General features: G+C 38.8%; 45 protein-coding genes and 1 pseudogene. 21 read left to right on the top strand and 25 right to left on the bottom strand.

Annotation, left to right across the window (positions count from 1 at the left end):
- Positions 1-69 precede the first annotated feature (69 nt).
- Positions 70-825: a hypothetical protein gene (locus CXF89_RS07005; RefSeq protein ID WP_121954196.1), complete on the bottom strand. Its 756-nt coding sequence runs from the start codon at positions 823-825 to the stop codon at positions 70-72.
- 290 nt (positions 826-1,115) lie between these two features.
- Between CXF89_RS07005 and CXF89_RS21560 the strand changes: the two are divergent.
- Positions 1,116-1,256 (top strand): annotated as a pseudogene (locus CXF89_RS21560) (IS110 family transposase); the annotation flags it as partial.
- Positions 1,257-1,315: 59 nt separating this feature from the next.
- Here CXF89_RS21560 and CXF89_RS06995 read toward each other — a convergent pair.
- The 3 genes from CXF89_RS06995 to CXF89_RS06980 all read right to left on the bottom strand — a co-directional run bounded on the left by CXF89_RS06995 (position 1,316) and on the right by CXF89_RS06980 (position 3,547).
- Positions 1,316-1,891 carry a DUF922 domain-containing Zn-dependent protease gene (locus CXF89_RS06995; RefSeq protein ID WP_121954195.1) on the bottom strand — a complete coding sequence of 192 codons (576 nt, stop codon included), beginning with the start codon at positions 1,889-1,891 and terminating at the stop codon, positions 1,316-1,318.
- Between the two features lie 547 nt (positions 1,892-2,438).
- Positions 2,439-2,690 carry a Rho-binding antiterminator gene (locus CXF89_RS06985; protein ID WP_024604525.1) on the bottom strand — a complete coding sequence of 84 codons (252 nt, stop codon included), beginning with the start codon at positions 2,688-2,690 and terminating at the stop codon, positions 2,439-2,441.
- Between the two features lie 17 nt (positions 2,691-2,707).
- Positions 2,708-3,547 carry a DUF417 family protein gene (locus tag CXF89_RS06980; RefSeq protein WP_121954194.1) on the bottom strand — a complete coding sequence of 280 codons (840 nt, stop codon included), beginning with the start codon at positions 3,545-3,547 and terminating at the stop codon, positions 2,708-2,710.
- A gap of 286 nt (positions 3,548-3,833) precedes the next feature.
- Here CXF89_RS06980 and CXF89_RS06975 point away from each other — a divergent pair, with 286 nt between their 5' ends.
- A complete protein-coding gene (locus CXF89_RS06975) occupies positions 3,834-5,300 on the top strand; it encodes a DASS family sodium-coupled anion symporter (protein WP_121954193.1) in 1,467 nt (488 codons plus the stop codon).
- 97 nt (positions 5,301-5,397) lie between these two features.
- Positions 5,398-5,832 (top strand): GNAT family N-acetyltransferase, encoded by a 435-nt coding sequence (locus tag CXF89_RS06970; RefSeq protein ID WP_121954192.1) that lies wholly within the window; start codon positions 5,398-5,400, stop codon positions 5,830-5,832.
- Between the two features lie 2 nt (positions 5,833-5,834).
- Here the strand turns inward: CXF89_RS06970 and CXF89_RS06965 are convergent, their stop codons facing one another.
- Positions 5,835-6,470 (bottom strand): trimeric intracellular cation channel family protein, encoded by a 636-nt coding sequence (locus tag CXF89_RS06965; RefSeq protein ID WP_004334621.1) that lies wholly within the window; start codon positions 6,468-6,470, stop codon positions 5,835-5,837.
- A gap of 709 nt (positions 6,471-7,179) precedes the next feature.
- Here CXF89_RS06965 and xdhA point away from each other — a divergent pair.
- Genes xdhA through puuE form a run of 8 tightly spaced genes read left to right on the top strand, consistent with a single transcriptional unit; the run spans position 7,180 to position 16,250 of the window.
- The gene (xdhA, locus tag CXF89_RS06955) at positions 7,180-8,679 is read left to right on the top strand and encodes a xanthine dehydrogenase small subunit (protein WP_121954190.1); all 1,500 of its coding nucleotides are present in this window, start codon (positions 7,180-7,182) and stop codon (positions 8,677-8,679) included.
- On the top strand, positions 8,666-11,005 hold the full coding sequence (xdhB, locus tag CXF89_RS06950) for a xanthine dehydrogenase molybdopterin binding subunit (RefSeq protein ID WP_121954189.1): 2,340 nt from the start codon (positions 8,666-8,668) through the stop codon (positions 11,003-11,005). Before xdhA ends, xdhB begins: the two co-directional genes overlap by 14 nt.
- Positions 10,998-11,888 (top strand): xanthine dehydrogenase accessory protein XdhC, encoded by an 891-nt coding sequence (gene xdhC / locus CXF89_RS06945; protein ID WP_121954188.1) that lies wholly within the window; start codon positions 10,998-11,000, stop codon positions 11,886-11,888. The genes xdhB and xdhC overlap by 8 nt, the downstream gene beginning before the upstream one ends.
- On the top strand, positions 11,885-12,385 hold the full coding sequence (uraD, locus tag CXF89_RS06940; protein ID WP_121954187.1) for a 2-oxo-4-hydroxy-4-carboxy-5-ureidoimidazoline decarboxylase: 501 nt from the start codon (positions 11,885-11,887) through the stop codon (positions 12,383-12,385). The genes xdhC and uraD overlap by 4 nt, the downstream gene beginning before the upstream one ends.
- Positions 12,382-12,732 (top strand): hydroxyisourate hydrolase, encoded by a 351-nt coding sequence (gene uraH, locus CXF89_RS06935; protein ID WP_121954186.1) that lies wholly within the window; start codon positions 12,382-12,384, stop codon positions 12,730-12,732. The genes uraD and uraH overlap by 4 nt, the downstream gene beginning before the upstream one ends.
- Positions 12,733-12,734: 2 nt before the next feature.
- Positions 12,735-14,099 carry a guanine deaminase gene (gene guaD, locus CXF89_RS06930; protein ID WP_121954185.1) on the top strand — a complete coding sequence of 455 codons (1,365 nt, stop codon included), beginning with the start codon at positions 12,735-12,737 and terminating at the stop codon, positions 14,097-14,099.
- 5 nt (positions 14,100-14,104) lie between these two features.
- Positions 14,105-15,316: a urate hydroxylase PuuD gene (locus CXF89_RS06925; RefSeq protein ID WP_121954184.1), complete on the top strand. Its 1,212-nt coding sequence runs from the start codon at positions 14,105-14,107 to the stop codon at positions 15,314-15,316.
- A 1-nt stretch (position 15,317) separates the two neighbouring features.
- Positions 15,318-16,250: an allantoinase PuuE gene (gene puuE / locus CXF89_RS06920; protein WP_121954183.1), complete on the top strand. Its 933-nt coding sequence runs from the start codon at positions 15,318-15,320 to the stop codon at positions 16,248-16,250.
- 84 nt (positions 16,251-16,334) lie between these two features.
- On the opposite strand, the gene CXF89_RS06915 is transcribed toward puuE, so the two are convergent.
- The 6 genes from CXF89_RS06915 to CXF89_RS06890 all read right to left on the bottom strand — a co-directional run bounded on the left by CXF89_RS06915 (position 16,335) and on the right by CXF89_RS06890 (position 21,155).
- A complete protein-coding gene (locus CXF89_RS06915) occupies positions 16,335-17,024 on the bottom strand; it encodes a response regulator transcription factor (RefSeq protein WP_121954182.1) in 690 nt (229 codons plus the stop codon).
- Between the two features lie 241 nt (positions 17,025-17,265).
- On the bottom strand, positions 17,266-17,787 hold the full coding sequence (locus CXF89_RS06910) for a hypothetical protein (protein WP_121954181.1): 522 nt from the start codon (positions 17,785-17,787) through the stop codon (positions 17,266-17,268).
- Positions 17,788-17,844: 57 nt separating this feature from the next.
- Positions 17,845-19,383 (bottom strand): EAL domain-containing protein, encoded by a 1,539-nt coding sequence (locus tag CXF89_RS06905; protein ID WP_024598522.1) that lies wholly within the window; start codon positions 19,381-19,383, stop codon positions 17,845-17,847.
- A gap of 76 nt (positions 19,384-19,459) precedes the next feature.
- Positions 19,460-20,095: an SGNH/GDSL hydrolase family protein gene (locus tag CXF89_RS06900; protein WP_121954199.1), complete on the bottom strand. Its 636-nt coding sequence runs from the start codon at positions 20,093-20,095 to the stop codon at positions 19,460-19,462.
- An 8-nt stretch (positions 20,096-20,103) separates the two neighbouring features.
- Positions 20,104-20,616 carry a DsrE family protein gene (locus tag CXF89_RS06895; protein ID WP_121954180.1) on the bottom strand — a complete coding sequence of 171 codons (513 nt, stop codon included), beginning with the start codon at positions 20,614-20,616 and terminating at the stop codon, positions 20,104-20,106.
- Between the two features lie 65 nt (positions 20,617-20,681).
- Complete coding sequence (locus tag CXF89_RS06890) at positions 20,682-21,155, bottom strand: flavodoxin family protein (protein ID WP_121954179.1); 474 nt, start codon at positions 21,153-21,155, stop codon at positions 20,682-20,684.
- A gap of 77 nt (positions 21,156-21,232) precedes the next feature.
- Here CXF89_RS06890 and soxR point away from each other — a divergent pair, with 77 nt between their 5' ends.
- The 3 genes from soxR to CXF89_RS06875 all read left to right on the top strand — a co-directional run bounded on the left by soxR (position 21,233) and on the right by CXF89_RS06875 (position 23,827).
- Positions 21,233-21,691 carry a redox-sensitive transcriptional activator SoxR gene (gene soxR, locus CXF89_RS06885; RefSeq protein ID WP_121954178.1) on the top strand — a complete coding sequence of 153 codons (459 nt, stop codon included), beginning with the start codon at positions 21,233-21,235 and terminating at the stop codon, positions 21,689-21,691.
- Between the two features lie 419 nt (positions 21,692-22,110).
- A complete protein-coding gene (locus tag CXF89_RS06880; RefSeq protein WP_121954177.1) occupies positions 22,111-22,752 on the top strand; it encodes a hypothetical protein in 642 nt (213 codons plus the stop codon).
- On the top strand, positions 22,742-23,827 hold the full coding sequence (locus CXF89_RS06875) for a rhomboid family intramembrane serine protease (RefSeq protein WP_121954176.1): 1,086 nt from the start codon (positions 22,742-22,744) through the stop codon (positions 23,825-23,827). Before CXF89_RS06880 ends, CXF89_RS06875 begins: the two co-directional genes overlap by 11 nt.
- Before the next feature lie 62 nt (positions 23,828-23,889).
- Here the strand turns inward: CXF89_RS06875 and CXF89_RS06870 are convergent, their stop codons facing one another.
- Together CXF89_RS06870 and CXF89_RS06865 are read right to left on the bottom strand one after the other, a co-directional pair.
- On the bottom strand, positions 23,890-24,396 hold the full coding sequence (locus CXF89_RS06870; protein ID WP_257983185.1) for a DUF6795 domain-containing protein: 507 nt from the start codon (positions 24,394-24,396) through the stop codon (positions 23,890-23,892).
- A gap of 25 nt (positions 24,397-24,421) precedes the next feature.
- Complete coding sequence (locus CXF89_RS06865) at positions 24,422-24,805, bottom strand: DUF1294 domain-containing protein (RefSeq protein ID WP_121954175.1); 384 nt, start codon at positions 24,803-24,805, stop codon at positions 24,422-24,424.
- A gap of 52 nt (positions 24,806-24,857) precedes the next feature.
- Between CXF89_RS06865 and CXF89_RS06860 the strand changes: the two genes are divergently transcribed.
- Positions 24,858-25,388, top strand: coding sequence for a hypothetical protein (locus CXF89_RS06860; protein ID WP_121954174.1), 531 nt, complete (start codon positions 24,858-24,860; stop codon positions 25,386-25,388).
- Between the two features lie 69 nt (positions 25,389-25,457).
- Here the strand turns inward: CXF89_RS06860 and CXF89_RS06855 are convergent, their stop codons facing one another.
- Positions 25,458-26,000, bottom strand: a complete 543-nt coding sequence (locus CXF89_RS06855; RefSeq protein ID WP_076924346.1) for a carboxymuconolactone decarboxylase family protein — start codon at positions 25,998-26,000, stop codon at positions 25,458-25,460.
- A gap of 113 nt (positions 26,001-26,113) precedes the next feature.
- On the opposite strand from CXF89_RS06855, the gene CXF89_RS06850 reads away from it, so the two are divergent.
- A complete protein-coding gene (locus tag CXF89_RS06850; protein ID WP_121954173.1) occupies positions 26,114-26,698 on the top strand; it encodes a TetR/AcrR family transcriptional regulator in 585 nt (194 codons plus the stop codon).
- A gap of 84 nt (positions 26,699-26,782) precedes the next feature.
- Here the strand turns inward: CXF89_RS06850 and CXF89_RS06845 are convergent, their stop codons facing one another.
- From CXF89_RS06845 to CXF89_RS06825, 5 genes are all read right to left on the bottom strand, one after another.
- Positions 26,783-28,903, bottom strand: coding sequence for a methyl-accepting chemotaxis protein (locus CXF89_RS06845; RefSeq protein WP_076924348.1), 2,121 nt, complete (start codon positions 28,901-28,903; stop codon positions 26,783-26,785).
- A gap of 106 nt (positions 28,904-29,009) precedes the next feature.
- Entirely contained in the window at positions 29,010-30,227 is a 1,218-nt protein-coding gene (arsJ, locus tag CXF89_RS06840; protein WP_101163124.1) for an organoarsenical effux MFS transporter ArsJ, read from the bottom strand.
- 24 nt (positions 30,228-30,251) lie between these two features.
- On the bottom strand, positions 30,252-31,262 hold the full coding sequence (locus tag CXF89_RS06835) for an ArsJ-associated glyceraldehyde-3-phosphate dehydrogenase (RefSeq protein WP_121954172.1): 1,011 nt from the start codon (positions 31,260-31,262) through the stop codon (positions 30,252-30,254).
- A gap of 32 nt (positions 31,263-31,294) precedes the next feature.
- Positions 31,295-31,651, bottom strand: coding sequence for a metalloregulator ArsR/SmtB family transcription factor (locus tag CXF89_RS06830; protein WP_121954171.1), 357 nt, complete (start codon positions 31,649-31,651; stop codon positions 31,295-31,297).
- Positions 31,652-31,815: 164 nt separating this feature from the next.
- Positions 31,816-32,244, bottom strand: coding sequence for an organic hydroperoxide resistance protein (locus CXF89_RS06825; protein ID WP_024594483.1), 429 nt, complete (start codon positions 32,242-32,244; stop codon positions 31,816-31,818).
- A gap of 126 nt (positions 32,245-32,370) precedes the next feature.
- Here CXF89_RS06825 and CXF89_RS06820 point away from each other — a divergent pair, with 126 nt between their 5' ends.
- The 3 genes from CXF89_RS06820 (at position 32,371) to astB (ending at position 35,949) form a co-directional block, all read left to right on the top strand.
- On the top strand, positions 32,371-32,805 hold the full coding sequence (locus CXF89_RS06820) for a MarR family winged helix-turn-helix transcriptional regulator (protein WP_121954170.1): 435 nt from the start codon (positions 32,371-32,373) through the stop codon (positions 32,803-32,805).
- Positions 32,806-32,850: 45 nt separating this feature from the next.
- Positions 32,851-33,966 (top strand): L-dopachrome tautomerase-related protein, encoded by a 1,116-nt coding sequence (locus CXF89_RS06815; protein ID WP_121954169.1) that lies wholly within the window; start codon positions 32,851-32,853, stop codon positions 33,964-33,966.
- A gap of 636 nt (positions 33,967-34,602) precedes the next feature.
- Positions 34,603-35,949: an N-succinylarginine dihydrolase gene (gene astB / locus CXF89_RS06810; RefSeq protein WP_121954168.1), complete on the top strand. Its 1,347-nt coding sequence runs from the start codon at positions 34,603-34,605 to the stop codon at positions 35,947-35,949.
- Between the two features lie 87 nt (positions 35,950-36,036).
- Here the strand turns inward: astB and CXF89_RS06805 are convergent, their stop codons facing one another.
- Positions 36,037-36,891 (bottom strand): mechanosensitive ion channel family protein, encoded by an 855-nt coding sequence (locus tag CXF89_RS06805; protein ID WP_121954167.1) that lies wholly within the window; start codon positions 36,889-36,891, stop codon positions 36,037-36,039.
- Positions 36,892-37,117: 226 nt separating this feature from the next.
- Here CXF89_RS06805 and CXF89_RS06800 point away from each other — a divergent pair, with 226 nt between their 5' ends.
- A complete protein-coding gene (locus CXF89_RS06800; RefSeq protein ID WP_121954166.1) occupies positions 37,118-38,113 on the top strand; it encodes a DUF4382 domain-containing protein in 996 nt (331 codons plus the stop codon).
- Between the two features lie 55 nt (positions 38,114-38,168).
- Complete coding sequence (locus tag CXF89_RS06795) at positions 38,169-38,849, top strand: SDR family oxidoreductase (protein ID WP_121954197.1); 681 nt, start codon at positions 38,169-38,171, stop codon at positions 38,847-38,849.
- 131 nt (positions 38,850-38,980) lie between these two features.
- Here CXF89_RS06795 and CXF89_RS06790 read toward each other — a convergent pair whose 3' ends face one another.
- From CXF89_RS06790 to CXF89_RS06765, 5 genes are all read right to left on the bottom strand, one after another.
- Positions 38,981-39,301 (bottom strand): carbon starvation protein CstA, encoded by a 321-nt coding sequence (locus CXF89_RS06790; RefSeq protein ID WP_121954165.1) that lies wholly within the window; start codon positions 39,299-39,301, stop codon positions 38,981-38,983.
- A gap of 184 nt (positions 39,302-39,485) precedes the next feature.
- Positions 39,486-40,136 (bottom strand): GIY-YIG nuclease family protein, encoded by a 651-nt coding sequence (locus CXF89_RS06785; protein WP_024591548.1) that lies wholly within the window; start codon positions 40,134-40,136, stop codon positions 39,486-39,488.
- Between the two features lie 136 nt (positions 40,137-40,272).
- The gene (locus CXF89_RS06780; RefSeq protein WP_145990803.1) at positions 40,273-40,593 is read right to left on the bottom strand and encodes a hypothetical protein; all 321 of its coding nucleotides are present in this window, start codon (positions 40,591-40,593) and stop codon (positions 40,273-40,275) included.
- Between the two features lie 102 nt (positions 40,594-40,695).
- Positions 40,696-41,121, bottom strand: coding sequence for a hypothetical protein (locus CXF89_RS06775; protein ID WP_121954164.1), 426 nt, complete (start codon positions 41,119-41,121; stop codon positions 40,696-40,698).
- 219 nt (positions 41,122-41,340) lie between these two features.
- On the bottom strand, positions 41,341-42,879 hold the full coding sequence (locus tag CXF89_RS06765) for a transposase (protein WP_121954162.1): 1,539 nt from the start codon (positions 42,877-42,879) through the stop codon (positions 41,341-41,343).
- Positions 42,880-42,998 lie beyond the last annotated feature (119 nt).

Below are 42,998 nucleotides of genomic sequence, written 5' to 3'. Positions count from 1 at the left end.
AGGCTCACCCCTTTTAAAACTTGCAATTAATGGCTGAATTTTACTAGTCGTCCACATCAGGATGTGTTGTTATACGGTTTTTACACTAGGCTCTGTGTGCTCTTTTATTAAATAAGCATACGCTAGTAGATAACTTACTAAATGCCGATATATATCATGATAACGAGGTAACAAATCCCCATCAACTATTGGTAGCTCAATGATATAAACTTTCCCATCAAATATAAATTGTTGAATAAATTTTTCGTGCTCAAGTCGATCATTATTGATACCAGATTGTTTAATAACTTTATTAATAAATGCTTTAGAATCTAATATACAACCTTGCTCATGTACAATTGCATGCCTTAGTTTTTCTACTAATAGAACTGCAATTTTTAGGTGAATATTACACTTATTACTTTTCTCGTTTTCATTTAACAAAGGGTAATTATTACTGAAATATGTTAACGTTGTTTTTAAGTCCCTTGGCGCTGTTTTAGTAGTTAACATTTCATATGAACGCTTAACATAACTTTCGAATTTTTCAAATGCATTCGACAACAGCCAACAGTACTGATTATTTTTTTGTTTAAGAGTTAAACTTTTTAAGTCAGAAAGACTCGTTTTACGAAACGCATATTTTTCTACTTCACCTGAAAAGGGATTATCAAATCCAAAAGCATAACTGCCTACGACAGAATTAGGTGATTTACTCTTTTCAAATTCATCGAGAATATCGAACTCTCGTTTAAATGCAGCATTCGCTACTTGCTGAATTAAATTGATATCTGCTAAGTCTTTTAAAAGATTATTGTAAGATCGTTCTATAGACGCATGATTCATAAGTTTCAGACCGTATAACGAGCCTGTAAATTAACTCGTTTTTTTATTTGTTTTTATTGATAAACAAACCATAGCTGAGTTCCTATTTTGGTTCAATCTTTTACTGTATTTTACGTGGAATATAAAAAGAGTTAGCTGTTGTTTTAATTGGCATTTTGGGAGGTATTACTGGAAATTTAGTATGGTTGTCTTTTTTACTCTTTCTAGAATGGGCTGGATTACCTGTGCGTTATTTATTTTAGGCTAAAGCACCGTTAATTGACCACGATAGTTGGCAGCAAGAAACCATAGGAAAGCCTCATAATACCATCATCAGTTTATTGGCATTTAAGTGGATACGAATACTATTTAGGTGCTGGAAAACACACACGCCTTACGACGAATCAACTTACTTAACAGCATTAAAAAGTAAGGGATCACCACTATTAAAATTTGCGGTGAAAAGTGAGCTTTGGTGCTTGCTGTCCACCTCTGGGCGTGCTGTTATGTTTTATGGGAATACAGCCCCATTTTTCATTCCATGATTAGTATTTTTATCATACTTTTTTTCAAGCACTACGTATTTATCAATAATCTTTTTACCAAGACTATTGGCTTTACTTTTTAAACTAGAGCAATTTTTTGCTGCTAAAACTGACAGACGATTTTCAATCTCTTTAGCTGCATTAATACCAAAGTCTTTATGGCCATTTTCGTGAGCAATTAGTGCATTGTAATAATGTGCCCAACGCTTTTTTAGGTTTACCTCTGCACTATTACTATTCTCCCACTTGGGAAGAGTGAAATTAACTTTGACAGTACTTTTAACACTCGTCATAGAGCACAGACCATTACTTTCATTCCAGTTAAAGCGCCAATTAACAAACCAAGAAGTATAAGCATCGTAAGTGTTTCCCGATTGCTTAATAGAGCTTTTAGTATTCATTTCATTTCTTAGCTCATTAGCCGTTGAACCATGTATTGAGTAATACTCAGTATTTATATTTACCTTAGGCGTAGCAAAGGCACTACTTGATAATAAGCAAAACAATATTGAGGTTTTGCTTAGTAATATGAGCTTTTTCATGAAACCTACTCCTTGGTCAGATTTAAAACTAATCTGCTTATTAGACACCACTTTGGGGGGTTATAACACCCCAGAACGGCGTATATTACATAGCTCAATGATTTCACTAAATAACTTCAATGTAAACAATTGATTAGGCATGTTATAAAAAGGCCTTTGTTATTTTGCACCAAAACGACTTTTAATAATGTTATTGGACAAAATTAAAATAGCTGTTTATTTAAACAGCTGGCTCTGTAAGTTAGCTTTATTTATGTAGCTACCTTTTACGACCATAATTAACAAACACACGATGACCAAGCGCCATATATGGACATATAAAGGCTTACTTATTACAGAATTAGCATTTTTATACGCTTTAATAGTTGGCGTTTAGCCTTGTTCGGTGAAAAACTCGAGTAAAGAACAAAAGAAAGTTGTAGGAAAATTTTGGCTTTATGTATTTAGCGCGTAATTAGCTAAAGCATTGGTGAGATAAGCGAGCCTTAACATATTAATGATACAGGCTCGCTGAGGTGCTTATGATAAAAACGAATGAGTGAGGTGTTTACTTTACATCAAAGTTCACGTGGTCAAAGTATGGATTTTTCTCATGCGCTTTAAGTACACTAATTGTAGTAAGCACAATGAGTTGCAGCTCGCTATTTACGTTAACAACTATGCATTCGTCTCTATTAGCATTGCGTTTTGTGTCAGTTGCTACGCCACATACACCATCACCATTTTTTAATATAAGCTCAATGCTTAAATGGTGCATACAGGCAATTTCGATGTAGTCGTATTGGTTGCAACTGATCATAAAATCCCTCTTTTATATTATTTAGCCGGTTTAAAAATCATTAAAAAAGCAATAACAACAAGGTTGGCTATATACCAAAGATCTTTAATTACAAACTGCCCTAAGCGCTCCAATAAAGTGGAAGAACTAAATGCACCGGTTGCAGTAATTAAGAATGTTTGGGTCATCATAAATACGCTTAAACACGCTAAGCCACTTACAATAATTAGCTTTTTATTATTTAAAAATAGCCCTAAGCCCAATAACACAGCAAATAATACATCAAACCCGCCAATCACGTTAGACGCGCCTTGTACGCTAAATACCGTGTATAACCACGACATAAACGGTGAGGTTTCTACTAAACTTACAATGCCTTTTGCTTCAAACTCATAAAACTTCATGCCGCCAATCCACAATAAAACCATGGCAACCGGTATAAAGTTTAAAAGTACGTGTTGTTTGTCGGTAAGTTTGTCTTTATAAAATAAAAACAAATACAAAGGCACTACAGCAAAGTATTTAATTATGCCCTGCCCACTACCAATGATTGGAAAGCCGCCAAGTTGAGCCATCCAACGGTTACTGGCAAACAAGGTAAGTAATGCAACTAAACTTATAATTGCTGCAAGTAAAAGTGCTGATGTAGGTTTCATTAATTTAAGGCGAGCGAACACGGTGGCAAACGCTAAGGCAATCATAAATGAGCCACTAATCAAACCTAATGCAGATACAGACATTAGCGAATCAACGCCATAAAAACTAAACGTAGCCGTTAACGTATTAGGGTTTGCTCCTAACGCAAACGATAAGCCAAGTAACAAAAAGCTACTCGCTAATAAAAAAGTAATCACGTTGTTGGTTAATTTTAAGTTCATTGTATTTCCAAGTATTCGTTAAGACTTACAAAGACCTTGCTAGTCGATAAAACAATTCAAGCTAACTCTTAAAAATATAAGAGTTGATTAAGCACAACGTAAGCTCTCATCGGGTAATGTAATCAATCACTTTAGTTTATGATTTATTACCTCTTTATTAATAAAATTAAATAAGTCTAATATTCATATGATGTGCGTCATTTTTTTTATTATAAAATGAAGTAGAATAACGTCGCCTTTTCAATACACAGAATGCATGCATTTCTAAAACTTAGGGACATTTTTAATGAAGGGTACTGATATTCGAGTTACCTCTGGACTGATTTCTATAGCCATTGTTTTACTACTTTGGTTTGCTGTACCGCCCCCGCAAGGTGTTACCGAAAACGCATGGCATTTGCTCGCTTTATTTATTGGTACTGTTGTTGCCATTATTGGTAAAGCAATGCCAATCGGCGCCATTGCTATTTTAGCTATTACCTCTGTTGCGTTAACCGGTGTAACTAATGACAGCCCATCTGGCGCTATTAAAGATGCATTAAGTGGCTTTTCTAATTCATTAATTTGGTTGATTGGTATTGCTATTATCATATCTCGGGGTTTAGCTAAAACCGGTTTAGGTAATCGTATTGGCTATAATTTTATTTCTTTTTTTGGTAAAAAAACTATTGGTATTGGCTATGCACTCGCACTTTCTGAACTTGTTATAGCGCCTGTAACGCCAAGTAATACCGCACGAGGCGGCGCTATTATTCACCCAATAATGAAGTCGATAGCAACAAGTTTTGGCTCGTCCCCTGAGGAAGGTACATCTCGTAAAATTGGGCACTACCTTGCTTTAGTGAGCTACCATATAAACCCTATTACATCAGCTATGTTTATTACGGCAACTGCGCCAAACCCTCTAATTGTAAAGCTGATTGCTGATGCTACCGGTGCAAATATTAGTATTACTTGGGGTACGTGGGCGCTCGCAGCGCTTGTTCCTGGTTTGCTATGTATTGCCCTTGTGCCTTTGGTTGTTTATGCCATTTACCCACCTGAAGTTAAAAGTACGCCCGACGCTAAAACCTACGCAGAATCTAAATTAACTGAAATGGGCCCAATGAGTTACGGCGAAAAAATAATGGTGGGTGTTTTTGCCATGCTGCTTATTTTATGGGCCGGCGTGCCTGCAATGATTTTAGGGGCTGACTACGCAGTTAACACAACCGCAGTGGCCTTTTTAGGTTTATCGGTTTTATTAGTGACTGGTGTATTAAGCTGGGACGATGTACTTAAAGAAAAGTCTGCGTGGGATACCGTTGTTTGGTTTTCAGCATTAGTAATGATGGCCACTTTTTTAAATAAATTAGGTTTGGTAACGTGGTTTTCAACACTTGTTGAGAGCAACATTGCGCAACTGGGTTTTGACTGGATTGTATCGGCCATTATATTGGTAGCTGTGTATTTTTACGCTCATTACTTTTTTGCCAGTACCACAGCACATATTACTGCTATGTTTGCCGCATTTTACGCCGCAGGTTTGGCGCTTGGCGCTCCGCCTTTATTTTTAGGTTTACTGTTAGCAGGCGCTTCATCACTCATGATGTCGTTAACGCATTACGCAACAGGCACATCACCCATAGTGTTTGGCTCAGGCTATGTATCGTTAAAAGACTGGTGGGTAATGGGCCTTATAATGAGCGTTATTAATTTAAGTGTATGGGGAATTGTTGGCGGGCTTTGGTGGAAAGCACTTGGGTATTGGTAGTATTGCCTTTGTTAGCTTGGCTTGCACATTTAATACTGCGCACATATTTTGATTAGTTCTACAAATATAAACATTAAGGCTGTTGCAAGGGAGCACTATGGTTTTTAAATTTATAAAGGCAGCATATTCAGACCGAGACTACTTATTAAGCCTCAGAAAACTGACTATGGTTGAACACTTAGAGAATGCCGGGTTATTTTTAACTGATCAACAGCATGTTTTAAGGCTTGATGATCAATATGACTGCTCCCATCTTATAGTTATAAATGAGGTACCAATTGGTACTTTAAAATACCAAACGCACGCTCAACACGTTGAAATAATGCAATTACAAATACATCCATTGCACCAAAATAAAGGGTATGGGAAAGCGGTTATTGAACAAGTAATTACAAATGCGCAGTCAAAACCCATTAAACTCACCGTGCTTAAAAACAACCCAGCATTAGGACTTTATAAGCGGCTGAGTTTTACTATAACGGATGAGGATAATTACGAGTACCACATGCAAACGCGAGCTACTCGTAGCTAAAATTAGTCGCTTTGATCTCTGAAGTCTTTTTTTCTGAAAATAGTTAAATGCCAACCCCAATGCAAAGAGCCTAATCTTAAAAAGATAGTCGTGAAAAATGAGCCTAAAATACACCAAATGTAATCTACATTAAGGCTAAATAAAGCGGCATAAACTGCACCACCCGCTAAACACGCAGAGGCGTAAGGTTCGCTGCGCATAACAGTTGGCACCTCACGGCAAATTACGTCGCGTATTAAACCACCAAATATACCTGTAGTAATGCCCATGGTAATTGCGACCACCATGCCAGAGCCATTAATGAGTGCTTTTTCTATCCCCATAATATTAAATAACGCCATACCAACAGCGTCTACCAATAAAAAGTAGTAATTATTAACGCGCGGTAAGTATCGAATAAATGCAATTGTTGCTATAACGGCCCCGTAGGTCGAATACAAATACTCCGGGGTAGCAATCCAAAATACCGGTTTGTTTAAAAGTATATCTCTGAGGGTACCGCCCCCTAGTGCTGTAACGGTTGCAACCACTACTACGCCAAAGCCACTAATGTTTTTTTCATACCCAAGCAATGCCCCTGCAACAGCAAAAAATGCAACACCGAGTAACCCTAGTACCATAAAGTATTCAGCAGTCATGGTAATTCCTTTTTAAAATTTATAAGGAGTTGTATCAACTTACGTGCCAAAAAACATCCCTTAAAAGTTGAATTAACTTTAAAAAATACATTTAAAAACAACGCTGTAATTTACACTGAATGCAGTTTGAGGTTAAGTTTTATGAAAGGTAATATTTGAGAAGGTAATTATTTTAAAAGTAGGTATTTTTTACACGTTGTTTATAAGTAGGCTCATAAATTAAGCTAGCGCTATTTATCCACTCAAAATAAGCAAGATAGCCTACAAAAATTGACTCAAAGATTAATAGGCTAATACCTATCCAACTTGCAAAGTTACATAAAAAAATAACGCTGACACCTACCCTAATTTTTCATTGTTGATTGGTATTATACGGCCATTAAAAAACATGTCCCCTTGGTCAGGTTTAACCACATCATAAAGCATTTTCATTAATGTGCTTTTACCAGCCCTACTTTCCCCTTTAGATTTAAATAGTAAAAGCATTCGCTTCACCGTGCCTTATTTTTAAGGCTACTCCGTTATTACCTATACCTCGACAATTTAACCCAACCGCCCTTAACTGACCAAGCGGTCAACAATGGCATAGTAACTGCAATAAGCTAATTAAAGATTAAAAAGTATTTTTGTTACCCGTGCGCAAACAACAAGAAAAAACATACGCCAAGCCTTTATGTATCAGGGCTTTATAAAAATTAAGGGGGTCTGTGTGATTCAATTTTTATTAAATAACACGCCAATTGAAGTACAAGAATGTTCGCCAAGTCTCACCATTTTGGACTGGCTACGCACCAAAAAAGGGAAAGTGGGCACCAAAGAAGGGTGTGCAACTGGCGACTGTGGCGCGTGCACAATTTTAGTGGGTGAAGAGCGTATAAATGCAAACGGGCAAACTAGTTGGCAATACAAAACAATGAACAGCTGTTTATTGTTATTAGGTAATGCGCATGCAAAACATATAGTAACAGTAGAGGCTGTGACTACTGGCTTATACCCAAACTTAACCGATTTACACCCCGTACAACGTGCACTGGTGGAGTGTCATGGTTCGCAATGTGGTTTTTGTACGCCCGGTATAATAATGAGTTTGTTGGCTCTTTATATTAATGAGCCAACGTACCCTGGTAAAAAAGCGGTTATTCATGCACTTGGCGGTAACTTATGCCGTTGTACAGGTTATAGCCCTATATTACTTGCAGCCGAAAAAGCCTATAGCTATGAGCGTAAAGCTGAACCGTACTCAGCAATGGCCGCTCAATTTAAAGCATCACTTAATACGCAATATGATGACGATATTCCATTTTTAAAAAATGGTCCTCGCAAATTTTACTTACCACAAACGGCCCAGCAACTTGTTGAGCTAAAAGCGCTTTATCCTTATGCACATTTAGTTGCTGGTGGCACCGACTTTGCCATTGAGCTTAGCCAAAACATACTCTTACCGGATGTAATTATCTCCCTTAGCCAAGTAAATGATCTTTGCACCTTGGCAGATAATAACGGTGAGTTACACATAGGTGCAGCGCTACCTTATAGCCAATTTGTCGAGGCATTTTATAACCATTACCCAGAGTCAAAAGAGCTATTTGAACGCTTAGGATCAAGTCAAGTACGTAACAGCGGCACACTAGGTGGCAGCATAGGGAATGCCTCTCCGATTGGCGATCCCGCTCCACTTTTAATCGCTCTTAATGCATCAATGGATTTATTAAGCAGCGCTGGTACGCGCACTATTAAAGTTGCCGACTACTTTATTGATTACAAAAAAACAGTTCTTAAAAGCGATGAAGTAATTAGTAAGTTCACAATTCCAAAGCGCCCAGAGTCACTAAAACTGGCGTGTCATAAAATATCAAAACGCTTTGAAGACGATATATCTACCGTGTGCTTGGTGCTTGCTATAGAGCATTCACAAAACATGATTACTCAAGCCCGCTGCGCTATGGGCGGTATGGCTGCTATTCCTAAACGCGCACATCATATTGAGCAAAAGCTGATATCTCAATCATTACAAGTAAGTAGTTTTATAGACGCAGCAACGGCTATTAACGATGACTTTACGCCCATGAGCGATGTAAGAAGCAGTGCGCATTACCGCACTACGGTAAGCAAAAACTTATTACAACGCATTGGTATTGAGTTTTATGAGCCGCAAGCACGCAACAATAACAACATTGCCATTACGAGGATCTCACATGCGTCACTTTGAAATGGATAAACTAAAAGCGCAAGGTGGTAGCGTTGGGCAATCTAAATATCACGAAAGCGCTATTAAACAAGTTTGTGGCAGTGCAAATTTTGCTGACGATAATCCTGAGCCTTACGGCTGCCTGCATGCCTACCCAGTGCTCGCCCCTGTTACAAGTGGCTTTATTAAATCAATTGATACAAGTCTCGCACTGGCAGTTGAAGGCGTTAAACGTATTTTATCGGCCGAAGATGTACCCGGTAAGCTTGATATTGGCCCGGTATTTCCAGGTGACGTATTACTCACTAGCCATGAAATTCAATACCACGGACAACCTGTATTAATTGTCGTTGCCGACAGCTACGCCATAGCACGTCGCGCGGCACGTTTAGTGGTTATAGAGTGCGAGCAAACCACACCCATACTCGATATTAAAGAAGCTATTAGCAAAGAGCATTGGGTAAGGCCGCCCCATTCACTTAACCGTGGTAACAGCGAAAACGCCATTAATAACGCAGCCCACCAGCTTAAAGGCGAAATAAACATAGGCGGGCAAGAACACTTTTACCTTGAGGGGCAAATAGCGCTGGCGCAACCTGATAACGACGGGGGCATTCATGTTCAGTGTTCTACGCAACACCCTACTGAGGTTCAACACTTAGTTGCTAAAATTTTAAAAAAGCCATTTAGCTTTGTAAACGTAGAAACCCGCCGTATGGGCGGTGCTTTTGGCGGCAAAGAAACCCAAGGCGCACCATGGGCATGCCTTGCAGCCCTTGCGGTTTACCACCTTGGCTGCGCAGTAAAAATGCGCCTAGCCCGTAGCGACGATTTTAAATTAACCGGTAAGCGCCACCCTTTTTATAATCAATACCATGTTGGTTTTGACGAAAATGGTTTAATAGAAGGTGCCGACATTACCGTAAATGGGTTTTGTGGTTACTCGCCAGATTTATCTGATGCAATTGTAGACCGTGCCATGTTTCATGCCGATAACGCCTACTACTACCCAGCCGCCACAATCAAGGGTAATCGCTGTAAAGTAAATACCGTAAGCCATACCGCATTTAGAGGGTTTGGTGGCCCGCAAGGAATGATTATGGGCGAGCTAATAATGGACGATATAGCCGCCAAATTAGGTAAAGATCCGCTTGAGATCCGAAAACTTAATTTATACAAAAAAGGCCGCGATACCACGCCGTACCATCAAACCGTAGAGCAACATATTTTAATAGATATGATTGCTCAGCTTGAGGAGTCGGGTGACTACTGGGCACGTAAAGAGGCTATTAAAGCATTTAACGTATCATCACCTATTATAAAAAAAGGCCTTGCAATGACGCCGGTTAAATACGGTATTTCGTTTACCGTACAACATTTAAACCAAGCTGGTGCATTAGTACATGTATATAGCGATGGCTCTATACATTTAAACCACGGCGGCACCGAAATGGGCCAAGGGCTAAACACCAAAATTGCGCAAATTGTAGCCCATGGTTTTGGGGTCGATTTTAACGCGGTAAGTATTAGTGCTACGCGTACCGACAAAGTGCCAAACACCTCGCCAACAGCTGCCTCAAGTGGTACCGACTTAAACGGCATGGCGGCGCTAAATGCAGTAAACACAATAAAAGAGCGCTTAATTGATTTTATTACCGAGCACTTTGAAGTAGACAGCAACACTGTTGTATTTAAAGATAACCTCATTACTTTTAGTAAAGGGGAAATTAGCTTTAGCGAACTTGCAAATCTTGCTTACATGAATCGTATATCGCTTTCATCTACCGGTTATTACGCCACACCAAAAATTCATTACGATAGAGCCAAAGGTGAAGGCCGCCCATTTTTTTACTACGCTCACGGCGTAGCACTCAGCGAAGTAGAAGTAGATACCCTAACTGGCGAAAACACGGTAACTCGCGTTGATATACTGCACGATGTAGGCAGTTCAATTAATCCAGCTCTTGATATAGGCCAAATTGAAGGCGCCTTTGTGCAAGGTATGGGCTGGCTAACAACCGAAGACTTACAATGGAATGATAAAGGCCAGCTTGTAAGCTTTGGCCCAGCCAACTACAAAATACCAGCCATTGGCGATACCCCTGCCGAATTTAACGTCAATCTTTATAACTCAGCAAATCCAGAAACCACCGTGTTTAGATCAAAAGCCGTAGGCGAGCCGCCATTTATGCTGGCCTTTAGTGTATGGAGCGCCATTCGTAATGCAATAAGCAGTGTGGCTGATTACAAATACACAGCCCCATTGGATACACCCGCAACCCCAGAGCGAGTATTGAGTGCAATTGAGCAAACCGCTAGCTGGTTTAAGGAGCATCAACATGACTAATTTAAATGATTCGTTTCAGGGTTTTCATACTCAAAACTGGGCGCAGGCTATAAACGAGCACGAACAAAGCGGCACTAATTATGTAATTGCCACGGTACTTGGCACAAATGGCTCAACCCCTCGCGGCACAGGCTCTAAAATGGTAATAAGCGGCGAGCATATTTACGACACTCTTGGCGGTGGCCACCTTGAATACGTAGTAATAGAAAAAGCCCGCGAACTACTTGCCAAAGGCGAAGCCGCCCAAGTAATTGAGCAATTTAACCTAGGTGCAAATTTAGGCCAGTGCTGCGGCGGGGCTGCCACCGTTATGCTTGAATGCATGCAATGCGAGCGCTTTACCCTCGACATTTACGGCGCAGGCCACGTAGCACAGGCGCTTATTGGTATATTGGCACAGCTGCCTATTCGCATACGCTGGATAGATAGCCGCGCCGATGTATTCCCACAGGCTATGCCAAATAACGTAGTAAAAGTGGTTGATGAAGAGCCAACAGAGCAAGTAAAACGTGCACCAAAGGCTAACAACTACTTAATATTGACCCATAACCACCAGCTCGACTTTGCACTCACCCAAGCCATTATTAAACGCGCTGATGCCAATTGGCTGGGCGTTATTGGCTCTGACACTAAAGCAAAACGTTTTAAACAACGCCTAGCACATCGCAATTTTACAGCCGATCAAATACAACAAATGACCTGCCCTGTTGGGCTTAATAACATTACGGGCAAATTACCAATGGAAGTGGCTATTTCGATTAGTGGACAGCTAATTGGCCTTTATCAGGCTATGCAAACCCAAGCGCCAAAACGCCAAGGCTTGCAATGGCGCACACTAAAAAATGCCTTAATTAGCACCACGCAGGAGGAAGTAGACGCATGAGTAGCTTACAAATAAATACGCTAAATGATGCACAAGCAAAACAAGCACTTGAGCATTGCTGCGCGGCCCCTAACTGGGCAGCGGGCATGATAAAAGCAATGCCATTTAAAAGTGCTCAACAGCTGTTTGAATGCGCACAAAGCATATGGGATAGCCTTGGCGAGAGCGACTATTTAGCTGCCTTTGAAGGCCACCCGCAAATAGGCGACTTATCAACCCTTAGCAAAAAATACGCTGCTACCGCACAAAAAGCGGGGCATGAGCAATCGGGTATGAGCAAAGCAAACGAAGCCGTACTTACCAAAATGATTGCCCTCAATAAAGAGTACCTGAACAAGTTTGGCTTTATTTTTATAGTGTGCGCCACCGGTAAAACGGCCGAACAAATGCTCGAACTCATAGAGCAGCGCATACACAACACCCGCAGTACAGAGCTAAATATAGCCGCGGGCGAACAAGCCAAAATAACAAAAATAAGATTGGAGTCACTGCTATGAATAAAAGTATGAGCAAAAGCCCTATAACCACCCATATACTTGATACCAGCACCGGAAAACCTGCAGCAAACGTTGCTGTTAAGCTATTTAAACTTACAAATAACGAATGGGTACAACTAACCCAAGGCACAACCGATAGCGATGGGCGAATTACCGACTGGCTAAATACAGAAGTAGAATTTGCAACCTATAAGCTAGTATTTGATTTAGATAGTTATTACCAAAACCAACCTACCCCTGCGTTTTACCCAGAAGCGCAAATAACGTTTAGATTACAAGATACTAAACATCATCATATCCCATTGTTGCTTAGCCCGTTTGGCTACTCTACATACAGAGGTAGCTAATAATGAGCACGCAAAACAATAATAACTTAACAGTAGTTTGTGCCGATATACTCGACTTTGTTGACGACCCGGCCATTGCTGGCGAAAGCGCCCATCGTTTTTTTGAAAAGGGCGCATTAGTTATCAAGCACGGCAAAGTAGTTAAACTTGGTTACGAGCAAGACATACTGCCTACGATTGATAAATCAGCGCGTGTTATCCGCCACGATGGTAAGCTCGTTATGCCTGGTATGATTGACACCCACATACACTTACCACAAACCGAAATGGTGGGTGCATACGGCGAGCAACTGCTAAGTTGGTTAACCGAGTATGCGTTTCCGACAGAGAAAAAATTTACGTGTAAGCATTATTCAAAAGAGATCTCTAATCGCTTTTTAGACGAGCTACTGCGTAATGGCACAACCACTGCCCTTGTATTTGGCACTGTGCACCCGCAATCGGTTGATGCGTTTTTTAAAGAATCACAAAAACGCAATTTACGTATGATTGCCGGTAAAGTAATGATGGATCGTAACTGCCCTGACGACTTATCTGATTGCGCGCAAACAAGTTATGACGAATCTAAAGCCCTCATCGAAAAATGGCACAATGTTGATAGGTTAAGCTACGCAGTTACACCGCGTTTTGCCCCCACATCAACCCCTGAGCAATTACAAAAATGCACTCAGTTACTTGAAGAATACCCAGACACCTACCTGCATACACACTTATCTGAAAACAAAGACGAGTGCGAATGGGTAAAAGGGCTATTTCCAGAAGCCGAAGATTACTTAGGCGTGTACGAGCAAGCAAAAATGGTACGTAAACGCTCAGTATTTGCCCATAGTATTCATTTATCTGAGCGCGAACTTTGCTGCCTTGCAGATAACAATGCGGCAATATCGCACTGCCCTACCTCAAACCTATTTTTAGGATCAGGACTTTTAAATTTAAAAGCCTGTGAAGAGCACGGCATAAACGTAGGCATGGGTACCGATGTAGGCGCAGGAACAAGCTTTTCTATGCTACAAACAGGTAACGAAGCTTACAAAATCCAACAGTTACAAGGTCAAAAGTTTTCAGCATTTAAAGGGCTGTATTTAGCAACACTCGGCGGTGCTAGAGCGCTCGATTTAGAAGGGACAATTGGTAATTTTGAAGCCGGCTGTGAAGCCGATTTTATTGTAATGGATTGTTCGGCAACTTCGTTTTTAAAATTTAGAATACAACATGCCAAAACCCTGCATGAAAAACTATTTGCAATGATGATGTTAGGCGACGACCGCTGCGTTGAGCAAACCTACATTATGGGTAAAAGCGTGTATAAGCGCGATGATAACAATCAATTTTCAGACACCCGCTCACCGGTATTAGAAGAGGCTTAACCGTTATGGAAAACTATTTATTTGAGCTTGCTCATTTAGTACTGCGTTACTTTCATGTTATTGCTGGTATAGCCTGGATTGGCGCTTCATTTTATTTTGCATGGCTTGATAACAACCTACAAACACCACCGCAGTGGAAAATCGATAAAGGCATAAAAGGCGATTTATGGGCCGTGCATGGCGGTGGCTTTTACGAAGTGGCTAAGTATCAAAATGGCCCTGAACAAATGCCTCACACCCTGCATTGGTTTAAGTGGGAAGCCTACACAACGTGGATCACCGGTATATTACTATTTAGCTTACTTTATTATGTTGGCGCCGATGTGTATTTAATTGATAACAGTAAAAGTGAGCTAAGTAAATTTGCAGCTATTGGCGCATCCCTTGGTTTTATTGGCTTAGGCTATGGTGTTTATCGTTTATTGTGTAAAACCCCGCTCGTTGAAAACGGTAAAGCGTTTATTGCTGTGGTTATTGGTTTATTGGCTCTGTGGACTTATGGGGTTGATCAACTATTTAGCGACCGCGCTGTGTATATTCATGTAGGTGCGCTTATTGGCACGTGTATGGTTGGGAATGTGTATCACATTATTATGCCAGGGCAACGCTATATGGTAAGTGAAGTAGAAGCCGGCCGTATCCCCGAATCGCTCCCGGGTTTAAAAGCCAAGCAATGCTCGATACATAATAACTACGCCACGTTACCAGTGGTATTTATTATGCTTAGCAATCACTTTCCTTACACGTATAGCCACAACTTTGGCTGGCTTATTTTAATTGCGCTGTTTGGTATTGGTATGTGGATACGCCATTACTTTAACTTAAAACATCAAGGCGTTAATAAACCTTCAGTACTTATAAGTGGTATTGCAGCATTTTTTGCTCTTATGTTAGCAATAGCTCCGTGGCCTAGCAGCCCAACAAATGCAGACGAAAACGCGCCTTTACAAGCAAGTATCACCGACGCACAAGCGTGGGATATAATCAGCAAACACTGTACGCAGTGCCACAGCGAGACACCTACCTCTGAGCTTTTTCAAACAGCGCCACTTGGCTTTAAACTTGATTCAATTGAACAGGTAAAAAAGTCGCAAGTACTTGTGCATACTCGCGCCGTAATAACTAAAGACATGCCACTGGCTAATATGACCAAGATGACAGACACAGAGCGCGAAATGCTCGGGTCTTGGCTCACGGCACTTAAAAAGGAGCAATAATATGAGCGAGCAATTTAAAAACTACCCGCGCGATTTAATTGGTTATGGCCCAAATGCACCTCATGCAAATTGGCCCAATAAAGCGCGCATAGCGGTACAAGTGGTGCTTAATTACGAAGAAGGCGGCGAAAATTGTGTATTACATGGTGATGCAGCCGCTGAAACGTTTTTATCAGAAATAGTCAGTGCCCCGCATGTAGAAGACCGCCATATCAGCATGGAGTCTATTTACGAATATGGCTCGCGCGCGGGCGTATGGAGGTTACTGCGTTTATTTAAAAAATACGATATACCGGTCACCATTTTTGCAGTGGCGATGGCCCTTGAGCGCCACCCCGATGTAGCTAAAGCCTTTGTTGAAGCAGGTCACGAAATTGCAAGCCATGGCCTGCGCTGGATTAATTATCAAAATATAGATAAGCAAACCGAGCGCGAGCATATGCAACAAGCCATTGAGATTATTCAAACGCTTACGGGTAAAAAGCCCAAAGGCTGGTATACCGGCCGAACTAGCCCAAATACCGCAGCCCTTGTAGTTGAGAATGGCACATTTTTATATGATGCCGACGATTACAGCGACGATTTGCCCTTTTACAGTATTAAAGAAGGTAAGCCACAACTCATTGTGCCCTACACGCTCGATGTAAACGACATGCGCTTTGCTGCCGTACAGGGTTTTAATGCCGGCGATCAGTTTTATAATTACTTAAAAGATGCATTTGATACGCTATACGAGGAAGGCGATCCAGAAGGTGAAAACGCCCCTAAAATGATGTCGATAGGTTTACATTGCCGCTTAATTGGTCGCCCAGGAAGAATAAAAGCATTAGCACGGTTTTTAGAATATGCCCGATCGCATGAGCAGGTATGGTTTGCCACGCGCGAGCAAATCGCCGAGCACTGGCTTAAAACCCACCAGTATAAAAAAGCTTAGTTTATATTGTAGCCTCACAATGATAGAAGCCCAGCATAGCTAGGCTTTTATTACTTTAGGAGTATTAAATTTAGTTAAAAGAAACTATTTAGCCATTGGCAACAAAACCGATATATAGCGCTGAGCCCAATTAGCAAGTTCTACTCGATTGCGTGAGTTCGTTTTTTTAAACGCGCTATAAAGATGTGTTTTTACAGTATGGTCACTAATATTAAGTTTATCAGCAATTGTATGATTACTCGCACCTTGTGCAATTAAATGAATAACAGACTTTTCACGCTTTGTTAAATGATCGTAATCGTCCTGCTTTAATTCGATGTCGTCGTGTAGGCTATTAAACGATGATGCTACGGCTAAAATATCGTTAAATGCTTTTGAAATCACTTTGCGTGTAAACCAAAGCTCGCCAGTATTAACCCGAAGTAATCCTTTAAAAATATCTTCTGGTGCATCTGATTTATAAAAAACGCCATTAAAATGGTTAAGCAATAAGTTTTGCTCGCATACATCTTCTCTATCAACATTAAAAATGACAACGTTATAGTGTTTAGCTAAACAAATAAGATCTGCAGGAATGAGGTCTTGCCATTTGCTTTTAGCACCATCGATTAAAAACAAATCATAATTAGCTCGCTGCTCAGTTTTAGGCACAGCATCATACATTTTAACATCACTAAACAATGCTTGAAGCGTTCTTAAAATAGCGGTGTAATTATGTGAGTGAAAAGATGTTTGAAATGTTGTTTTTACAAATACTGAGCTTTTATCTAGCATAAATTTCGTCCTTGAAACATTTACCCCACATTACCGAAACCAAATACAACTTACAATCAGATTTTGGTATTAAAGCGATATTATTATATTTCATCCTAAAATAAATAAAGACGAATAAAATCAGCATATAACCATCATTTATTTCATTTTAAAAACTGCTTTTATAAGATAAATAACAGATCGGATTAGTAACTTATAAAGCCTTAAATATGCATTAGCCTAAACTAACTTTTAGGATCAATTATTCTATACTCGCTTTTAATTTATTTAACGCATCTACCGAAAAACCTCGGTCATAAAAATATAAAATTTCGCCGCTGCTATTTATAAGTACAACACGTGAGTTATTCGGGCTTTCATTACCTGTAAATTTTTGAACCGCTTCACCGTCTTTATAAATAGTGATTACTCCACCCCATAATTCTTTAGGGATGCCCTTGCGCATACCGCTGTCTATAAATGTGCTGAACATGCGTGGTGCCATGCCCGCAATAGTAGGTAGCTCGTAAGTAGGAAGCGTAACGCCTGCCATATCTAAGCCAATTAACCAACGATCTATATCAAATTGGCTATCTTGTTTGTAACCAATAAGCAGTAGTGTTTTATCTGCTTTAAAGTCGCTAGGTATATTTACCATATTTTGTTCTAAGCTTTCGCCACTAATGCTTGGAAACTGTTTACCTGTTAATTGTTGGTTTGGGTATTGTGTTGTACATGCACTAAGTAGTAAAAATGCAAAAGCACTTAATATTAATTTGATCATAATAAACCTAATATTTTTTATATTTCATAACGATACGCTTAGTATGGCAGCTGAGATCTAAAAATGTTGATTAGCTATGTAATTTTTAAATTTAGACGCGGTCATGGCCTTGCCATACTTCCAACCTTGTCCGTAATGTACCCCCGCCATTTTTAAAATAGCTTCTTGCTCTGTAGTTTCAATCCCTTCTGCTACGCAGGTATAATTAAACTTATGCACAAGTTCCATAATATTTGGGATCATAGAGGCTTTTAAGCCCTCAGTGGCTATATCTTGTACAAATGTACGGTCAATTTTTAGTTGATGAAAACTCAAATTTTGTAAGTTTCTTAAATTTGAGTAACCCGTACCAAAGTCATCTAATGATAAGTTAAATCCCGACTCAACCAAGGTTCTAAAATGAGCATGCGCGATACTTGTATCAAGGTATTCGTCTTCAGTTATCTCTAAACAAATAATAAAGCGTGAGTTGGTAAGCTCTGTAATTTGCGGCAGTAACGACACATTACCCAGCTCTACATCACACGGAAATATATTAAGCGACACTTTAAAGCCTTCTGGCAATACCTCTATAGAGGTTAACTCTTTTATTGCCGTTGCAATCATTGCTTCAGTAAAAGTCCATGTTAAATTATTTTTTCTGATAACCGGAATAAACTCATCAGGAAATAAAGCTCCGTACTTATCTTCAAAACGTGCAAGTACCTCGCAACCAATCAGCTTGCCACTTTGCAAACAAATAATGGGCTGGTAAGTCCAATAAAATGACCCCTTTTTAAGTCCTTTACGAATACGCTGATTGGTAGAGCGGCGTGCAGCAATTCTCGCATCAACTATTAACGCACTCGATATGCCCGCTAAACACGTTAAAATTAACGAAATTATTAATAATAAGTGATTATTAGAAAAAAACAGACTCCAAGGTAAGCGCACTACTACACAATATTGACTACTTGTAGAACTACAAACTGAATTAGTTTCGTAAGGAAAAAAAATATTACTTTTTACCTGCTGATATAGCCCTTCTTTACCTGCTAAATGATGCAAAGCATTTGGTGTTTTATAAATAACTTCCCAATCTGGCGCAGTAATTCCAATGTTGGTAAAAGGCGTACTCTGCATAATTAAATTATAGTCCCCTTGTCTGACTATAATTACCTCCATAGGGCGCTCACTAAATAATAATAGATAAAGCTCTGGCTCAAAACGAACCCTCACCTGTTCATCATCTCGAATAAAGTCAGGCTGTTTGTCGTTAATTGGTTTACTTAATAAGCCTGCACCCGTAGTGCAAACTAGCTGGTTACCTTTAAAAAAGCCTATATCAATTACATATTTTGCATCAAATAAAGCGCGGCGCATCTCAAGAAGAGTTGTGTTGTCACACTGTTTAAACGCAAGCTTATTTAATGGGGTAAGTATTCGACGCCTCTCTGCAATTGCACCTTCTATATGAGTGAGAATATACTCAGCATCAGATTTTGTTTGTGCTGTTAATTGTTGAGCTGCAAAGTTGAGCAAAATAAAACAGCCAGCTACAAATACCAACCCTCCGGTTAAAATGGCTATAATAGATTTTTGTTGGTACTTTTTCATAGCATCTCGAAGTTGTTAATTTATGTCGTTTTTTTTAGATGATTACATAAGTCGTACTAAATTCAAATAGATAGATTCAAGAATTGTTGAGCAAATTTCGAACCAGTTGAGTGATTTTAGTGCTTACAGTTATATGCTGATTACTTTCAAAGTGAACCCCATCACCGGTTGTTACATTAATAAATGTATTAAAATCAATAAAGGTACATTTATTATTAGCCGCAACACTTTTAAATGCACTAGAGAGCTCTGTTGCTTTTATATCTGCATCTTCATAAATACGCGAATACTGCTCGGTAATTCTTATTTTAGGTGGGCTAGCAATAATAATTTTAGGTGATTTTAAAGTACTACTTTTCTGATAATAACTATGTATTGAGTTAATTAAATCATTTAAGCCATCTGCTATTAAACTAGGTGTTAAATTAAAACGTTTTTTAAGATCGTTTGTACCAAGGGCAATAATAATAAAGTCAATTCGATGCGCCTCTAAATAAGGCTTTAAATAGCTAACACCACTCAGCACACCATCAAAAGGCGGGTTATGCACTAACGTGCGGTTAGGTTGCCCCGCCTCAATAATAGCAAAAGCACACTCTAAATTTTTAGCTAATAGCGATGTCCAACGGGTATTTTCATCAAAGCGTTTACCCGTTATAGAGTTTAATCCCCAGGTATTAGAATCACCAAAGCAGAGTATATTTTTTATCATTTGAGTCATTAAAATGGGTTAAGTGTATAACCTTGTTGTTGTAACTGAGCATGTGCTGTCATCGCAGAAAGTGACATTTTTACGCCATCAATTAAAAGCTCTGGCGTTACTTTAAAGTGAGTAGCCGATTGCCCGCAAACATACACTTTAGTGTTATTAGCAAGTAGCTGCTCAATTAACGCTTGGTTTTTATTGTCAGCGTCAAAACGTTTTTTATATTCGCTATTAGCTAACACATCAACACTTGCACTACCGTGCACAACTAACGCTAATTGAATGTTATCTGGCTTTACACCGTGTGCTACATGCATATTAATAAAACGTGCAAGTGAGTTCATTGAATTGTTCTGCTCACCTTTTTTAGCGCCATCTGCAACATCAAAGGCTATTTTAAATACCGTAGAGTCATTTATTTCATCATGTTGAGGAACATTGTAATAATTCCCAAACCCTTTAATTGGTTGCTCATTAGCATTAATAAACGGGCTAAAAATTAGTACTAACCATAGTAAATATTTCATTAAACTATCCTTTGTTTTTTAAGCGTATTACTAAACTACCAGAGACAACCAAAAAAGGCTGCAATTTAAGCAACCTTTTGGGTACTTTTATGGTTGTGGTTAATAAACTGCATACCTAAATAGCTAAACGTATTTTTAAACTGATCTACAAAACAGGCGGGAGCTTCGCTTGATGACGCATTCGAAAGCACTGAAAAATGCTTACTACGTAAACTACGAAGCTTAGGTTTTAATGCTTCATCGTCCATATAATCGGTTATTCTATCAATAAATAATTTCATTTGTACTGTGGTGCTGTACCAATAAACTGGCGAAGCAAACACCCAATGGTCATACGTTAAAAGTGCTTCAAACACAGCGTAAAAATTATCATTTTTATAGTTTTTGTTATAGCAGTACGGCGCAATTTTGTAATCATCTAAGCATATTACACGCACATTATTTTGCTCTGCAAATCCGTTAACGTGCGCCTGTGTATTACCATTTTTACGTGCGCTTGAATAAACAATAACCGTACTACGCTCAAGTTTTTGTTGCATTTAGTTAGCTCCTTTTTTAATGTTGAATGAAGCTTAAAACCTTAAGTTATATTGAGGTCAACTAAAGGATTAAAATAATGTCAGTAGGACAAAAAAAATTAACTGAGGCCAACCTAACCGTTGGTTATGTAGCAAAAAGAAGTGGTGTAAAAGTATCTACTCTTCATTTTTACGAAACTAAGTTTTTAATTAAGAGCTGGCGAAATAATGGTAATCAACGACGCTATAAACCGGATGTATTACGCCGTGTAGCTGTAATAAAAGCAGCTCAAGCGATGGGAATTACGCTCGAAGAAATTAAAAACACCTTAGCTACCCTACCCGACAACCGCACACCAACAAAACAAGACTGGTCAGCACTTTCGAAACATTGGCAAGCGCAACTTGATGAGCGAATTGCGCATATGCAACGCCTGCGCAACAAAGTAGACGGCTGTATAGGATGTGGTTGTTTATCACTTAAAAGTTGTCCAATTTACAATAAAGATGATCATTTAGGCGAGAATAAAAGTGGTGCTGTGCTTTTAAATACATAGTCTTTGCCTGTATAAAAAGTTCTCCACTTTTGTATAACAAAAATAAATACCCCTCTTAGGAGTTGAGCCAACAACGCCTTAAATATAAAAGCTAACTACGCCTCATTATTGAGTTATTAAAGAAGGACTTTTTAGTCCATTTATTGGTAATACTTTACTTTGCTAACAAAATAGCCTCCGGCACTACAAAAACTCTCTATTCATTAATATAGAACTATGATGTTTCTCGTTTAGTTGGATCGTGAGATGATTTAAAAAACAATTTAAAATTTAAGGGAAAGGCTATACTCGAGTGGTTTCTTTAATATACGTATATATGTAAAAAGTATATTCAATGTTGGTAGGAGCATTGATAACTGGTTAATTTTTAAGTATTCTTGTGCACCTTAAAAGGAAGCAAATATTCAAGGAACAAGCTGTTGGAACCAACTAATCACACCCCAGAAAACAATACAAAACCACCTGTAGCTACTCAAAAATTCACTCAAGCCCTTAAAACGGTCGATCATAAAGAACTAAAAAGCACAGGCTTTTGGTTAAATCAATTTTTTATGGTTATTTCTACTGTATTTGGTGTTTTTCTGGCGGCCCAAAGCGGTTTAGAACAAGCACTTAAGTTTGATTCATTTAGCAAGATGGAAGATAACTACTATTTACGTACATCACTTTATGACGAAGTTAATGATAATGCAAACACGGTAGCTGAGTATGCAGAACGCTTAGCGAAGAGTCCTCCAACATCAGAGATGGAGTTTTTTAAACCCACACTTGAGCAATATATATGGAAAACCATGCAGTTTTCTCCTACTACGCTTGAAACACCGAGTGAGTTTTTAACTAAAATACGTCGGTTTTATTCTCGAGCCGACTTTATCATTAATGCCGCAATAAATCGCAAAATGTCTGCTAAGCAAGCCTCTATCGAATTAGCAAAAATAACAAACTTAATTAAAACTCAAACACTACCAGCATTAAAAAATAGCGCTAAACAATTAAAAATGGAATTACAGCAGAATGATATTTCTGTTGGTTCGTTAAAGGAACTTGAAAATGCTAACTAAGAACTGCCCTCATTGTAAAGACCATCCATTAGAAGCAACCAATTATCAAGGTGAAGAAATAGATATTTGCCGTGAGTGTGGCGGTTTATGGTTCGAAAAAAATGAAGTAAACCGGATGATTTCAGAAATAAATGACGGCCCTGAAGGAGATAAATTTGAAACTCACTTTGGTGAGCCATTAGGGATTTCTGAGCTTGACTGTCCTGATTGTAAAAAAAGTTTAGAACGCTTTCATTTACTTGAAGCTTTTCATACCGAAATTGATGTTTGTAGACACTGCGATGGCACATGGATTGATAAAGATGAGCTTGAAAGTGTAGAAAAAAGCCCTGAAATAAAAGCGAGTTTAGGCGAGCTAAATCAAAAAGTAAGTTGGAAAACCTACCTGTTCCAATTTCTAACTCAAATGCCCGTTGAATATAATATTAAACCACAAAAAACGCCTTGGGTTACTCGCGGCCTTATTATTTTAAATACATTGATTTTTGCACTTTATTTTTTAAATCCAAGCTCATTTAGCTATGTTATTGATAACTTTGCTATGACACCTGCAGATTTAAGCAAAGGTAATGAGTTATGGACTGTATTAACTTGCGTATTTTTACATGGCTCTATAATGCATTTAGTCGGCAACATGTACTTTTTATATATAGTTGGCGATAACTTAGAAGATGTTTTAGGTCATAAACGCTTTCTGTTGTGGTATTTAGCCTGTGGACTACTCGCATCATTTGCAAGCTACATTGTAAGCCCAATGTCGAATATACCCGGTGTGGGGGCAAGTGGTGCCATAGCAGGTTTATTTGGCATGTACTTAATGTGGTTTAGACACGCAAGCCTTACTTTTATGTTTGTAATTTATCAGAAGAAACTTTCTGCAGTATGGTTTTTTGCTATTTGGTTAGGATTTAATATTTTTGGTGCAGTAACAGGTCCTGATGGCATTGATTATGGTGCGCATATTGGTGGCTTTATAGCTGGACTAATTATTGGTTATATTTTGAAAAGTAAAATATTAGAGCTAAACCCTATAATTCGTTTACTAAACCAAAAAGAAGCACAGTTAAAACGTTAATCGTCATATTAAAGCCACTAATAGATGCACATTAGTGGCTTTATCAAACTTCTCACTAATTTCTACAACTTACAACGTGTATAAACTGTATAAAATTGCCCCGAGTTTTTTATCGGTATATCGTACGTTATAGCCGCTTCACTAAGTTCGCATTCAAAGTTATTTAATATATCAGACAGCAGTGCTTGCTCTTCGGTGAACTGTATTGTGGCGTACCATAATATTGAATCTTCATCTTTTTTGTTTTCAATATAAATACTCTGTAGCAAAGAGCTATTAAAAAACATATTTGAAGGCTTTGAACTTCGTATTGTTCTTTCATTAAAATAGAAGTAGCCGTTGCTATCACTTATGGCTTCATCAATATAAGTATCACCATAAATCAGCTCTCTTGTTACTTTAATGCCCTGTTGAGGTTCATCATTGTTTAATAGTCTGCCTTTTACAGGCAACGACAACGTAACGTCTTGTTTATTAAAAAAACCAAACATGTCTGCACATCCTTGCATTGGTATTAATAAAAATAAAATAAGCGTTAAAGTCACGCTGGCCGATCTTGTATTGGTCATAAAAAGCTCTTTTCCTATTTATACGTTAACCTAACAATAAATCTGGAAAATAAATAGCGACAATACTGCATCCCACATTAATTAAAACACATAACCACAACACAATAATAAAACGTCGCTTTTGCGATTTATGACGAAGTAATTGTTGAGCAATTAATGCCCCTGGCCATCCTCCAAATAATGCAAGAAGCTGCAGTGTGCGTTCTGGTGTGCGGTTTACTTTTGTATGTGAAGAGCGTTTAGCTTGTCGCTTATCCCACGCGTACATTAAAAAGGTTATAGCACTTAATACACTTATATAACCAGGTACATATATTGGTATATAAACGGGTAAGTATTGCAGTGGGTAAGCCAGCCAAATGGCAGCTAAATAAAGTAATGAGAACGTTATTAATATTTTCTTTATCAATTAATTATCACCTATACTGGGCTTATAAAAACCTAACAACAAGAGTCAAATTATGACATATTTTAAATCTCTATTCTTAGTATTATGTTTGTGCACATTTAGTAGCTTTGCTAATGAAACTGCCAGTAACCTTGATAAAGAGCTAGAAGTGTTTAAACCTTACTTAGGAACGTGGCAAGCAGACTTTAAAGTACCTGAAGGTGCAAAACCTGTGCAAGATGTGGGTAGATGGGAACGCGCGCTAAATGGTAAGGCTATACACACTATGCACTCAATTAATGAAGGTGAGTATGGTGGCGAGTCGATGATTTTTTACGATACTAAAAAGCAGTCACTCGTATTTTACTACTTTACCACCGCAGGATTTTATACAAAAGGGATTATGAAGGTATTAAGCCCTACTCAGTTTGTCGCTTATGAAGATGTAACAGGCAGCAAAGATGGGATCACAAAGGTTAAATCGACTAGTGATTTGAAAGACGATAAATTTATTGTATCGACCTCTTATCTTAAAAAGGGTGAGTGGACTAAACCTGAAAGCCGTACTTATACCCGCAGTACAAAAGTGGTTAAATTTAAATAGCTGCGATTTATAAATACAAAAGGCAGCCTAGGCTGCCTTTTTGTTATTTCACTCTTTAAAAGTTGTAAATTATTTTACGAATTTTTTAAATGGTGCATCTACAGGTGTATCTGCAAGATGATTAGTGTAGTTGCTCATTACTTTTTGAGATAAGCCAACAATAATTTCAAGTAGTTGCTGCTTGCCGTAACCTGCTGCAAAGAACTTTTCGATTTGCTCATCACTGATCACGCCACGTTCACGTGTCATTGCTAGTGTTGTTTCACGAAGAGTTTCTAGCTTAGGATTTTCAAGTGGTGTTTTATTTACAAGTGCATCAACAACACCTTGGTCAACTTTCATTGACGCAGCAATGGCGCTGTGTGCTGGTACACAGTAATGGCACGCGTGCTCAACATTAATTGATTGCCATACCACTGTAAGCTCTTCTGCATTGAACGATGTTTTTTGAAACAGCTCATGCAGTACTTGGTAACCTTTAAGTAATGTTGGTGCTTCAGCCATCACTGCGTGTAAGTTAGGTACCATACCAAATGCAGCTACTGAATCAGCCATTAAAGATTTTGATTCTTCAGGTGCGTTATCTGCTGTGTATAAAGTAAATTCTGCCATGTTTAGCTCCAATAAATAATTAGGTTTAAGTAACTTCGAGACACATAATATTTGATTTTGAGCGACTGTTCAAGTTAAAATTGAGCAAATGTTCAAATTAATTGAGAAACAACATGGTTAATAAGGTGAAGTTTGAGCGCGAGACAGTTGTCCGCCTTGCAAGTCAGCTATTCTGGGAAAAGGGTTTCCATGCAACTTCGACGCGTGATTTACAAGATGTTGTAAACATGCGCCCAGGAAGTATCTATTCTGCTTTTGGTTCAAAAGAAGGCCTCTATATTGAGTCGCTAAAAGACTACACAGTGCAAATGGAAAGCCAGATTAAAGAATGCCTATCTACATCAGACAGCATTCTTGGTGGTTTACGTGCTTTTGTTGAGGATGTCGTCACAAAGAAAGAAAGTACACCGAGTGCTATTTGCATGTTGGTAAAAGCTAATTGCGAGTTTGCCGATAAAGATAGCAATTTATATCAACTAAGTTTAGATTTAGCTGATAAGTTTGAAAACTATCTTTCGATTCTTTTTGAGCAAGCAATTGAAAACAGTGAGTTGAGTAATAATATATCAGCGCAAGAATATGCACGTTTTTTTGAAGTTCAATTTACTGGGTTACGTGGTTACTTTAATCGCCCAGGTGTAGAGTCTCTTGCTCAGCCTATGATCAATCAAATGTTCAAGATCATAAAAAGCCTATAAACACCTTCCAATCAATAATTTGAATAAAAAACGGCGGTAATTAAATTACTGCCGTTTTTATTTTATCTGAATACTTAATAAGTATTATGTTTTTAATTTATTTAGCTCTGAGTCTTGCTGCGCAACAAGTTTGTTAAGCGCTTCGCTGCTATCCCCTGCTTGTGTAGATAAGTCAGCAAGTTGCGAGGCGGCATCAGATATAAGCGTTAAATTACGGTTAATTTCTTCGGTCACTAAGCTTTGTTCTTCAGCAGCGGTTGCAATATGTGTAATTTGATTGGTTATTTCATCAACTTTAACGACAACACTGTGCAGAGCATCAAAAGCTACTGATGTTTCATCAACAGCATTTTGCGCACGTACTACGCCTTTTTCAATAACGGTAGACGCATTACCCACTTCAGATAATAAGCTATCAATTAACTGGCTTATGTCATCTGTTGATGAACGCGTTTTAGAAGCAAGTGCACGTACTTCATCAGCAACAACGGCAAAGCCTCGGCCATGTTCACCAGCGCGCGCAGCTTCAATAGCTGCATTAAGTGCAAGTAAGTTTGTTTGTTCTGAAATAGTACGAATTACATCTAATATTTGCGTAATGTCTTTACTGCGCGAAGCTACTTTTTCAACGGCTTGATTAGCTTCTTTAATTTCTTCAGACATTGTTTTAACTTGTGTCATTGCTGACGATAAGCTCGATTCACTGCTTACTACCAAGCTGTTTATTTCATCGGCTTGTTGGGCTGATTGCTCTGATGCTCTGGCGACTTCGAGTGCTGTTGCGCTCATTTCGTTCATAGCCGTTACCACACTTTCAATTTCTTGAAATTGAGATTGAACATTATGCTTAGTATCAATAGCTATATGCTGCGCTATTTCACCTTGTTGCTTGGTTTGATCAGACACATCTTTAAGTTCTGTAATTAAAATACGTAACTTAGATAAAAAGGCATTAAAGCCACCAGCTAAAGCAATTAGCTCTGCATGAGTTTCAACATGAAGTGTATGCGTTAAATCGCCTTCAGAACTTGCTAAGTTATCTACACGTTGTTGAATTTGCTGAAGAGGCGCAACCACGCTACCAATAACAAATTTCATTATTAAAAATGCAATAACGCCAATAACAGCACCTGTAATTAAAATCATCGCGCCTAAATCGTTTGCAGTATCGGCCATATCTTGTGACAGTGCATCAGGGCCCGCTAAAGCTAAGTTACTAGGTACTTCAATAAGTAAAGACCACTGTCTATTAGCTAGCTTTATATTTATAGGGTAATTAACTAAGTACTCAGATGATGTTTTAAATATGCCTTTTTGGCCCTTAAATTTTTCAAGCTCTTTAAACAAGTTAGAACTAACAGCTTCTTTGAATGGGCGCCCTAATTTAGATTTATAATGGCTACTTCCCACTACTAAACCAATATCGCTAAGCACGGTTACTTTAGCTTGGCCATTATAAAGCTGTTTAGAAAGTTCCTCAGTCATGGCCTGAAAGGTCGGCAGTGTTAAATCAACACCCGCTAAACCAATAAACTGACCCGATTTTAAAATAGGCACTGTTAATGAGGTAAGCATTACTGAATCGCCTGATGGGATTTCGTATAAATACGGTTCCATAATACAAGGCTTGAGTGTGTCTTTTGCACACAAGTACCAATGCGCTTCACGAATGCCGAACTCATTAAGTGAGGTAATATATTTATCAGCGGCATTAGCTACTTTTTGCTGCTCAATCACGTTATTCTGATCGCGTGTTATATAAACTTCTAGCGTACCATCGCCATTAACCGAGTGCTTATAGCCGGTTGTAAAATTTGAATCTTGTCCGTCAAACGCATTTGGTTCAAACTGAGAGTAAATAGATGATAGTAATCTATTTTGTTCTAAAATAGAGCGATTAATACTCACTACTGTATCGCGACTAAGGCTTTCGCTTTTAGCAGCATCACCTAATAACGCAGCTAAAGAGTATGGCACTCGGTAAGCTTCGTTAATAAAGCCCGCTATTTTTTCACCATATATTGCTGCATTTGCATTCAACTTTTCTTCAACTTCAGCAACAATATAATCTTCTGACTTGCTTGCTAGTTCGGTATTACTTGCAGATAACTGCCACCACAAAATGCTCGAAAGCACTAATACAGTGATAAATATACTTCCGACAGTAAGCCAAAGTAATTTTTTTGCTAGCGATATTTCCCGCATTCATCTCACCCTTAAATTAAAACTACTGATATAGTTTAGTAGATCTAACCAACGAAGCTATGAATATCGTTAAAGAAACTGAATTTAATACAATATGTTGAGTTTTTTAAAGTTTAGCTAAGCGTGCCGTTGTGATTGAGGCCGCAATTAATAAACACACACTCACCCATAAACATGCACTAAGCCCATACACTTGAAAAACCCAGCCAGAAAGCACCGTACCAAGCAAGCGCCCTATTGCATTAGCCATATAGTAAAAACCAACGTCGAGGGACACCCCGTCATTTTTAGCAAAACTTACTATTAAGTAACTGTGCAGCGATGAATTTACAGCAAATACACCACCAAAAATAAGTAAGCCGATTACAAGCGTAAAATGTACCGCTACATCAAATTGCATCAACAACGCTAAAATGCCAGTTACGCCACTTAATAGAGCAACCCACCAATACGCTTTTTTGACTGAATGTGAGTTTGAATCACTTTGCCCTGTTATACGCGGTGCTTGCGACTGCACCAATCCATAAGCAATTACCCACAAAGCCATAAAGCCGCTTACCCACCAGTGATCCCAGTTAAACTGAGCGGCTAAGTAAACCGGCAATGCAACCACAAACCATACATCGCGCGCCGCAAATAAGCATAAACGCGCTGCACTAAGTAAGTTGATTGCCCGCGATTTAGAAAATAATTCTTTAAACTTAGGTTTGTTTTTAGCTTTACCAATATCGCCTTTTAAAAAAATTAAACTAATAACCCACGCAACACTAAGTAAAGCAATTAGGCTTATTAATGCCCCCACAAAACCAAATACGGTAAGTAGCAAGCCACCTAAAAAAAAGCCCACTCCTTTTAACGCATTTTTAGAGCCTGTAAGTATGGCAATCCATTTATATAATTGGCTTTGCCCTGCATCGTCTTGTGGTACTAAATACTTAATGGCGCTCTTTGCGCTCATTTTATTTAAGTCTTTAGCTATGCCACTCAGTGCTTGCGCTGCCATAACATAGGCAACGGTTAGCCAATCTCCAGGAACGCAAAGCATGGCCAAAGCTACAAGCTGTAGCCCAAGCCCTACATTCATGGTTTTGTTTAACCCTAGATGTGCTCCTAGCCATCCACCTACTAAATTGGTGATTACGCCAAAAATTTCATAAAACAAAAACAACATGGCTATTGCAAATGCACCATAACCCAACTGATGAAAATACAGCACCACCAGCATCCTTAGTGCGCCATCAGTAAGGGTAAATGCCCAGTAATTACCGGTAATTATTAAATATTGTTTTATAGAGCTTGGTAAATTAGCTAACTGCGCAAGCATGAATTTAAACCTTTTTAAACGAGATTAAACCACATCACTTTGTGCAACTTTAAGCATTAGCTCAGCGGTACGGTTTGCATAACCCCACTCATTGTCATACCAAGCGTATAATTTAAGCTGAGTATTGTTAATTACCATAGTTGAAAGCGCATCTATGGTGCAACTACGTGGATCTGTTTTATAATCTATAGATACAAGCGGTCTTTCTTCGTAGCCTAAAATGTCTTTTAGCTCGTTATTTGCAGCATTTTTAAACCAAGTGTTTACTTCATCTTGTGTAACACCTCCCTCTAGCTCAAAAACACAATCGGTAATTGACGCGTTAGTAAGAGGTACACGCACAGCATGGCCGTTTAATTTACCCTTAAGCTCAGGAAAAATATGCGTAATGGCTGTTGCACTGCCTGTTGTTGTTGGTATTAAACTAGTACCGCATGAACGCGCACGGCGTAAATCTTTATGAGGGGCATCTATAATCGTTTGGGTATTAGTAATGTCGTGAATAGTGGTCATTGAGCCGTGCTTAATACCCACTTTTTCTTGGAGTACTTTTACTATTGGCGCTAAACAGTTAGTTGTGCAAGAAGCAGCTGTAACAATTTTATGCTCACTTGGGTTATATAGGTCATCGTTTACACCCATTACTACATTTAAAATACCGTCTTCTTTTACTGGTGCTGTTACTACAACGCGCTTAACACCTTGCGCTAAATATTGATTTAACAGCTCAGTGGTTTTCATTTTACCGCTGGCCTCTATTACTACATCGCAATCTGACCAATCAGTTTCATTTATGGTTTTGTTGTTGGTAACTGCAATCGTGTGTTTACCCACACTAAAGCTATTATCATCACTAGTAACCTGCTGCGCTAAGCGTCCGTGCACTGAGTCAAACTCAATTAAATGTGCGTGTGTTTTAGCATCGCCCGCTACATCATTTACTTTAATAAACTCTATTTCTGGCCAATCAACTGCTGCACGCAGTGTTAAACGTCCCATACGGCCAAAACCGTTAATACCTACTTTAATAGTCATAATTAAATACCTTTAATAAGTTAATTTATTAGTTAGTTACAACAGCTAGCTGCACGTTCAGGGCGATTACCCATAGCGTTTAAGCGCGTTAAATCGTTTTGATAAAATGAAGAGTTAGCAGTAAGCGTTTGCGTTAATACATTTTTAGCCCACTCTGGCAGTGCTTTGTTAATACTGTAGTACACCCATTGATTTTGTTTACGGTCGCTTAATAATCCGCATTGTCTTAACTGTGCTAAATGGCGAGACACTTTAGGTTGGCTTAATTCAAGTGCAGCAACAAGCTCGCATACACACAGCTCTTCTTCGTGGCTAATTAGCAGCATTGCTTTTAAACGTGTATCGTCCGCTAGGCATTTATAAAATTGAAGTGGGTTGAATTGTTCCATACTGTCCTCACTGTGCTTATGCATACACAATAAAACAAAATAACAACATATGGAATAGTGAATATACGTTTTATCGTATATTTAGTTTTTATACCTTAAACGCAAAAAAGCACACAACGACTAATTGTCGTTGTGTGCTTTTATAATTTTTCTTTATTTAGTTATTAAATAACTGAAAGCTCTACTTCAATATTGCCACGTGTTGCGTTTGAATATGGGCATACTTGGTGTGCTTTATCTACAAGCGTTTGCGCTGCAGCTTTATCCATATCACCTAGTGATACAGCTAGTTTTACTGCAATACCAAAACCGCCTTCAATAGCACCAATAGACACTTGTGAATTAATATGTGTGTCGCTTGGTAAATCTATTTTTTCGCTACCTGCTACAAATTTAAGTGCGCCAATAAAACATGCTGCATAACCTGCGGCAAATAATTGCTCTGGGTTAGTGCCTTGTCCGTCGTCTCCGCCTAAACCTTTAGGTGTTGATAAATTTACATCTAAACGACCATCATCAGATTTAGCTACGCCCTCACGGCCGCCAGTTGCAGTTGCTTTTGCTGTGTAAGCTACGTTTTGTAATACATTCATAATGAACTCCAAAGTTTTAAAATATAAATCAATTTAGTTTGTGTGCAAAATAATAGATCAAGTAATTAGAGATTGCAAATACTTTGCATGCAAATTAAAATGCATTTATCGTATAGAGGGAAAAACATGTCGTTTGAGCAATTAAAATTAAAAAATCAGTTATGCCATCGCTTATATATGGCATCAAACAGCATTGCGCGTGCCTATAGAGAACCTCTTGCTGCCCTTAATTTAACTTACCCGCAATACGTAGTAATGATGGCGCTGTGGGAGCAAGACGAAATAACAATTGCAGGGCTAATAGATAAAACCGCGATAGACGGCGGTGCAATGACCCAAATACTCAAAAAAATGAGCGACAAATCATTACTTGCTGTTATTAAAGATGAGCACGACAAACGCAAACGTCTAGTGCAGCTAACCCAGCATGGCCAATCACTTAAGTTAAAAGCAGCCGATATTCCTAAAAATATTTTATGTAAATTTGATAGTGTAGATGCAACACAAGCGAAGCAGTTGATGCAGCTGCTCGATTTAGTAGTAAACGACTTAGCCGATTAGGCTCTTAATTTTTAAACAATAAACGTGTTTTAAAAGGTTTTAAAAATGACTCATATTAAAAAATTACTATTAGCTGCGGCGTGTAGCACGGCACTTTTAGGTAGCAACGCCGTATCTGCTAATACTGCTAATACTGCTAATCAAAATGCTGATTTAAAAATAGTAGCAACTTTTGATGCGCAGCACCCACCAGGTAATATTGCTATTACCCCATCGGGCAGAAAGTTTTTGTCTGTACATGGCTTTTTTGGTCAAAAGCAAAAAATTATGGAGCTTTTGAGCGATGGTACAACTAAGCCCTACCCTAATGAAGAATGGGCATACGCGTACAATAACGGTAAAGGTTTTTACGATGTGCTTGGTATAAACGTATCAAGCGATGGCGTTTTATGGATGCTCGACACTTCAGGACCCGATCACGCTGGGCGCTTAGTAGGTTGGGATACAAACAAAGAGCAACTGCACAAAATTATTTATCTGGCTAAACCGACCATTACCGACACCTCGTTTTTAAACGATTTAGTCATCGATAATAAGCATGGCGTTGTATACATTGCCGATACAGCCCAAGGCAGCCAAGCCGCTATTATTACGGTAAACCTTAAAACAGGTGTCGCACGCAGAGTATTACAAAAGAGCCATTACACCACAGCCGAAAATATCGATATGGTTATTGATGGTCGTACAATGAGCCTTGGCGGCCAACCTGCCCGCTTAGGTGTTAACCCTATTACGCTTGACCCTAACGAAGATTGGCTTTACTTTGGATCTATGTCGGGCACGTCGGTTTACCGCATTGCCACCAGCGATATAAATAACAAGAGCCTTTCGGCTAAAGCGCTTGAAGACAAAGTTACGCGTTACGGCACTAAGCCAATTTCAGATGGTATTATTGTTGATGGCGGCGGTAACGTATATGTAACCGACATAACCAATGGCGCAATTGGCGTAGTTAAACCCACTGGCGACTACGAAGTATTATTTAAAGACGAACGCTTAAGCTGGCCTGATGGTTTTAGTTACGGAGCCGATCATAAAATATACTTTACCGTTGACGATTTACATAATTCGCCTGTACTTAATAATGGCAAAAATCAAAGCCACGGTAAGTTTAAAGTAATGTCGTTCGAGCCTTTAGTAAAAGGAAAAGTAGGCCGCTAATTTACTTTTTAAGTGACTGTATTTTTTAAAAAGCCTTGCACATTTAAGTGACCCAATAGTTGCAGGGCTTTTTGTTAAAAACACACCACACTGGTGCATATTTTAAAAATACTTCACCTCTTTGGTGCTAATTCTTTAGTACATATTTACACTTAAATACTAAATACCTGATTTCTATTCATAAAATATTCAAGTTAATGTTGGCATACTTCTTCCTATAAACTGATGTGTTCAGTGAAAATACCAAGGAAAAACCATGTTCAACTTATACCATACCCTTTACCTTTTATGGCGTTTAGACATTAGCGTTTGGCAAGTTAATGACCCAACAAATACCCGCACTACCGCTGATAAAGAACGCGCCTATGTTAAGTAGCATCGTATTGTGTAAAGGCTTGGCATAAAGCTTAAATGTATAAACCTACTTTAGGCTAAGCTTTTGCACACTATGAAATTTATGAATAAACCTTATTTAATTACTTATTAGCCACCTAATATAAAAACGAAGCTCCCTGCAAAAAACCACACATATAAAAACATCAAAAAATTAGTAAAAACACTGCGTTTATAACTTTGCAAGCAACCCTATTGCGTTGTATTGTTGCACCCTATTGAAAATTTTTAGTTGGAACGTGTATGCACGCTTTGGAAGTTAATTTTGATGGCTTAGTTGGCCCTACTCACAACTACGCTGGTTTATCGTATGGTAATGTTGCCTCGTTAAATAACGCAGCAAGCTTTTCAAATCCTCAAGAGGCAGTGCTTCAAGGCCTTGAAAAAATGAAAGCCATGCACGACAAAGGCCTAACTCAAGGTGTATTTGCCCCTCATGCGCGCCCCGACTTAAACGTACTGCGCCGCTTAGGCTTTACCGGTAATGATGCACAAGTAATTCATAAAGCATTTAAAGCAGATCCTATTTTATTACGCGCGTGTTATTCAGCGTCTGCAATGTGGACAGCAAATGCAGCTACGGTATCGCCATCTCCAGATACAACCGACGGCAAAGTACATTTTACTTCAGCTAATTTAAATAATAAGTTTCATCGTTCATTAGAGCCTGCAACCACTACACGCTTATTAAAAGCTATGTTTAACAACGACAAGCACTTTGCGCATCATACCCATTTGCCCGACCAAGGCTTTTTTGGCGACGAAGGTGCAGCAAACCATACTCGTTTTTGTGACAGCCACGGCGAGCAAGGCCTTGAAATGTTTGTATTTGGTGCCAGCGCGTTTAACAGCCAATTACCAAAACCAGCTAAGTTTCCTGCAAGGCAAACACTCGAAGCCTCAGAAGCAATTTGTCGTTTACATAACTTAAAAGATTCAAGCCAAATTTTACTACAGCAAAATCCAGACGTAATAGATCAAGGTGTTTTTCATAACGATGTAATTGCAGTGGGTAACGCCAACGTATTACTGTGCCACCAGCAAGCATTTTTAAACCAAGCTTTGGCACTGCAAGATATTCGCGAAGCGTATGTGGGCAATAAAGAATTTTATATTATTGAAGTACCTACCGATAAAGTAAGCATTACCGATGCTGTAAGTAGTTACTTATTTAATAGCCAGCTAGTGAGTCTTGAAGATGGTTCAATGCTGTTAGTGGCACCACAAGAGTGTAAACGCAACAGCGCAGTTAACGCCTACATTGAAGAAATGATCATGGCTGATAACCCAGTAAACCAAGTACAGTTTTTTGATTTACGCCAAAGTATGCAAAATGGCGGCGGCCCAGCTTGCTTGCGTTTACGTGTGGCCCTTAACGAGCAAGAACTTGCTGCAGTAAACCCAGAGGTTATTTTAACTGATACTAAATACACACAACTGTGTGACTGGGCAAAACGTAACTACCGCGACAAATTAGGCGCAAGTGACTTTGCAGACTCAGCCCTATTAACTGAAAGCTACCAAGCACTTGATGAGCTAACGCAGCTACTAAATTTAGGCTCAGTGTACGACTTTCAATTAGAAGGTTAATCCCTCAGTCAATACTAAGGCTAATACAAAAATAGCGAGCCAAGGCTCGCTATTTTTATTTGTGCTTATGTTTATGTTAATACATATTTAAGCATCTTTGTTAACAGTTACTGCCGACGCCATAGACTCCGATATATGCAGCGTACGCTGCGGAAACGGAATACTCAGCCCAGCACCTTCAATGGCTTCTTTAACACGTTTATTTAAATCCCACACAGTTTGCCAATAATCACCATTAACAGCCCACGCACGTAATTGAATGTTCACTGCGCTTTCGCCAATTGAAGTTACCATTACTTTAGGGGCAGGCTCTGCGAGTAATCGGCTCTCTGATGCGGCTAATTCTTTAAGTACATTTAAGCCAACATCAATAGAGTCGGCATACGAAATACCCACCACTATATCCATTCGTCTTTTGCCATTACGGGTAAAGTTTTTAATATTGCCACCCCATACTTTGCCGTTAGGCGATGCTATATAAAGGCCGTCGGTGGTTTTAAAAATAGTGGTAAACAAGTTTATTTCACTCACAGTACCAAGCGTGCCACTGGCATCAACAAAGTCGCCTATTTTAAAAGGTCTGAGTATTAGCAGCATAATACCCGCAGCAATATTGCTCAGCGTATTTTTAAGGGCTAAACCAATAGCTAAACCAGCAGCACCCATTAGCGCGATTAAGCTTGCCGTGTTTACGCCAAAAATATCTAAAATAAATAGACCGCCAATTATATAAACTAAATAACCAGCAATACTCGATAAAAGAGGAAGCAGCGTACTATCCACTCTTTTTAATGGGGATTTAGAGTTTTTAATCGCTTTTTTAACCGAGCGTGCAATTAAGGCACTCGCAACTAAAATCACCAACGCTAAAATCACTTTGTATCCTAAAGTAATGATTGTTTCTGAATGGCTTTGCCAAAACGCTAAGAGTTTATCTTTCATGTTTGTTCCGATAAATGTGGCTGAAACTCAGCAAAATAATGGTTAAATCTAATAAAACCGACTTCAAAAGAAGTGGCGCGAGTATATAGTAAAAAACGATTAAATCGATGAAATTAAAAACGTTTTAAAACAGCATGTTAAAAGTTATAACTTCTCATATTTTTAATTCAATTTAGGTTAAGGGTTAAATACATACACTTAACAAATCGAATAAGAGGAAACAACCATGAACTTTAAATCAACTATATTAAGTAGCGCTATTATTTTTGCCTTAGCAGGCTGCGGCTCATCAAATGACGATGCTGAAACAACCCCACAAACAAGTGATAAAGCAACTTTTAGTTTAGGTATTTCCGACGCTCCAGTCACTGGTTTAAAACAAGTTAACGTTGTATTTGATTCAATAACAATTAAAGCCCAAGAAGGTGAAGAAGTTAGCTTTGAAACTCGCTCTAAAAACGATTCCACCTTAGCGCAAATGGTCAATTTACTAGACTATACGGGCGACGATATTTTTCAATTACTTGACGATCAAGAAGTACCTGCAGGTGATTATTCGTGGATCCGCGCGCAAGTAATAAACGGCGACACAAACAACCTTAGCTTAACATCTCACGTAGTTTATGAAGACGGCAGCATTGCACCGCTTATCGTAAAAAGAAAAGGTAATGATGGCGTGGGCGAAATTCAGCTAGATGGCTTTACACTCAATCAAACCGACAACGAGTTTGTATTAGAGTTTGATTTAAAAAAATCATTGGTTGATCCACAAAATAATAACGAAGTATTTTTAAAACCTCGCGGTGTGCGTTTACAAAACCTCTCTGAATCACAAGATATTGAAGGCACTGTAAGCCAAACACTTATAAACAATTGCGAGACTGATAACATTGATCTTGCTGCTGATGATTCATCATTTGGCCATGCTGTTTACCTTTACTCTGCGCAAGCACAAACCCCAACAGATATTCATGAAATAGATGACCAAACGCCTGATAACGCTCCGTTAGCTACTGCCAATGTTGTATTTGATGCAGACGATAATGAATACGAATTTGAACTCGCATTCATAACACCAGGCAACTATCAACTTGCTTATACATGTAGCGCACACATAGACGATGCAGAGCAAATAGATGCTGATTTTAATATTTATCAACTAAAACAAATTAGCCTAACGCAAGCTGACGATTTATCAGTCAATTTTGACATGGCGCAATAACTGCATGGCGCGCATTGAGCTGCGCCTTTATTCATTTGTTAATAAGGAAAAAACCATGGCAAAAGAGAAAATAGTACTCATAACCGGCGCTTCTAGTGGCATTGGTGAAGCAACGGCAAAAACCTTAGTAAACAACGGTCATAAAGTCATATTAACTGCCCGTAGAGAAGAGCAACTTAACCAACTTGTTGCCGAGCTAGGATCAGATAACGCACTGAGCGTAGCCGCAGATGCAACCGACTTTACCGCACTTGAAAACGTAGTTACCAAAGGCATTGAAAAGTTTGGCCGACTAGATGTAGCCTTTGCTAATGCAGGTATGGGCGTTTCAACCGCAGGCACCGAAAAAGGCGACCCCGATGAGTGGTCAACCATGATTGATATAAACATTAAAGCCCTACTGTGGACTGCTAAATTAACCCTGCCGCATTTACGCCAAAACAAAGGTCACTTTATATTAACCAGCTCTGCCGCTGGCCGTAAGCCAATTGGCGGCTCTATTTACGGTGCAACTAAATGGTTTGCTTATGGCTTTGGACAAAACTTAGCACAAGAAATGAGCGAGTGGAACGGCCGCTGCACAACCATAGCACCAGGGATGGTAAACACCCCGTTTTTTGATGAAGCTAAACCCGACAAACTCGACCCGCAAGATGTAGCCGACGCGGTATTGTTTGCTATTGAAGCAAACCAGCGCAACAGCGTACGAGAAATTTATTTAATGCCGACTAATTAACGTTGATTGGTTGAGTTCGGGCTGTCAGGTTTAATGCTAATGGTGTTAAACCTGATGGTTATTAGTACTTAGTTTGGGTTAGGTGTTAGTAGGTAAGAATGAATTAAAGGTATTACGCATTTAAAGTCTTATTAATTGCCAATGCTGCCCTTAAACCATATGTAAGCAAAATATAAGACAACGGCAATATATCCAAAAGAAATAATTAGGTTTACTTTCCAAAGGTTTAGCCAAAAATTGCCTCTGAAATAAGTGCGTTCTCTTACTTCATGGTTGAACAATGCTACTGAAGAGGGCACTAATATTAACGCAGACCAACCAAGCATAATGCCTATACCTGCACCTCCTGCTGAAGCGTCGGATGCTTCACCATCAATTGGGGCTAGCATCACATAGCCTAAAATAAACCCGGCAATCGCAAGTATAAAACCTAAAAGCTGAAATGTTCTCATTATTATCCTTGGCAACTAACGAGACTGTAAAATAACTCCAACAGCCAAATTCAATTAAAAAATGAGATCTTGTAATTAACTCTAAGCGTTTTTAAAGCATTACAAGATTTAGGTTGGGTGTCACTGTAATTCACGCTGGAGCAAAACCAACTGTTTTTGTCCTTATTGGATCGTCTTGTTAGCACTATTTTAACGACTTTGCCAAAGAACTATATACTAGATCTACAAAAGTTGTTCCGTGCCATTCATCGTCAAGCGATGGATTTACTGTATCAGGTGCTCCACCAATTAGATCACGCATAATACGGTAATCATTACTACGCTGCGCAAGTATTTGCATTTTCTCTTGGTGCTCAGGAGGAAGCATTTTATTTTTATACCATGTACGAAAAACATGTTTAAAAAGAGGTTCATTACAAGAAAACCATTCGCCTTGTCTTCTTAGATGAGAAAACTTTTGGTGTAATTCAGCCTCTCTAGCAGAGCCTCCTGGTTCTAATGCGCCAATAATTAATTGGCCATACGTACCAGTTTGTAAATTTTGTAAACGCTGGAGTACATTTTTAGATCTACCAATCTTTATAAATAGCCCATGTAAAGGGTGTGCATTTTTAGGTGGTCCAGCCCAAGAGTCTGGTACCTGAATAATATAATAAACGCTATCGATAGTCCCAAAAGAAACTTTATTCGCCCACTCACACCAAGGTGTAACCCATTCATCTGCTTTTTTAAAAGTAGAAAAGTATTCGGTTGTGAAATAGTGCTCACCATTTTCAAGGTGTATATCTGCTACAAACTCACCGTTTTCGCATTCTCGAATACTCTCAACTTTCAATAGAACCTCTGATAGTGCTAACGCCCACTTAAGCGGACAAAAATAGTTGGTTAAAATGTGAAGCGAAGCGGAACCTAACCAACTGTTTTTGTTACGTTTGAAGTGCTTGTTATGTGGCAGTGTACTGTAAATTTTATTAAGCTTTAAAAGCTATAAATACACCAACAACACAAATAAGTTGAATGAAGTACACCGCTTGTAATACTTTCCCATTTTTAGCCGCTACAACAAAACCTGTAGAGTCAGAAGTTTTAGGCTTATAGGTAATAAAAAACAATAAATTTTTAAAACCACCAAAAGGGTTTATCCAAGAATTTTTACTTGGGTTCTCTATTTCTGAGTCTGAATGTTTTTGCATGTTATCAATGCAACTATTTTCCAAATAATTAAACAGAAATGAGCTTACGAATATCCATACCCAGATTATCAACCCTATAATTAGTTCAAATTGACTCAATGCTGACTCCATGCCACATAACGCTTAATATAACTGGAAAATACGAGCGCTTTACAGCGAGTAGTTTCCCAGTTGATGTTTTTGTTATACGCACATATTACGCTAATGTTTGGGAACATAGGTTTTACCCCACTTATTAGCCGCTGCCAAAGCAAAACCAAAATAGACAATACTAAAAACACCATTGAAAAATTCAAAATTTACTTCGTTGTTTACAGATTCAAAAGCGGCACTAAAAAGAGATATGAAAAATCCAAGTACAGCACTAAACCAAATGAATCTAATTATCACACCATAAACTTTCTCACTCAAAATCCCACTGTGTTCCTGAAAGCTCAGGAAAAAACTGGTTATTTTATGATAAATATAAACCATCAATAACGTTAGCGGCGGTACTAAAATAGCTTCTACAACTTCATGAAATATTAGGCCAATTAACATAGCTAACGAACACCACACTAAAGGAATTTTAAAACCCAATATCTCAGTGTAATTTAAGTATTTTGGTTTAACAGCTTCGTTATTCAACTACATGTCCTTTGTGCGTATAACGAGCCTGTAGATTAACTCGTTTTTAAATTTGTTTTTATTGATAAACAAACCATAGCTGAGTTCCTATTTTGGTTCAATTGATTACTGTATTTTTACGCAGAATATAGAAGTGTTTGATATTGTTTTAATTGGCGTTTTGGAAGGGATTAAAGGTGGTTGAGTGGCTTTTATTTAGGGTGAAAGGGCTTACCCTTCTTAATGCATCGTGTTTTGCAGCTTTTCTATATTATGAACAAGACAATACAGTTGCCATTGCGCATTCACTTTCGTTTGACCCCGTAAGGTCAATTTATTCATGCCTTTATTCACCGTAATATTCCCGAACACCGGTTCGATACACCCGAGTCGTTTGCTGTATTGTCGTCGACCTATGGGGCTGTCTATTTTTACTTTCATTTTGTCGATATAGCTTAGCTTTTTGCGTGATTCATTATTTATAAACTGTACTTGTCGCCCCGTTTTAATGGGTGGCTTTCGCATACATTGCTGTTGTAGTGGACATACTTTGCAATCTTTTAAGTAACCGCAGAATCGTGTGTATTGTTGGTTATGGCTGTTTACATTGACCCCGCTTCGCCACATGGCATTGCCTGCAGGGCAGCGGCATGTTTGCGTTGCCTCATCATAATGAAAATCGTCTGAGGTAAATAACCGAGGCTTGCCTTTGCTGCGTTTTAGTCGGCGCTTTTCTTGCTCAGTTTCGTATGTTTCGCTGGCTTTAAATAGCGGATTTCGTTTTCTAAATTGGTTATCCGCAATGTAGGTATCGAACCCACTTTGCGCCATAAACTCAAGATTTACTTCGCTGTTAAACCCACTGTCTGCGGTGAATTTGATGGTGTGTTTATCTGCCATTTTTTCTGTATTGAGTTTAGCAAGCTGCTGTTTTAATTGTGCAACGGCTGGCTGTAAAGTTTGTTGTTCGCCCACTGAGCCCCACGCTTGTGCTTGCAGGATGATTTGATGTTTATCATCGTTTATCGCGATGCCGTTGTAGCCTTGAATTGTCCCTTTTGAGGTCGTCATCTTCGCACTATCTGGGTCAGTGATATTACTTTTAACAGGCTTGCCTTTACTGCCTGTTTTCTCTTCGTGAGTGGCTAAAAACTCGGTGATTTTATCTGCACTTCTATCCAGCTTTTCTTTTTGTTTTAAGTCCTGAGTTATCAACTCTTCGCCCAGTCCATCTTGTGATTGGTGGCGTTCAATAATACGTTTGCTTGCGCGTTCTAGTTTTGCTTTTTTGCGCCCTAACTCATCGAATGTGCCGCTCCACTCTTTACTCGCATTGGACTTTAATTTACACCCATCAATGGCAAACATGTTGCGGCCTATCAAGCCTTCCTCATCACATATCATCAGCACTTGCGTAAAAAGCGGCTCAATCTGTTCATGCATTTTAGCCACAAAACCCGCTATGGATGTGTAATGTGGCTGGATATCACCCGACACACTCATAAATAAAATATTATGCTCGCAAGCCTTTGCAATCCGACGGCTACTGATAAAACCATGTGCATAGCCCAATAAAATAATCTTTAGCATTACCGAAGGCGGATACGCAGCAGCGCCCATTTTGTCGTTGTTATACCACGCGTCAAATCCCGATAAATCGAGTTTATTTTCGACGATATAACAAAGGGCATATTCAAAGGTGCCAGGCAAAATTTGCTCAGCGAAATTGATAGGAATGAATTTATTTTGGCAGGATAAGTCAGGCTTGTAGTTGGCCATAACGATTTACCGTGGGTGAATAATATCTATTAGATCACAGCGAACGGATGGGTTCAAGGTTAAAAAGCAATCAATTTGAAATAGTAGAATACGTTCCTAAAAAGAGTAATTCTACAACC

The sequence above is a fragment of the Pseudoalteromonas sp. MelDa3 genome, from assembly GCF_002863625.1.
In the GTDB taxonomy this organism is placed as follows: domain Bacteria; phylum Pseudomonadota; class Gammaproteobacteria; order Enterobacterales; family Alteromonadaceae; genus Pseudoalteromonas; species Pseudoalteromonas arctica.
Note: the sequence above shows the minus strand (reverse complement) of the source record. Positions and strands in the feature narration are given on the sequence as shown.

What these genes read in the sequence shown, in the direction of transcription:
- CXF89_RS07005 (WP_121954196.1), bottom strand. Translation starts at nt 825, where the DNA reads ATGAATCATGCGTCTATAGAACGATCTTACAATAATCTTTTAAAAGAC.
- CXF89_RS06995 (WP_121954195.1), bottom strand. Translation starts at nt 1,891, where the DNA reads ATGAAAAAGCTCATATTACTAAGCAAAACCTCAATATTGTTTTGCTTA.
- CXF89_RS06985 (WP_024604525.1), bottom strand. Translation starts at nt 2,690, where the DNA reads ATGATCAGTTGCAACCAATACGACTACATCGAAATTGCCTGTATGCAC.
- CXF89_RS06980 (WP_121954194.1), bottom strand. Translation starts at nt 3,547, where the DNA reads ATGAACTTAAAATTAACCAACAACGTGATTACTTTTTTATTAGCGAGT.
- CXF89_RS06975 (WP_121954193.1), top strand. Translation starts at nt 3,834, where the DNA reads ATGAAGGGTACTGATATTCGAGTTACCTCTGGACTGATTTCTATAGCC.
- CXF89_RS06970 (WP_121954192.1), top strand. Translation starts at nt 5,398, where the DNA reads ATGGTTTTTAAATTTATAAAGGCAGCATATTCAGACCGAGACTACTTA.
- CXF89_RS06965 (WP_004334621.1), bottom strand. Translation starts at nt 6,470, where the DNA reads ATGACTGCTGAATACTTTATGGTACTAGGGTTACTCGGTGTTGCATTT.
- xdhB (WP_121954189.1), top strand. Translation starts at nt 8,666, where the DNA reads ATGCGTCACTTTGAAATGGATAAACTAAAAGCGCAAGGTGGTAGCGTT.
- xdhC (WP_121954188.1), top strand. Translation starts at nt 10,998, where the DNA reads ATGACTAATTTAAATGATTCGTTTCAGGGTTTTCATACTCAAAACTGG.
- uraD (WP_121954187.1), top strand. Translation starts at nt 11,885, where the DNA reads ATGAGTAGCTTACAAATAAATACGCTAAATGATGCACAAGCAAAACAA.
- uraH (WP_121954186.1), top strand. Translation starts at nt 12,382, where the DNA reads ATGAATAAAAGTATGAGCAAAAGCCCTATAACCACCCATATACTTGAT.
- guaD (WP_121954185.1), top strand. Translation starts at nt 12,735, where the DNA reads ATGAGCACGCAAAACAATAATAACTTAACAGTAGTTTGTGCCGATATA.
- CXF89_RS06925 (WP_121954184.1), top strand. Translation starts at nt 14,105, where the DNA reads ATGGAAAACTATTTATTTGAGCTTGCTCATTTAGTACTGCGTTACTTT.
- puuE (WP_121954183.1), top strand. Translation starts at nt 15,318, where the DNA reads ATGAGCGAGCAATTTAAAAACTACCCGCGCGATTTAATTGGTTATGGC.
- CXF89_RS06915 (WP_121954182.1), bottom strand. Translation starts at nt 17,024, where the DNA reads ATGCTAGATAAAAGCTCAGTATTTGTAAAAACAACATTTCAAACATCT.
- CXF89_RS06910 (WP_121954181.1), bottom strand. Translation starts at nt 17,787, where the DNA reads ATGATCAAATTAATATTAAGTGCTTTTGCATTTTTACTACTTAGTGCA.
- CXF89_RS06905 (WP_024598522.1), bottom strand. Translation starts at nt 19,383, where the DNA reads ATGAAAAAGTACCAACAAAAATCTATTATAGCCATTTTAACCGGAGGG.
- CXF89_RS06900 (WP_121954199.1), bottom strand. Translation starts at nt 20,095, where the DNA reads ATGATAAAAAATATACTCTGCTTTGGTGATTCTAATACCTGGGGATTA.
- CXF89_RS06895 (WP_121954180.1), bottom strand. Translation starts at nt 20,616, where the DNA reads ATGAAATATTTACTATGGTTAGTACTAATTTTTAGCCCGTTTATTAAT.
- CXF89_RS06890 (WP_121954179.1), bottom strand. Translation starts at nt 21,155, where the DNA reads ATGCAACAAAAACTTGAGCGTAGTACGGTTATTGTTTATTCAAGCGCA.
- soxR (WP_121954178.1), top strand. Translation starts at nt 21,233, where the DNA reads ATGTCAGTAGGACAAAAAAAATTAACTGAGGCCAACCTAACCGTTGGT.
- CXF89_RS06875 (WP_121954176.1), top strand. Translation starts at nt 22,742, where the DNA reads ATGCTAACTAAGAACTGCCCTCATTGTAAAGACCATCCATTAGAAGCA.
- CXF89_RS06870 (WP_257983185.1), bottom strand. Translation starts at nt 24,396, where the DNA reads ATGACCAATACAAGATCGGCCAGCGTGACTTTAACGCTTATTTTATTT.
- CXF89_RS06860 (WP_121954174.1), top strand. Translation starts at nt 24,858, where the DNA reads ATGACATATTTTAAATCTCTATTCTTAGTATTATGTTTGTGCACATTT.
- CXF89_RS06855 (WP_076924346.1), bottom strand. Translation starts at nt 26,000, where the DNA reads ATGGCAGAATTTACTTTATACACAGCAGATAACGCACCTGAAGAATCA.
- CXF89_RS06850 (WP_121954173.1), top strand. Translation starts at nt 26,114, where the DNA reads ATGGTTAATAAGGTGAAGTTTGAGCGCGAGACAGTTGTCCGCCTTGCA.
- CXF89_RS06845 (WP_076924348.1), bottom strand. Translation starts at nt 28,903, where the DNA reads ATGCGGGAAATATCGCTAGCAAAAAAATTACTTTGGCTTACTGTCGGA.
- arsJ (WP_101163124.1), bottom strand. Translation starts at nt 30,227, where the DNA reads ATGCTTGCGCAGTTAGCTAATTTACCAAGCTCTATAAAACAATATTTA.
- CXF89_RS06835 (WP_121954172.1), bottom strand. Translation starts at nt 31,262, where the DNA reads ATGACTATTAAAGTAGGTATTAACGGTTTTGGCCGTATGGGACGTTTA.
- CXF89_RS06830 (WP_121954171.1), bottom strand. Translation starts at nt 31,651, where the DNA reads ATGGAACAATTCAACCCACTTCAATTTTATAAATGCCTAGCGGACGAT.
- CXF89_RS06825 (WP_024594483.1), bottom strand. Translation starts at nt 32,244, where the DNA reads ATGAATGTATTACAAAACGTAGCTTACACAGCAAAAGCAACTGCAACT.
- CXF89_RS06820 (WP_121954170.1), top strand. Translation starts at nt 32,371, where the DNA reads ATGTCGTTTGAGCAATTAAAATTAAAAAATCAGTTATGCCATCGCTTA.
- CXF89_RS06815 (WP_121954169.1), top strand. Translation starts at nt 32,851, where the DNA reads ATGACTCATATTAAAAAATTACTATTAGCTGCGGCGTGTAGCACGGCA.
- astB (WP_121954168.1), top strand. Translation starts at nt 34,603, where the DNA reads ATGCACGCTTTGGAAGTTAATTTTGATGGCTTAGTTGGCCCTACTCAC.
- CXF89_RS06805 (WP_121954167.1), bottom strand. Translation starts at nt 36,891, where the DNA reads ATGAAAGATAAACTCTTAGCGTTTTGGCAAAGCCATTCAGAAACAATC.
- CXF89_RS06800 (WP_121954166.1), top strand. Translation starts at nt 37,118, where the DNA reads ATGAACTTTAAATCAACTATATTAAGTAGCGCTATTATTTTTGCCTTA.
- CXF89_RS06795 (WP_121954197.1), top strand. Translation starts at nt 38,169, where the DNA reads ATGGCAAAAGAGAAAATAGTACTCATAACCGGCGCTTCTAGTGGCATT.
- CXF89_RS06790 (WP_121954165.1), bottom strand. Translation starts at nt 39,301, where the DNA reads ATGAGAACATTTCAGCTTTTAGGTTTTATACTTGCGATTGCCGGGTTT.
- CXF89_RS06765 (WP_121954162.1), bottom strand. Translation starts at nt 42,879, where the DNA reads ATGGCCAACTACAAGCCTGACTTATCCTGCCAAAATAAATTCATTCCT.